The 57,671-nt window shown below is 43.0% G+C and carries 49 protein-coding genes (2 of these 49 running past the window's edge); 32 read left to right on the plus strand and 17 right to left on the minus strand.

What is annotated here, in order from left to right:
* The 3 genes from ACS8FA_RS24050 to dusA form a co-directional block, all read left to right on the plus strand.
* Positions 1–591 carry the final stretch of a phospholipase D family protein gene (locus tag ACS8FA_RS24050; RefSeq protein ID WP_439264831.1) on the plus strand. It extends 1,053 nt beyond the left edge of the window, so the window shows 591 of its 1,644 coding nt (coding positions 1,054–1,644); its start codon lies beyond the left edge, outside the window; the stop codon is at positions 589–591.
* 222 nt (positions 592–813) lie between these two features.
* Positions 814–2,118: an MFS transporter gene (locus ACS8FA_RS24055; RefSeq protein WP_439264829.1), complete on the plus strand. Its 1,305-nt coding sequence runs from the start codon at positions 814–816 to the stop codon at positions 2,116–2,118.
* A gap of 112 nt (positions 2,119–2,230) precedes the next feature.
* The gene (gene dusA / locus ACS8FA_RS24060) at positions 2,231–3,214 is read left to right on the plus strand and encodes a tRNA dihydrouridine(20/20a) synthase DusA (RefSeq protein WP_439264827.1); all 984 of its coding nucleotides are present in this window, start codon (positions 2,231–2,233) and stop codon (positions 3,212–3,214) included.
* An 81-nt stretch (positions 3,215–3,295) separates the two neighbouring features.
* Here dusA and ACS8FA_RS24065 read toward each other — a convergent pair whose 3' ends face one another.
* The 4 genes from ACS8FA_RS24065 to ACS8FA_RS24080 form a co-directional block, all read right to left on the minus strand.
* On the minus strand, positions 3,296–4,084 hold the full coding sequence (locus tag ACS8FA_RS24065) for a CPBP family intramembrane glutamic endopeptidase (protein WP_439264903.1): 789 nt from the start codon (positions 4,082–4,084) through the stop codon (positions 3,296–3,298).
* 100 nt (positions 4,085–4,184) lie between these two features.
* A complete protein-coding gene (locus ACS8FA_RS24070) occupies positions 4,185–5,075 on the minus strand; it encodes an alpha/beta fold hydrolase (protein WP_439264825.1) in 891 nt (296 codons plus the stop codon).
* Positions 5,076–5,355: 280 nt separating this feature from the next.
* Positions 5,356–6,411: a signal peptide peptidase SppA gene (gene sppA / locus ACS8FA_RS24075; RefSeq protein WP_179798259.1), complete on the minus strand. Its 1,056-nt coding sequence runs from the start codon at positions 6,409–6,411 to the stop codon at positions 5,356–5,358.
* 248 nt (positions 6,412–6,659) lie between these two features.
* The gene (locus ACS8FA_RS24080; protein WP_439264824.1) at positions 6,660–9,578 is read right to left on the minus strand and encodes a ComEC/Rec2 family competence protein; all 2,919 of its coding nucleotides are present in this window, start codon (positions 9,576–9,578) and stop codon (positions 6,660–6,662) included.
* A 245-nt stretch (positions 9,579–9,823) separates the two neighbouring features.
* Between ACS8FA_RS24080 and ACS8FA_RS24085 the strand changes: the two genes are divergently transcribed.
* Positions 9,824–10,399, plus strand: coding sequence for a DUF2062 domain-containing protein (locus ACS8FA_RS24085; RefSeq protein WP_227522947.1), 576 nt, complete (start codon positions 9,824–9,826; stop codon positions 10,397–10,399).
* A gap of 63 nt (positions 10,400–10,462) precedes the next feature.
* Here the strand turns inward: ACS8FA_RS24085 and ACS8FA_RS24090 are convergent, their stop codons facing one another.
* The 3 genes from ACS8FA_RS24090 to ACS8FA_RS24100 all read right to left on the minus strand — a co-directional run bounded on the left by ACS8FA_RS24090 (position 10,463) and on the right by ACS8FA_RS24100 (position 12,920).
* Positions 10,463–10,768 carry a hypothetical protein gene (locus tag ACS8FA_RS24090; RefSeq protein WP_057760791.1) on the minus strand — a complete coding sequence of 102 codons (306 nt, stop codon included), beginning with the start codon at positions 10,766–10,768 and terminating at the stop codon, positions 10,463–10,465.
* Positions 10,769–10,946: 178 nt separating this feature from the next.
* Positions 10,947–11,627 carry a lipoprotein-releasing ABC transporter ATP-binding protein LolD gene (lolD, locus tag ACS8FA_RS24095; protein WP_057760792.1) on the minus strand — a complete coding sequence of 227 codons (681 nt, stop codon included), beginning with the start codon at positions 11,625–11,627 and terminating at the stop codon, positions 10,947–10,949.
* Positions 11,628–11,684: 57 nt separating this feature from the next.
* The gene (locus ACS8FA_RS24100) at positions 11,685–12,920 is read right to left on the minus strand and encodes a lipoprotein-releasing ABC transporter permease subunit (RefSeq protein ID WP_102092330.1); all 1,236 of its coding nucleotides are present in this window, start codon (positions 12,918–12,920) and stop codon (positions 11,685–11,687) included.
* A gap of 444 nt (positions 12,921–13,364) precedes the next feature.
* Here ACS8FA_RS24100 and ACS8FA_RS24105 point away from each other — a divergent pair, with 444 nt between their 5' ends.
* Positions 13,365–14,339 carry a hypothetical protein gene (locus ACS8FA_RS24105; RefSeq protein WP_165596796.1) on the plus strand — a complete coding sequence of 325 codons (975 nt, stop codon included), beginning with the start codon at positions 13,365–13,367 and terminating at the stop codon, positions 14,337–14,339.
* 132 nt (positions 14,340–14,471) lie between these two features.
* Here the strand turns inward: ACS8FA_RS24105 and ACS8FA_RS24110 are convergent, their stop codons facing one another.
* Positions 14,472–14,861: an SCP2 sterol-binding domain-containing protein gene (locus ACS8FA_RS24110; RefSeq protein WP_057760797.1), complete on the minus strand. Its 390-nt coding sequence runs from the start codon at positions 14,859–14,861 to the stop codon at positions 14,472–14,474.
* Positions 14,862–15,727: 866 nt separating this feature from the next.
* On the opposite strand from ACS8FA_RS24110, the gene ccoN reads away from it, so the two are divergent.
* The 6 genes from ccoN (at position 15,728) to ACS8FA_RS24140 (ending at position 21,905) form a co-directional block, all read left to right on the plus strand.
* Positions 15,728–17,209, plus strand: coding sequence for a cytochrome-c oxidase, cbb3-type subunit I (gene ccoN, locus ACS8FA_RS24115; RefSeq protein WP_058024766.1), 1,482 nt, complete (start codon positions 15,728–15,730; stop codon positions 17,207–17,209).
* A 9-nt stretch (positions 17,210–17,218) separates the two neighbouring features.
* The gene (gene ccoO, locus ACS8FA_RS24120; protein ID WP_057760802.1) at positions 17,219–17,857 is read left to right on the plus strand and encodes a cytochrome-c oxidase, cbb3-type subunit II; all 639 of its coding nucleotides are present in this window, start codon (positions 17,219–17,221) and stop codon (positions 17,855–17,857) included.
* Positions 17,857–18,036, plus strand: a complete 180-nt coding sequence (locus ACS8FA_RS24125) for a CcoQ/FixQ family Cbb3-type cytochrome c oxidase assembly chaperone (protein WP_057760804.1) — start codon at positions 17,857–17,859, stop codon at positions 18,034–18,036. Before ccoO ends, ACS8FA_RS24125 begins: the two co-directional genes overlap by 1 nt.
* Complete coding sequence (locus ACS8FA_RS24130) at positions 18,036–19,184, plus strand: c-type cytochrome (RefSeq protein ID WP_439264820.1); 1,149 nt, start codon at positions 18,036–18,038, stop codon at positions 19,182–19,184. Before ACS8FA_RS24125 ends, ACS8FA_RS24130 begins: the two co-directional genes overlap by 1 nt.
* A 517-nt stretch (positions 19,185–19,701) precedes the next feature.
* The gene (gene ccoG, locus ACS8FA_RS24135) at positions 19,702–21,111 is read left to right on the plus strand and encodes a cytochrome c oxidase accessory protein CcoG (RefSeq protein ID WP_439264818.1); all 1,410 of its coding nucleotides are present in this window, start codon (positions 19,702–19,704) and stop codon (positions 21,109–21,111) included.
* A 212-nt stretch (positions 21,112–21,323) separates the two neighbouring features.
* Entirely contained in the window at positions 21,324–21,905 is a 582-nt protein-coding gene (locus ACS8FA_RS24140) for a FixH family protein (RefSeq protein ID WP_439264817.1), read from the plus strand.
* 97 nt (positions 21,906–22,002) lie between these two features.
* Here the strand turns inward: ACS8FA_RS24140 and ttcA are convergent, their stop codons facing one another.
* Positions 22,003–23,025 (minus strand): tRNA 2-thiocytidine(32) synthetase TtcA, encoded by a 1,023-nt coding sequence (gene ttcA / locus ACS8FA_RS24145; RefSeq protein WP_439264902.1) that lies wholly within the window; start codon positions 23,023–23,025, stop codon positions 22,003–22,005.
* Between the two features lie 434 nt (positions 23,026–23,459).
* Between ttcA and queC the strand changes: the two genes are divergently transcribed.
* From queC to ACS8FA_RS24205, 12 genes are all read left to right on the plus strand, one after another.
* Positions 23,460–24,236 (plus strand): 7-cyano-7-deazaguanine synthase QueC, encoded by a 777-nt coding sequence (queC, locus tag ACS8FA_RS24150; RefSeq protein ID WP_439264815.1) that lies wholly within the window; start codon positions 23,460–23,462, stop codon positions 24,234–24,236.
* A gap of 326 nt (positions 24,237–24,562) precedes the next feature.
* Positions 24,563–24,892: a hypothetical protein gene (locus tag ACS8FA_RS24155; protein ID WP_057760815.1), complete on the plus strand. Its 330-nt coding sequence runs from the start codon at positions 24,563–24,565 to the stop codon at positions 24,890–24,892.
* A 169-nt stretch (positions 24,893–25,061) separates the two neighbouring features.
* Positions 25,062–25,559 (plus strand): peroxiredoxin, encoded by a 498-nt coding sequence (locus ACS8FA_RS24160; protein ID WP_101206447.1) that lies wholly within the window; start codon positions 25,062–25,064, stop codon positions 25,557–25,559.
* Positions 25,560–25,699: 140 nt separating this feature from the next.
* Positions 25,700–27,190: a dihydrolipoyl dehydrogenase gene (locus ACS8FA_RS24165; protein ID WP_439264813.1), complete on the plus strand. Its 1,491-nt coding sequence runs from the start codon at positions 25,700–25,702 to the stop codon at positions 27,188–27,190.
* A 160-nt stretch (positions 27,191–27,350) separates the two neighbouring features.
* Positions 27,351–28,535, plus strand: a complete 1,185-nt coding sequence (locus ACS8FA_RS24170; RefSeq protein ID WP_227673188.1) for a mechanosensitive ion channel family protein — start codon at positions 27,351–27,353, stop codon at positions 28,533–28,535.
* 150 nt (positions 28,536–28,685) lie between these two features.
* A complete protein-coding gene (gene rlmKL, locus ACS8FA_RS24175) occupies positions 28,686–30,992 on the plus strand; it encodes a bifunctional 23S rRNA (guanine(2069)-N(7))-methyltransferase RlmK/23S rRNA (guanine(2445)-N(2))-methyltransferase RlmL (RefSeq protein ID WP_101206444.1) in 2,307 nt (768 codons plus the stop codon).
* Between the two features lie 279 nt (positions 30,993–31,271).
* Positions 31,272–31,847 (plus strand): TerD family protein, encoded by a 576-nt coding sequence (locus ACS8FA_RS24180; protein ID WP_057760825.1) that lies wholly within the window; start codon positions 31,272–31,274, stop codon positions 31,845–31,847.
* Positions 31,848–32,074: 227 nt separating this feature from the next.
* Complete coding sequence (locus ACS8FA_RS24185; protein ID WP_057760827.1) at positions 32,075–33,142, plus strand: DUF475 domain-containing protein; 1,068 nt, start codon at positions 32,075–32,077, stop codon at positions 33,140–33,142.
* A 249-nt stretch (positions 33,143–33,391) separates the two neighbouring features.
* Positions 33,392–34,312, plus strand: a complete 921-nt coding sequence (locus ACS8FA_RS24190; protein WP_439264809.1) for a glutaminase — start codon at positions 33,392–33,394, stop codon at positions 34,310–34,312.
* A gap of 467 nt (positions 34,313–34,779) precedes the next feature.
* The gene (locus ACS8FA_RS24195; protein WP_057760832.1) at positions 34,780–35,355 is read left to right on the plus strand and encodes a TerD family protein; all 576 of its coding nucleotides are present in this window, start codon (positions 34,780–34,782) and stop codon (positions 35,353–35,355) included.
* 206 nt (positions 35,356–35,561) lie between these two features.
* Positions 35,562–36,314 carry a TIGR00266 family protein gene (locus ACS8FA_RS24200; protein ID WP_057760834.1) on the plus strand — a complete coding sequence of 251 codons (753 nt, stop codon included), beginning with the start codon at positions 35,562–35,564 and terminating at the stop codon, positions 36,312–36,314.
* A gap of 76 nt (positions 36,315–36,390) precedes the next feature.
* On the plus strand, positions 36,391–36,999 hold the full coding sequence (locus tag ACS8FA_RS24205) for a TerD family protein (protein ID WP_057760836.1): 609 nt from the start codon (positions 36,391–36,393) through the stop codon (positions 36,997–36,999).
* 123 nt (positions 37,000–37,122) lie between these two features.
* Here ACS8FA_RS24205 and ACS8FA_RS24210 read toward each other — a convergent pair whose 3' ends face one another.
* Positions 37,123–38,397 (minus strand): TerD family protein, encoded by a 1,275-nt coding sequence (locus ACS8FA_RS24210; RefSeq protein ID WP_439264806.1) that lies wholly within the window; start codon positions 38,395–38,397, stop codon positions 37,123–37,125.
* A gap of 288 nt (positions 38,398–38,685) precedes the next feature.
* Here ACS8FA_RS24210 and ACS8FA_RS24215 point away from each other — a divergent pair, with 288 nt between their 5' ends.
* Positions 38,686–39,837 (plus strand): ATP-grasp domain-containing protein, encoded by a 1,152-nt coding sequence (locus ACS8FA_RS24215; protein WP_439264804.1) that lies wholly within the window; start codon positions 38,686–38,688, stop codon positions 39,835–39,837.
* Between the two features lie 130 nt (positions 39,838–39,967).
* On the opposite strand, the gene ACS8FA_RS24220 is transcribed toward ACS8FA_RS24215, so the two are convergent.
* Together ACS8FA_RS24220 and ACS8FA_RS24225 are read right to left on the minus strand one after the other, a co-directional pair.
* Positions 39,968–40,708 (minus strand): MHYT domain-containing protein, encoded by a 741-nt coding sequence (locus ACS8FA_RS24220; protein WP_439264802.1) that lies wholly within the window; start codon positions 40,706–40,708, stop codon positions 39,968–39,970.
* A 122-nt stretch (positions 40,709–40,830) separates the two neighbouring features.
* Positions 40,831–41,538, minus strand: coding sequence for a hypothetical protein (locus ACS8FA_RS24225; protein ID WP_165596808.1), 708 nt, complete (start codon positions 41,536–41,538; stop codon positions 40,831–40,833).
* 722 nt (positions 41,539–42,260) lie between these two features.
* Here ACS8FA_RS24225 and ACS8FA_RS24230 point away from each other — a divergent pair.
* From ACS8FA_RS24230 to ACS8FA_RS24250, 5 genes are all read left to right on the plus strand, one after another.
* Positions 42,261–43,487, plus strand: coding sequence for a S1 family peptidase (locus ACS8FA_RS24230; RefSeq protein WP_439264801.1), 1,227 nt, complete (start codon positions 42,261–42,263; stop codon positions 43,485–43,487).
* Positions 43,488–43,529: 42 nt separating this feature from the next.
* The gene (locus tag ACS8FA_RS24235; RefSeq protein WP_439264799.1) at positions 43,530–44,846 is read left to right on the plus strand and encodes a phosphoribosyltransferase domain-containing protein; all 1,317 of its coding nucleotides are present in this window, start codon (positions 43,530–43,532) and stop codon (positions 44,844–44,846) included.
* Between the two features lie 42 nt (positions 44,847–44,888).
* Complete coding sequence (locus ACS8FA_RS24240) at positions 44,889–45,719, plus strand: HAD hydrolase family protein (protein WP_439264797.1); 831 nt, start codon at positions 44,889–44,891, stop codon at positions 45,717–45,719.
* Between the two features lie 65 nt (positions 45,720–45,784).
* Positions 45,785–46,966 carry a cysteine protease StiP domain-containing protein gene (locus ACS8FA_RS24245; protein WP_439264795.1) on the plus strand — a complete coding sequence of 394 codons (1,182 nt, stop codon included), beginning with the start codon at positions 45,785–45,787 and terminating at the stop codon, positions 46,964–46,966.
* A gap of 65 nt (positions 46,967–47,031) precedes the next feature.
* Positions 47,032–48,096 (plus strand): HpcH/HpaI aldolase/citrate lyase family protein, encoded by a 1,065-nt coding sequence (locus tag ACS8FA_RS24250; RefSeq protein WP_439264794.1) that lies wholly within the window; start codon positions 47,032–47,034, stop codon positions 48,094–48,096.
* Positions 48,097–48,223: 127 nt separating this feature from the next.
* On the opposite strand, the gene ACS8FA_RS24255 is transcribed toward ACS8FA_RS24250, so the two are convergent.
* The gene (locus tag ACS8FA_RS24255; RefSeq protein ID WP_290177614.1) at positions 48,224–49,036 is read right to left on the minus strand and encodes an alpha/beta fold hydrolase; all 813 of its coding nucleotides are present in this window, start codon (positions 49,034–49,036) and stop codon (positions 48,224–48,226) included.
* A 338-nt stretch (positions 49,037–49,374) separates the two neighbouring features.
* Between ACS8FA_RS24255 and ACS8FA_RS24260 the strand changes: the two genes are divergently transcribed.
* Positions 49,375–50,172: an enoyl-CoA hydratase/isomerase family protein gene (locus ACS8FA_RS24260; protein ID WP_439264792.1), complete on the plus strand. Its 798-nt coding sequence runs from the start codon at positions 49,375–49,377 to the stop codon at positions 50,170–50,172.
* Positions 50,173–50,242: 70 nt separating this feature from the next.
* Here the strand turns inward: ACS8FA_RS24260 and ACS8FA_RS24265 are convergent, their stop codons facing one another.
* The 3 genes from ACS8FA_RS24265 to acnB form a co-directional block, all read right to left on the minus strand.
* Positions 50,243–50,683, minus strand: a complete 441-nt coding sequence (locus ACS8FA_RS24265; RefSeq protein WP_439264790.1) for a PACE efflux transporter — start codon at positions 50,681–50,683, stop codon at positions 50,243–50,245.
* Positions 50,684–50,891: 208 nt separating this feature from the next.
* Positions 50,892–51,335, minus strand: coding sequence for a DUF805 domain-containing protein (locus tag ACS8FA_RS24270; protein ID WP_227684614.1), 444 nt, complete (start codon positions 51,333–51,335; stop codon positions 50,892–50,894).
* Positions 51,336–51,524: 189 nt separating this feature from the next.
* Positions 51,525–54,128, minus strand: coding sequence for a bifunctional aconitate hydratase 2/2-methylisocitrate dehydratase (gene acnB, locus ACS8FA_RS24275; protein WP_298807215.1), 2,604 nt, complete (start codon positions 54,126–54,128; stop codon positions 51,525–51,527).
* 420 nt (positions 54,129–54,548) lie between these two features.
* Between acnB and ACS8FA_RS24280 the strand changes: the two genes are divergently transcribed.
* The gene (locus ACS8FA_RS24280) at positions 54,549–54,959 is read left to right on the plus strand and encodes a carboxymuconolactone decarboxylase family protein (RefSeq protein WP_347163439.1); all 411 of its coding nucleotides are present in this window, start codon (positions 54,549–54,551) and stop codon (positions 54,957–54,959) included.
* A 148-nt stretch (positions 54,960–55,107) separates the two neighbouring features.
* Positions 55,108–56,151 carry a lipoyl synthase gene (gene lipA / locus ACS8FA_RS24285; RefSeq protein WP_057760861.1) on the plus strand — a complete coding sequence of 348 codons (1,044 nt, stop codon included), beginning with the start codon at positions 55,108–55,110 and terminating at the stop codon, positions 56,149–56,151.
* A 143-nt stretch (positions 56,152–56,294) separates the two neighbouring features.
* Here lipA and ACS8FA_RS24290 read toward each other — a convergent pair whose 3' ends face one another.
* Positions 56,295–57,671: the 3' portion of a TRAP transporter permease gene (locus ACS8FA_RS24290; RefSeq protein WP_238050775.1), read on the minus strand. The gene runs 627 nt beyond the window's last position; the window shows 1,377 of its 2,004 coding nt (coding positions 628–2,004); the start codon falls outside the window, past its right edge; it ends in the stop codon at positions 56,295–56,297.

Raw genomic sequence — 57,671 nt, forward strand, 5'->3', positions numbered from 1 at the left:
ACCAAGAAATTGACGATTATTTCCTCTTATTTTGTACCGACCAAAGATGGCGTTGATACATTGGTTAAGTTGGCTGAAGCTGGTGTCGATATTAAGATATTAACCAACTCATTTGATGCGACCGATGTGACTGCAGTGCATTCTGGTTATAGCCAGTGGCGACCTCGCCTGCTTCGTTCAGGCGTAAAAATATACGAGCTAAAATCAACGGCAGCTGAAGAAAAACGTGACAATAAACTCTGGCGTGCACGCAGTCAGTCATCAACCAGCCTACATGCAAAAACGTTTGCGGTAGACGACTATCAAGTGTTTATCGGCTCCTACAACGTTGACCCTCGGTCTGCCAATATCAATACTGAAATGGGTGTAATCATCAATGATGATGAGTTGGCAAGACAGCTGCACGGGGCGCTGAGTGATGATTTACTAAATCAAGCTTATGAAGTTAAGCTGCTAGACAACGGTAGTCTAGAGTGGCACACGATGGAAGATGGCAAAGAAGTCGTTTACGAGTCAGAGCCACGGGTCGATATGAGTGATCATATCTGGCTTACTATTATGTCTTGGTTACCCATTGACTGGCTACTGTAATATGTAAACTCTTTTCTAAATAGTCCCTAAAATTGCAGGATGTGCAGTTTTGCTTTTGTTAAAAGCCAAATCCTGTAATCAAAGTTCTTATTACAATACACAAAATTACTGTTTCGGCGAATCATTGTTTATATACTTTGATTTGCCGGTTTTTATCATGGCCGATTATCTAAACGATGATCGTCTTAATGACCACTTTACTCCGTGGATGCGTGATCTATTATGCCGACTCGTTCTCAATACGCCCTGATGTCTAAAAAAGACAAAAATACAGTCATATTCGTAAGCTTTATCAGCGCTGTAATCTTTTTTGATTTCTTGATTTATTTGTACATTGCAGACATTGTCTCAGCTGCTATTTTCCCCGCTAATAACGATCCTACGGTTGCTAAGCTGCAAGGAATGGGGCTGTTTGTCATTGGTTACTTGGCTCGGCCATTTGGTGGTATTCTGTTCGGGCGTTATGGTGATCTCAAAGGTCGAAAGCCGACCTTTTTCCTGAGCATAATCGTTACGGCAGGTAGCTTGCTCGCAATGGCGTGTCTGCCTACTTATGCGCAGTGGGGTGCGCTTGCACCTGCGTTATTCATATTGCTGAGAATCATACAAGGTATGGCATTTGGTCTTTACGCACCGCTATCTTGGGTATTTGTGGCGGAGCATGTCCCTCGGCAGTATTTGTCAGTGGCTTGTAGCTACGTTACGGCTAGCTTTTTGGTAGGTGTACTGTTCTCTAATGCGTTTTTTCTGTGGCTGACTGACTTTATGACCACCGTACAGCTGACTGATTATGGCTGGCGTTTGCCGTTTTTTGTTGGCGCCTTACTAACCTGTCTGCCATTGTTGGTATGGCGATTGGTTAAAGAGACTCCGTTTTTCTTGGCGTTAGATAAGCCAAAAACTGGTAAGAATCTAGGTAGACCATTTACGGTATTATTCAAGCGCTGCAAACACTCTATCTTTGTCAGTATGGTAATGACTATAGTGATATCTAGTATCACCTCTGTCATTGTCCTACTACTGCCAGAACTAATAGAAATCAACTTTACTTTAGACAGTGATTTGTTTAGCTTTTCTCATAGCTTGGGCATCGTATTTATGGTTCTTGGCTGTGTCTTTTATGGCATGATCTCGACCCATGAGAACTTTGGTAAAATTTTGGTCATTGGTTCTGTTTTACTTATCGCTCAAACACTGGCGTTCTTTTATCATCTGCAGGCGGGTGGCGACTATATCTTAATCATGTATGCATTGCTAGGGTTCTGTGCCGGTATCGTGGGCATGATCCCTGCCATTTTAGTGCAGCTATTTCCGACCAATGTACGTCTCACCGGCATTTCTTTTTGTTATAATATTACCTACGGTATCGTGGGTGTGCTGATACCCTTTGGTCTTGGTTACGCCACGACACTCATCAGTTTCTCGCCAGCGCTATATATTGCCTTTGTGGGCTCTATCGGTATCATTATGGGGCTTTATTTCTATAATTTGCCCGAATTCAAAAAGATTGACCATGTTATTTTATAAATAATAAATCAGTCACTAATTTGAACGATATTTAAAACTAAGGTGCAATGGGATATCTCATCCATTGCACCTTATCCATTATTTAAGACACAGATATTAAGGCTTGATAACCATGGTTGATATGACCAACAAACGCCTCTCCGTTGCGCCAATGATCGACTGGACGACGACAGATTATCGTTACTTTGCGCGACTTTTTAACCCGCATACGTACCTATATACCGAGATGATCAGCACTGGTGCGTTGATACATGGCAACCGAGCACGGCATCTACGTTTTGATACGCTCGAGCATCCGCTTGTATTGCAGCTTGGCGGTGCAGACATTGATGAGATGACACAGTGTGCTGAGTTTGCCCAGCAGTATGGCTATGATGAGGTCAATATCAATGTCGGCTGCCCCTCTGATCGCGTACAACATAATAAGATAGGTGCCTGTCTGATGGCAGAACCCAAAACAGTTGCTGACTTGGTCAAGCATATGCAAGCAGCTGTCGATATTCCTGTGACAGTCAAACACCGTATTGGTATTGATGACTTTGACAGCTACGAGTTTATGGTGGATTTTGTGCAGACAGTAGCTGCTGCTGGCTGTACACGTTTTATTGTTCATGCACGTACCGCATGGCTACAAGGACTTAGCCCTAAGCAAAATCGCGAGATACCACCGCTACGTTACGATGATGTCTACCGCTTGAAGCAAGACTTTCCTGAGCTAGATATCGAAATCAATGGCGGTATCGATACAATTGAGGACATCCGAACGCACCTACAGCATATCGATGGGGTGATGATAGGACGAGCGTTTTATCACAACCCGTATCTATTAGCAGAGGCCAATAGCTTATGGAACGAGGCAACTCCTGAGACAATACCTAAGCGCTCAGAGATTTTAGAGCAGCTATATCCATATCTCGAAGAACAACTCGCAAAAGGCGAAGCGCTGCCAACGATGACACGGCATTATTTAGGACTCTTCCAAGGTCTGATGGGCGCGCGTAAGTGGCGTCAAGCATTGAGCGGCAAACCTCAGCTGACGATTGATGATATCAAGCGAGCTGCCGATGAAGTGCTACTATTAAATCCTGATGCATAATCCTAACGCGTAGCCAAATTTAAATATTTGACTGGCTCGATATAATTTACATGCTAGCCATCGTTGTGGTCAGCTTTTTATCTATGCCGCTTGCACAATATACTGCCACATCGCTGCACCATTATTGACAATGTGCAGTACGATTGGCAGTAGTAGCGAGCCTGACTTAATCCGTGCATAACAAAATATCAATGCCAACACTACGATGGTACTGATTTCATAGATACCATACTGCACATGGATAGTGGCAAATATCAAACTGGTCACGATACTTGCTACTATCGCACCGTGATGCACAGAGTATGACGGTGCGGTGAACTGCTCTTTGATGGCTGACCATAATATGCCACGAAAAACCACTTCTTCGTAAATAGGTGCAACCACGACCATTGCAAAGACCAGCAGCCACACTGAACTAACAGACTGATACAACGGATCTACAAATACCAGCGGCGTCATGTCCAGCATATAAGTCAGCGCCTGACTGACTATCATAAATATCAACAGCAATCCTAGCATGCCCATACCTACCGTAAATGAAAACGGCTTCAATGCTAGGTACTGACGCACCTTACCACCTCGTAGACGAATAATGACAATACTGGTCACTACCAACAGTATGCAGCCTATGACTATCGAGATACTCACGACCGTTCCATCATTACTACCAAAAAAGAATATGTCCGCCATCGATCCATGTTGTGTAGCCGGTAATACCAGTTTACCAGCGATATACACGCCTACCAATTGACTGATAAAAAATGCCAATACCATGCCTACTGTTAGTACAAACGCCCCTAAGCGCGAAAACAATGGTGCACAATGAAGCAAGCCCTCCCCGTCAGACGGTTCAGCTAGGTTGTTTGGCATAGAGTTGTTGGACACAGAGTGTTTGGACATGGAAATATCACTTAGCAAATATATAGTCAGCTCACATCTAAGAGCCTGACGAATTGACGATACCTTACTTTTATTTTGGCAGTTGCTGCTCGATCAAGGCGAGCACCTGCATTGAGACAGACTCTGGATGCTCTAGCGGGAACATATGCCCCCCTTTATGAGTCTCATAAGGAATACCTAAGCGCGACTGTATCTGTTGGGGAAAGCGACGTTTTAAAAAGATACTATCTTGACCTATAATTAAGGTAACAGGCACTTTCGGACCACGATTCGGTGCTAACCAATACCAAGATGGATTGGTACGGAACACAGCGACTTCGCTGGCTTTAGGGATAGCCAATGTCACTTTGCCATCCGCGCGCTCATGCAAGCCGTGATCGATATATCCTTGAAAGCTACGCTCATCAAAATTCTTAAAAAACCCTTTATGCCGCATTTTCTCATATGCTTCATCCCGGCTATCCCACACATCACGGCGATGCTTAGACACGCCAGCTGGTGACAGTTTGTCCATCAGACGATTATTCATAAGCGGTAATCTGTCTGCTGTCTTTGCCAAATGCCACAACAAGCTGACTTTGCCATAAATCCAAGGCGGATCCATAAGCACCGCTTGTGCAAACAGTTCAGGCTGACGATACGTGGCCTGCAACGTACACATAGCCCCAAGCGAATGCCCCACTCCTACTACCTGTGCAACGTCATGCTTTTTACAGGCATTGTTTACGCTATCAATGATTTGCTGCGTCAAACTACGCCAATGATCATCCACTGGATAATCAGGCGTATCACCCAACATCGCAATATATTCAATCGTAAAAAATTCTGATAAACCTTCAAAAAATGGCTCATATACCGCGCTTGGCATTCCATTAGCATGAGCAAAATGCAGCACAGGTTTATTGGTTATTTTAGAGACAGGCAGTTTAGCAAAGGACTGCAAATTTATTTCATCACTCATGACAGACTCTCGTAGGATCGTTTATGTTATATATTATTTTAATGATTGAACCTTGTACCATTATTAAAACCAACAGCATTAAAAATAACTTCTTCAAAACCAACCATGTTTATATGGCAAGTTTGACGACTGTGTTTGATGGTTATAGTTGTATAGCCAATTTAATCAGGCTATCACTTGGGCCAAGGTTTCTTATCTGGTATTACATACAATTAAGGCTGAGCATAATTATATGCTCAGCCCCAACAATCATACACAGTATATCTAAAATATTAAACGCTTAACGCATTTTTGCATTACCTTCTTCTTGGGGCAAAAACCCATCAAGACTCATGCTAGAGCCAATGCCTGCACCCAATTGTACCGCAAAGCGATCCATAAACATTTGGAACGGATCGGTAGGGCTATAGCTGATGATCGTATCAAGATCCAATTGTTTACTGAGGCTTGTGATACTGCCCGTTTTGTCTGCCAAACCTAACTCGATAGATTGCTCACCGGTCCAAAATAGTCCTGAAAACAGTTTGTTTTGTTCAGGATTTTTCAAGCGATCACCGCGGCCTTCTTTGACGGCATTGATGAAATGCTTGTGCGTATTAGCAAGCACACCTTCGACATGTTTTTCTTCGTAGTCAGTCAATGGACGAGATAAGCTTAAGATATCTTTATACTCACCAGCCGTAATCGTACGATCTTCTACACCAACTTTGTCCATCAAGCCTTTGACGTTGTAGCTTGGCATAATGACACCGATAGAGCCGACCAAACTTGACGGATTGACATAAATCTCATCTGCGGCAGACGCAATATAATAAGCACCTGACGCACCGATATCACCAATCACCGCATAAAGCTTTTTGTCTGGGTACTCTTGGCGTAAGTCCATCATGGTCTGCCAAATCTCATCAGACTGTACCGGTGAACCGCCAGGTGAGTTAATGTCTAACGCCACTGCTTTTGAGTTACTGTTTGCAAAAGCGTCTCTCAATGCCTCATTGACGTCGTAAGCGTTGGCCACGTCATCATTACTGATCACACCTTGCAGCTCAACCACTGCCAAATGCGGCGAGCTAGTATCAACGGCATCCATACCTGTTGGCGAACCACTACATCCGCGACCTACGGTCAAAAATATCAATAATATATAACCAAAGGTCAACAGTTTAAAGAAAATACTCCAGCGACGAGCACGGCGCTGCTCAACCACACTCGCTAATAAGGTGTTTTCCAGTACTTTCCACTCTTGTCCGCTCGGCGCGTTTGGTTGCTGCATTGGCGTTGGCTGATTTGCCGAATTATCAGGACGTTTGTTAGGGTCTGGTGGCCAGTTGGGCATATAACTTCCTAAGTCAGAAACAATCTAAAACAATAAAAAGATGATATTGGTAGATACGGCTAAAAATAAATATCTCCTCGCCGTGTCAATCATCGGTATTAATAGGCTGCTAAGTATGGTGGTATTTCGATAATGGTTCAATAGTATAACTGTGAAATATCACTATATTGTAACGCTGATAATATAAGCCTTATTTTTGAGGATTAGTAGTCTCGGCATTGGGAATACTATCAATATTGCTTAGCGATTTAGTTATTTAGCGATAATGCCGCGTCTAACGGCTTATTATCATAGGTTGTAACTTCATCGACTCTCTGACGACTTATGACATCAGCCGTGATCTGCGAGGCACTATGACCAAGCCACCTTGTATTTTTGAATAGCATGTCATCATTATTCGATTCAACTGAACATAGTAATGACCACAGTTGCCAAACGCGTTGATGAGTATCAGTATCTAGAATCAAACGCGACTGGGAAGACGCTGACTGTTTGCTAGTTAACTGATTGGCGACTATTTGTGCTTGAGGGCTAACAGGTGAATTGGCAGGTAACGAATTGAGTGGATCTGCCGCATTGTATCTCAGAACTCGTATAGGCAGATTAGTATCAAGAGCAATCGTACAATCCCAAACGCTGGTATCACCTATCTTGGTCCAACCAGTGATGGCTTGTACTGACAACTCATCATTGGCCGACTGCCATATTTTGCCTTGCTCACAACGTTGGGCACTGATAGTAGGCGTATCTTCAGATTGTCTAACTGTTTTATAAGCTTGCTGAAATGTAGACCAACGATCAGAACGCCCTGCTTGCCAATATTGGCTAATGGTTAAGCGGTCATTTAATTGAGCAACGGTCGTCGGTAGTAATTCAGGATTTTTGGTATTAGCAATATTCTTATCGTCAGGAATTAACGTATCAGTCAGGCCAATACTACTGCTTTGTACGACAATACTCTCTAACTTATCGACAGATAAACTACCCAATTGCTGCTTTAAAGTTTCAGATAATTTGTCTGCTGTTAGGCTGCTTGGCATCGTTCGTGTAGATGCTGGTCTATGATCAGCTAAGAACAACCAATTGGTACTGTTTTCATTGACGGTAGGATATTGCAGCAATGCCACCGTTATATACGAATCACCCGTTGGTAGAATATATAAGGTCGGTACAGTTACCAGCGACTGCTGATTGGCATACACCGTCATCATCAGCAACGTTAATGGTGGTAACATCAACCAACGACTGAGTAAACCTCGTGGCAACAGCCAAGGCAATGCACTTAGCAAAGCCATCGATAGTATTGCTATATTAACTGGTGTATAGAGCCACGCATCCGTTAGCGCTGGCAATGACGTCAGCCAACTCATCAAATCGTGTAGATGACCAACTATCGTACTAATAATTACCCAAAGAATATCAGCAATACTCGGCACCAGAAGGTAACATAGTCCTGCTAATAGATTGAGCGGTACAATCACCCAACCAAATAGCCCAATAGCAAATAAATTGATAAAAAGGCCCCATAACGACGCCTTACCAAATAAAAGCAACGTAACGGGTAATAAAGTAAGAAACAGCCAAAACTGTAATTTAAACACATGCTTGACCATTCGCCAAACACGGTTAGATAGCGCGTTACTGATATGAGTACGTGGCTTATCATTGTATAAATTCGTTACAGCAGTAGTCTGATGCTGATACGACTTATCGTCATACTTGAGTAATAACGCCACTGCAATAAAAGATAGCCAGTATCCCGCCTGCCATAATACGTAAGGGTCACGCCAGGCCATCAACACAGCCAGTGCCAATAGCACGCGCGTCGTACTAATAGGAAGCAATGTTAGTCTGATAAATCCAATCGCCAATAACATCCAAGCCGTACGGGCAGCAGGCACGTCAAAACCAGTAAATAGCGCATAAATAAAAGCGGCACCAATCATTACCCACCAGCGCACTTGCCAACGCGGAATACGACGATAAATCGTTGAATAATTACGATCAAACAGCAGTACAACTATACCTGCTAGCACAATAGCTAAAAACAGTACGTGCGTGCCTGAAATAGCGAGCAGATGTGAGATACCCGCCAGTTGATATAAGTCCTTAGTATCACGATTAATCAAGCTACGATCACCCGTGAGCAGACTTAATGTCACGGCTTTTGCTTGTTGCTCTGCTGTCGTTTGTGCTGACCAGTCTTGATAGAAATGCTGTCGTAATCGCCAACGCCCCTGATCGATACGAGTACGAAAGCGCTGAAGATATGAATCAGAGTCTAGCGACTGCTTCGAATATTTTTTATCGCTGATTTCATTGCTAATTTCGCTACTATTTACCAATGTAGGGCTAACGGCCAAAATATTTGCAACGCCATCAATATGCCGACCTCGCAACCAGCGATAACTGTCAAAACCAGTAGGGTTATTGACTGCTTGCTCAGAAGTAGCCAACGGCGCCAGTGCTAGGCTCATGAATATCTCATCACCGGGCTGCAAATCGTTTAAGAATGCAAACTGGCTATCATTTGCAGACTTTCTTGGATAGGCGTTAAGTAGGACTCGGTGTTCGCTAACTTTGAGATTAACTTCATTAGGATTAACATCGTGATTGATGCTTAGGCTATTTTTATTTGCATCTAAGTAGTCGGATGTTTTAATTGCTAACTCTTGGGGCGTTAGCTCAGCGACTAACGGAGCGATATTCGTTATCACCGCTACTTGTCTATAACCGCTATCTGTAGCAGCATCATAAACACTATCGCTCAACCCTTCGATATGCACGAGTGCTTGTACTCGTATCGGAGCAGTTATTTCAGTGTTTTCTGCTTGTTGATGAGTAACTAAAGCTTGCAATGCGCTGCCTATCATTAATGCAGCCGCTAGCAAAGCTAAGACCAAGTGTCTAATAATTCGGAAAGGAAGTTTAGTATGACGAGATGCGTTGTTAGAGGTACTGTTATCAGCGCTGTGGCTGTCTATCAAGGGTATGTTGAATTGAGCAGATGCCAACAGAAACGTAGCAAATACAATCAGCGCCAACGACAGATTAGACGTACCAACTGTCTCTAGCAAGGATAAGTCAGTTGGCAATATCACATTATCTGCGACTGCCAATACGCCCATCATAACTATAATTATGAGGCTACCAATCAACCAGTACACCAGCACTCCTTGCTTGATGACTTAAATATTATTCGGCCAAATATGGTTACTTACTATAGCAAATGGTACGCGATGCAATAGCATTTATATTTATATTACCCTATACTGAGGCAACGTATTAGGTGGTAACTATCTGACATCACCATTCTGTGTGTTCTAACCTTTATCCTACTCACCATATATTACTTTATACCAGCTTCTCAATACCATTGAGTAGACTGTAGTTAATGATTAAAGGCGATCCTGTGCCCCAAAAACGTCTAAAAGACCTACTTCCTACACCAGAGAAAATCTTAGAAAGTCGCACTTTAAAGCTGTTTGCACCGCACTTAGCTGATCCAAGGTTATGGCATTTCAATCGACACAGCCTAAATAAGGCCGTCTATATCGGTGTATTGAGTGCATTTTTTCCGCTGCCAGGACAGATGTTACTGGCACTTATTGGCTCGCTTATTTTTCGTGCCAATGTCCCTATGGCGCTTGGTTTAACATGGATTACCAACCCAGTCACTAGCTTACCCATCTTTTATGCTGGATACTATATCGGTGCAAAGATCATTGATGCACCTGTAATTAGCTTGCGATTCATCGGTAGAATGATTGCTGATTTTAGCTTATGGGCATTATCAAATGGTGCCAATCCGTTCATTACTTATCGCGGTACCGTATCGCTTGCTGCATTTTGTATCGGGCTAACGATTTTAGCCGTAGTCACCAGTCTTATTTGCGGTTTGGCATTTAAGGCCATTTGGCGTTATAAGACCGTAGCAAGCTGGCAGAAACGTCAGCAAAAACCTTCTGACGAATCTGACAAGTTATAAGACAATCTATCTTTGTTATCTGGCTATCACGCTTACGCCCTAGCTAAACTAAGCTAACGAAGCTTATTCTTCTTTACTGTTCTCTATAGCATTCAAAACTTTGTCAGTGAAATTGCTATCCATGGGTACGATCTCAATGACTTCATCATTCTTACAGAGCGTATAACGCTTACCTGTCGCGCTGTCTTGAACTTTTAGGTCGTAATCAACCCCAGCCAAAGTGATGGCATCAAACACAGGGGTCAGTAGCTCAGTTTGTGCCTGCCTATCGAGCGTTTCAAACAAAGTTGGATCGATGTAAGGCTTTAACGGCTCATCACCCTCTTCCGCACTGCCAAAAGCTGCAATTGGATTATCATCTTCACGCATTTTACGCATCCTTATAAAATAGATAAGGCGGCTGGCTCACAACCGCTTAATCGCTAGTTTCTATGATATGTTTTCTTAGTAATATAACAATAACTCTTTAATATGACAGCCACTATATCCATGACAGATGCCAATAAATGGCGTTTCGGTCAGTTTTTCGACCTAATACAAAAAATTATTAATACTGTTCCCAATGTCCATTGCGAAGCAACAACTGACGGTCAGCAAGAGCCGCCAAATTGCGATCATGCGTCACCATAAGTAGCGCCGTTTGCATGGTGCTTTGTAGCTCTGATAACAGGCCAAAGACGCTTTGTGCATTGTCGTAGTCCAAGTTACCTGTTGGCTCGTCCGCCAAAATAAGCGATGGCTTAGTCACTAGCGCGCGTGCAATCGCTACACGTTGTCGTTCGCCACCTGATAGCTCACCTGGTCTATGCATCAAACGATGCTCCAGACCGACATTTTCTAGAATCTCAACCGCTTGCTTACGAGCATCAGTCGTTGATACTTCTGGACGCATCAGCAATGGCATAGCTACGTTTTCGATTGCTGTAAACTCTGCCAACAGGTGGTGAAACTGATAAATAAAACCCAAATGCTTGTTACGCATTGCCCCGCGCTCAGTTTCATTCATGCTATTTAATAGCTGACCATGCAACCAAACCTCACCACTGGTTGGCGTATCTAGACCACCAAGCAAATGTAGCAACGTACTTTTACCTGAACCACTGGTTCCAACGATAGCGATGCGCTCACCCGCATGAACAGTCAGATCAAGACCAGTCAATACTTGTGTACTGACCGCGCCTTCATCATATATCTTATTGATATTGGTCGCCTCTAAAATGGCAGACATAGCGCTTCCTTTATTTTATTTATTTCGGTATTTATTTCAACATTTGGACGTTTGCGATTACTCATAGCGTAGCGTTTGAGCAGGCTGAATCTTAGCCGCTCGGCGCGCTGGATAAATCGTTGCCAAAAAGCTCAGTACAAACGATGCACCTGTGATTAATACCACATCTAACAAACGCAACTGCGATGGCAAGTAATTGACAAAATACGCATCAAATAGGTTTAGACCAAAGGCTTGGTTAATAAAGCCTAAAATATCGCTGACCGTAAGCGCAAATATCACACCCAATATCGTACCAGCGATAGTACCGATGACACCGATGACCACACCTTGAACCATAAAGACTTGCGTAATCAAGCGAGGAGACGCACCAAAAGTTTTTAAGATTGCGATATCTGCTTTTTTATCGGTTACTAGCATGACCAGACTTGAAACAATGTTAAAAGCAGCAACTAAGATAATCAAAAATAGTAATAACCCGACCATGGCTTTTTCCATTTGAATAGCCCCAAACAGATTGCCATGAGTTTGTGTCCAGTCATTTGGATATAGCTTTTCAGGTGCGATAGCAGCCGCTTTTTCCGCAGCTATCGGCGCAGTAAAGATGTCGTTAAGCTTCATGCGTACGCCCTGCGCGCCTTCTGGCAAACGCAGTAATTTTGCCGCATCTCCCATCGGGATAAACGCCATGAGACTGTCTACTTCTGGGCTGATCGTAAAGATACCTGTCAGAGTAAAACGCTTAAATCGCGGTATCACACCTGCTGGTGATGGTGACGCTTCTGGTAATACCAGCGTCACTTTATCCCCTATTTGCAGACCCAAAGACTGCACCATCTCCTCGCCCAACACGATACTGAAATCACCACTTTTCAGGGTGTCAATACTACCTTCAATCATGTGCTCATTGATAATGGAGACGTTTTTTTCGTATTCAGGCTCGACGCCTGTCACCATGATCCCTGCGACCTGACCATTTGATGTCAGCATCCCTTGCAGTTGAATAAATGGTGCCACAGCTGCCACTTCTGGGTCTTCTTTAATCTGATCGGCTAGCTGTTCCCAGTCGCCAATAATTTCTGATGAGACCACAGTAGCCTGCGGCACCATTCCCAAAATGCGGGTTTTCAGTTCACGGTCAAAGCCGTTCATCACTGATAGCACCGTAATCAATACGGCAACCCCAAGCGTCAGACCAATCATCGAGATGAGTGATATAAAGGAGATAAAGCCATTACTACGTTCTGCTCGGGTATATCGTAAGCCGATAAATAACGCTAAAGGACGAAACATATTCAAACTCTTTATCTTATCTACGTGCGACTTTATATAGGTTGCATAACGAGCAGTAGTAAATGCATCATACAGTTGCTACTACTCACATATAAATCAAACACAAAAACAGGGTGTCAGACGAGCCAATAACAGCTGTCAAAAGGGAGCTAGTTTGACACAAACTAGCTGATATGTGCCAGTCATTAGCAACAACTGAGAGTATTTTTTACCAAAAAACTGGGTTTTGTTATTATTTTTTATAGGGGGCTTGCTATTAGCTGCACCAATACCTATATATTATATGCTAAAGACAATTGTCATTAACCCCTCATTGAGGTTTACTCGCTATTTACTGATAATATCGCTGACCATCATAAACCAATCATTTAAAATGTTGGATGGTACACAAGCAAATATAGTATTAGATACAAACCTCACGCTGACTTAATTTTGAGTATTTTCATGACCATAAATTATCAATACAAAAACATTCAATCTCCCACCAAGATCACATTGACCGATGAGCAGTCTGCAGGTCACGCCGATCACTGGCGTATTCTGACCGACGATATGAGTCATGATGTGCCTGAATGGCTACAAAAAATGATCGAAGTCGCAGCGATGCCTAAAGGCCTGAACAATAACGTCAGTGCAAAAGACAGCTGCCTGCTTCTATCAGAAGATCAGCCTTGCCATATTAATCAAGTGCTCGCGATGAAAGATGGTAAGCCAGAATGCTTTATCAATGCCTACCCTTGTGTCGATAGTCCTTACGGATTGAACTGCAAAATTGAGCGTGTCATCGCCAATGACAACTCGCACGATGCAGTATTACGTTTACGTACTGCTGATGGCAGTATTATTTATGCGTTTGATCAACTCTATACGACCAACCGTCATCTATATCAGCGCGACACCTCTTACTATGTGAACTTTAGTGCTTGGGCGCACGAAATTAAGCTAAGTGAGCAAAATGAAGTCATCATGGTCGAAGATCAAGAGTCTATCCGTTATCACCGTGCCTTTAACGACATCGTGGCAGCAAATGACGGAAAAATTCCTGATGACTTGCAAGAGCAAATCAGCGAATGGAAACCTGAGACCAAAGAACAAATGGCACCTGTCGAGATTAACTTGGGCCATATGTGCGCTTACTTGTTTGGCGATACGCTAGGACAAGAAGACGAGGCTTGGTGTCAGGGGCAAGTACTTGGTAAACAAGAAACCGTCTTCAATGGTAAATCTATCATATTGTTTGACGTGGTGACGCTACGTGAGCAAGATGCGGATCCTTTTGTAGTGCGTATTGGTGCGCTCAACACTGCTGAAACCAATAGCATCAAAGTACATGACTACGTCCAAGCAAACGTATGGCTACAAGCAGCAATATACAAAGAGAACCAATCAAATGCGACGCAGCAATCAAAAGCTAGCTAGACTGTTTGAAAGACTTTTTATGCCTATTTGATTGCGCAATAAAAAAGCCCCTAATATGAATTAGGGGCTTTTTTGTGTCTTATGGATTCTTACAACCCAAAAACGTAACGCAAAAGTCATATAAATATACGATTAAGCCATCGTCGTCATTGATTTGATACGAGTATACAACTCTTTTTGCTCTGCGCTTGGACGTGCAGTCTGTACGGCCATCAACTGAGACATATCGCCTTCGACACGGATTTTGCCACTCATAAACGCACCCATGATTTGATTGGTATCAAAATCAGTGATGATAGACTGTAGGATATCGCGATCTAATAGCAGCGTCGTCGTTGCATTATCGTTTAAGCCGCGATGCAGCAAACCATTTGCAAAATTGGCTTCGATAGTTTTATCAGCTTCAGCCACTTTTAAGTTGACGACCATATTGGCAAGTACTGGTGGTAAATTTAACTCACCTGCTTCGTTGCCCATTTTTTCTACTTGCTCAAACCATTCATCTGTCAAAAAAACTGCCATATTATATTATCCTTAATTGATATTCTGTCAGACCAATATCCCTTGAGGCACTCTTGGCCTAACTATTAGAATTGTTAAAATGATTGCTATCAATAGACCTATGCAATACATAGCCATTAATGACGTTCAACCTCATTATAAAGGGCGACTTGATAAGAAGTAAAACCTATTTATCGGCTCAGCAATGTTATTGTTACAAAACTTCTTTGCAGGTCTACGCTTATGTTTAGCGAGCGCCTGCTCTATTCAATCAAAATGAGCATCTAGAATAGTGACAAAATTGTGTATAAAATAGAGGAGTAGCACAGCAATAATAAGTTGCTCGCTAACATTTATACCAAAGAGTTTGTATTTTGGCGCATAGTTCTGATGATATTTAATTAGGATTGCGTTACAATACCCTTAAACAGAGTCGGGAGTTTTAACCAAACATTACATAATCGTGTTTTTTGTCAGCCGCCGCTAGCATACATCTATGGTCAATGCGTTTTAATAGCCCTATAGATATGGGTATCTATCTTCATTAGTACAGATTTTTTCGTAATAATTAAGATACATATTTAGCCTTATGAGATGTTTGATGCTCAAAACGGCGCGTCTTCTTATTTACCTTGATGATCTATTAACAATCCTACTATCGATTGACTTTAAGTAAAGTGTATGAAATGCCTATTTCTATTTATTAGTATTAACTAATAGACAGTAAGGGCCTAAATCGATAGTTAATGACGTCATTGCGCTAAATAAGCCAAAAAACAACATGTGTTGGCGCTAGTATAAATACAAATTTGAGAGTATTTATAGTGCAGACAGCATAGATTGTTGGTTAATTCTGTTGATAATTCGGGCTGTAAAGGAATCATCCAATGAGTTTACAAAACACAGCAGTCGCCCCAGTTGACCGTGAGTATGAAATTACTGTCGTAAGATTTTTTACGATCATGGCTGTCGTTTGGGGCATCGTCGGCATGAGTCTTGGTGTGTTCATTGCTTCACAGTTAGCATGGCCAGCACTCAACTTTGACATTCCATGGCTGACCTTTAGTCGTTTAAGACCGCTACATACCAATGCGGTCATTTTTGCGTTCGGTGGCTCTGCCCTGTTCGCAACGTCATATTACATCGTTCAGCGTACCTGTAAAACGCGCTTATTTGCGCCATACTTGGCTTGGTTTACCTTTTGGGGTTGGCAAGCGGTTATCGTATCCGCCGTTATTACCCTTCCTCTAGGTTTGACCTCGACTAAAGAATACGCTGAGCTTGAGTGGCCTATTGATATCTTAATTGCCTTGGTATGGATCTCTTATGCCATTGTATTTTTTGGTACGCTCATCAAACGTAAAACCTCACATATCTATGTGGCTAACTGGTTCTTTGCCGCTTTCATCATTACGATTGCATTACTACACATCGTAAACAGCATGGCGATTCCAGTTAGCGCGTTCAAATCTTATTCGCTATTTGGCGGTGCAACTGATGCGATGGTGCAGTGGTGGTACGGGCATAATGCGGTAGGTTTTTACTTAACGGCAGCCTTCCTTGGAATGATGTATTATTTCGTTCCTGTACAGATTGGTCGTCCTATCTATTCTTATCGTTTGTCTATCGTTCACTTTTGGGCATTGATTGCTTCATATATGTGGGCCGGTGGTCACCATTTGCATTATTCAGCGCTTCCTGATTGGACGCAGTCTCTTGCTATGGTCTTCTCAATCATCCTGTTTGCACCATCTTGGGGTGGTATGATTAACGGTGTACTAACGCTATCAGGTAGTTGGGATAAGCTGCGTACCGATCCAATCATTCGCTTTATGATTGTTGCATTGTCGTTCTACGCGATGTCGACGTTCGAAGGCCCAATGATGTCTATCAAAACAGTGAATGCGCTATCACATAATACTGATTGGACAGTTGGTCACGTACACTCAGGCGCACTTGGCTGGGTTGGTATGATTACCATTGGTTCGCTATACGTACTGCTACCACGTATTTATAACAAACCGAAGATGTACTCTATCAGCTTAATCACCACGCATTTCTGGCTTGCGACTGCAGGAACGATTTTCTATATCGTGTCTATGTGGATCTCAGGTATTGGCCAAGGCATGATGTGGCTGGCTACTAACCCAGACGGTACTTTGGTATATAGCTTCGTTGATACTGTTGAATTCTCGCATTTCCCATATATTGGCCGTGCATTTGGTGGCTTCTTATATGTATCGGGTATGTTTGTAATGGCTTATAACTGCTATAAAACACTCAAAATGCCAGAAGGTAAGCCTGTAGATGTCGCTGATCCAACGGATCATGAACCTAGTGTCGAAAAACCTTCGACAGCTAACGTATAAGGAGCGATCATGGCTGGTACACCGCATGAAATTATTGAAAAAAATACAGGCTTGTTAGTCATTGGTATCGTGATTGCTATTAGTTTTGCAACGCTAGTTGAAATCGTGCCATTGATCTATGACAACAAGGGTCCTGAAGAAGGTGGGGTGAACGCTCCCCTTCCTGCTATGGAGCCTTGGACAGCGCTTGAATTTGAAGGTCGTGATATTTATATTCGTGAAGGTTGTCACGTTTGTCACACGCAGATGGTTCGCCCACTACGTGCTGAGGTTGAACGTTATGGACCATATTCACGTGCCGCCGAGTCGACGTGGGATCATCCATTCTTATGGGGATCGAAACGTACTGGACCAGATTTAGCACGTGTTGGTGGCCGTTATTCTGAAGATTGGCAAAAGCAACATTTGATCAATCCACGTTCGCTAGTGCCTGAATCAGTTATGCCAGGTTTCCCTTGGTTGGCGACTAACGAAGTAGATGGCGAAAACATTCAAGCTAAAATGCGTCTATTCCGCGATCGCTTCGGTGTTCCTTATACTGAAGAAGACATTGAAGGCGCTCCAGATGCAGTGCTTGGCGCTACTGAGCTTGACGCTTTGGTCGCCTATCTACAGCAGTTAGGTACCGCAATGGAAGGACAGCGCTAATGGGTATTGGTGAATTACAAACAATTGCGACCGTTTCTGCCTTTATTGCCTTCGTAGGCGTTGCATGGTGGGCGTATTCGCCAAAAAACAAAAAACGCTTCGAAGAAGATGCACAACTTGCGCTTGATGACGAGGATATAAAATCTCTGTCTGAAGAGCAGCGCAATAAGGATAAATGATGACATTTTTTTGGAGTTCTTGGATCACTGTATTTAGTTTTGCTTGTTGGCTATTTATTCTTGGCGTCCTTTTGATGGTTCTAAAGTACAAGCCAGAAGTAGAAGAAGACGGTACAACAGGTCATGAATACGATGGCATCCGAGAATACGACAAACCCCTGCCCAAGTGGTGGTTGGTGATATTTTTTGGCTCGATCGTTTGGGGTGTGGCGTACTGGGTATTCTTTCCAGCTATGTTCCCGAAACACTGGGAAGGTATCGCCACCGTAGAAGTTGACGGTGAGACTGTACCGTGGACCTCTAAAAACGAGTTGTTCAGTGAGCTTGAAAGCAACAACAAAGTATTTACCGATAACTTTGAAAAAAGCATTTTGGTAAAAGCAGATGCTGCAGGTGCGACTGCGACACTTGGTACGCTAAACGAGTTACAAGCGACCATGCGTCGTAGTGAAAATCCGCCAGCAGATCTACAGACTAAAATTGACGAAAAAGTTGCAGAACTTGCTCCTTATGTCGAAAAACTGTCTGAAAATCCAAATGCTTTAAAAGTTGGTAGCCGCTTGTTCTTACAGAACTGTTCTGTATGTCATGGCTCTAACGCTAAAGGTGCGACAGGCTACCCTAACCTAACAGACAATGATTGGTTATATGGCGGCGAAGCTAGCAACATTCTGACCACGCTACACAATGGTCGTATCGGCGGTATGCCTGCTTGGCGTGATCAGATCGGCGAAGACGGTGTACGTGCAGCTTCTGAATATGTATTGTCACTATCTCCAAATAACGGTAGTAAGAGTAACGGTGAACTTGATCAAACTTTGGTTAATCAAGGCGAAGCTATCTTTAAGCAGCAGTGTGCACTTTGTCACTCTGAAAGCGGTAAAGGTATGATTTCAGCAGGTGCACCGAACTTGACTGACAATATCTGGTTATATGGCGGTGAGCGTGAGACTGTACGTAATACATTACGTTATGGCCGTGCTGGCGTTATGCCTCAGTGGGAAACTAAGCTAGGTAACGAGCGTATCATGCTACTTGCTGCTTATATCTACTCACTATCAGATAAAACAGGCAAATCACCTGAAGCAGCACCGGTTAATGCTGCAGCTACTCAGCCTGTAGCAGCTGAAGAAGCAACTGCTAACTAAGACGTTGTTACTGTACTGAATATGGACGAGATTTAATGAAGGGAGAACTGTTATTGCAGTTCTCCCTTTTGCGTATAGTGGTATTGATTTTCATTTAGAAATGACAATGATGAGCGGCTATAAACACTAGAAATCGTTCTCATATATTCGTTGCTTTTTATGATTATCACCCCATTATTAGTAAGGAGAATGCTAAAATAGCTATTTTTTAAAATAGTCTATTGGTCATGGCTTTATATCGCTCTGACTCAATCACATAACACGATAGTCAATTTCGCATAAATCAGATACAGGCTTGTTTAGCCTACTACTTGTAGTACCTTTGCTTGTATCAAGATTATGTTGAACCGACTATATTTACAATCGATCATTTGGTAAGCAGATTAAAAAGTTTTATGTCGAATTTTTTATCCGCTATTTACTGACATTGATAACATCATACACTCATATACCTCGACGCTAGAGGTGTTTGTTCATCATGCCAGCAGACTGATTCTTTTTTTAAAGAGGCACGTTTATGTCAGCACAACAATCCAATAAAATTCCTGTACAGCAAGTCGATCTTGATGCAACCAAGCATCGTGTGCATCCGAGGTTTGTCACAGGTTTTTATCAAAATATTCGTGTCATCACGATGTATGCTCTTTTGGCGGCTTTTTTACTTTTGCCATGGCTGCGCTATAATGATAGACAAGCGATATGGTTTGATGTGCCATCGCAGCATTACTATATTTTTGGCATGACGTTTTTGACGCAAGATTTTTATTTTATTGCTGCATTTGCCATTATTGCAGCGTTTACGCTGTTTATGGTGACGGTATATGCAGGACGCGTTTGGTGTGGTTACGCCTGTCCTCAAACGATATGGACCCATCTATACCAATATGTTGAAAAATGGGTGATTGGCGATCGTAATAAACGCATCAAGTTTGATAAAGCGCCATTAAGTGCGAGCAAAGTATTCAAACGCACGGTTGTGTATTCAATTTGGTTCTTGCTTTCTGTGATTACAGCAGCGACCTTTGTTAGTTATGTGGCGGGAACAGACTCTCTATATCATAGCTGGCAGTCAATAGGAATGATTCCGTTCCCTGATTGGCCAACATGGGTATGGGTCTCAATGTTTATTTTCACCTTTGCTACTTATGCCAATGCAGGCTACATGCGTGAGCAGATGTGTGTACAGATTTGTCCCTATGGCCGCTTTCAGAGTGTGATGTTTGATAAAGACACATTGATCGTATCTTATGATTATGAACGCGGTGAGCCACGCGGTGCCCGTAAAAAAGGCACAAATCCAGAGCACTTAGGCGATTGCATTGAATGTACCATGTGTGTGCAGGTCTGCCCTACTGGTATCGATATTCGTGATGGTTTGCAAGTTGGCTGTATCCAGTGTGCAGCTTGTATTGATGCCTGTAACGAAGTGATGGACAAGGTCGGCTATCCGCGTGGACTGATTCGTTATACGACCGAACGTCAGTTAGCAGAAAAAGAGCCAAGCCGCGTACTACGCCCACGATTATTTGCTTATTTGACGTTATTAGCTGTGCTATGTGGCGGTGTTATATATGCGCTGACCGATCGCGTGCCCTTAGAGATTGATATCCGCCGTGACCGTAATCAGTTGTCGTCTATCAATAATCAAGGCATGATCGAAAACAGCTATATCGTCAAGCTAACCAATAAGACGCAGGATGCTCATACCTACACGATAACACTAGCACCGCAAAAAGGGTTGAGTTTAGAGCTGCGCTTTAATGATGTACCATTAGAAGCTGGCGAAAGCTTTGATATGCCAGTCAGTATTTATGGTGATCCTGATGTGATAGAGTTTGGCCAAACGCCTGTCACGCTAAATGTGAGCAGCGAAAATGGCAAGTATAAGGTAAGCAAACAAAATATCTTTACGACCCAAGGTCAGTAAATTACTGACTTATCCATTATTTAGTTTTATGTATCTCATTCGGTAGTCTAGCTAGTTCAAGTAGTTAAATAACTATTCTAGCTAAAGACTATCGAATAAATTTTTTACCATTAAACTGGTAGCGCTTAGCCGCCAAATTATCCGTTGATAACATTTATAGATGTCTAATGAACGGCTATCTATTGAATGCGTATCTGATGCATAGGTATTTTATGTCTACTCCAGCACCGAACTTTAAACATCAAGATAAGCAGCCATGGTATAAAAATTACATGGTCGTTATCTTTGTGATTGGCATGCCTGCTGCGGTCGTGATCGCTTGTATTTGGTTTGTTTATTACTCTTACCAGATCCGTGATAGCGTGGTACGTGACGACTGGTATATGGATGGCAAAACGCTCTATCATGATGTATCCCGTGATAAGCTCATGTATGACTTAGACTTGCATGGACAAATGCAGTTTGCAGAAAATGGAGATATTGTGTTTTATCTTAACTACCCTGAGCAAAGCGTCCAGTCAGGCAAGCTGCTAAACGGCACACCACTTACTTATCCTGATACGTTGGAACTTTCTATTTCTCATGCAACGGATATCAAAAAAGACCGCGATGTTGTCCTTAAGCATGTTGAGGGCAATAAATACAGTGCACAAGTCGATATTGATCCTGTAAAAGCCAAGTATTACCTACAGGTTAGCAACGACGGTAAAGATGATTGGCGTATGCAAGATGTCGCAAAACTGCCTCGTTCAAAGGTCAGCTTTGACCCACTACCAGTTTTTGCTAAGAGTTAATACTGTTAGTAGCACTTAGACGTGAAAAAACCAGCCACTCGTCAGAGATTGGCTGGTTTTTTTTGAGCTATTTAATATAGCCCTAATTCATAAACTACTAAATCACAGGGTTAATCGTTGGAATTTTCTGTGATTTACGCTCGTTTTGTGCGGCTTTATCCGTCTCTGTTGAATAAGGCTTATCACTAGCGAACTTAGGATTGAACGTTTGCGTCCTTGGCGATACAGGTAAACCAATCTCAGCCAAACTATCTGTCTGACCAGCTTGAATATTGTCGCCTTCAAATAAACGCTCATCATTATCGCGATCAAGACTGAGTGTTTCAAAATCAAACAATTCACGATCAGCTAACTGTGATGGCGCGACGTTTTGCATGGCCTTAAAGATAGAAGCCAAACGCTGCGGATGAGCATCATCCCATTCACGGAGCATATCGTTGATGATGGCGCGTTGTAGATTGGTCTGGCTACCACACAGGTTACAAGGAATGATTGGAAATTCTTTTAATTTGGCGTACTCAATGATGTCTTTTTCTTCGACATAAGCCAATGGGCGAATCAGCATATTTTGCTTGTCATCACTCAGCAGTTTGGGCGGCATGGATTTGAGCGCACCACCATGGAATAAATTCAAAAAGAAGGTCGCTAGCATATCGTCACGATGATGGCCAAGGGCAATCTTAGTCGCGCCAATTTGTTTAGCAAAGCCATATAGTGAGCCGCGGCGCAGACGAGAGCACGCAGAGCAGTAAGTCTTGCCTTCTGGCACCACACTTTTGACGATGCTATATGTGTCTTTTTCTAAAATATAGTGGGCAATGCCCTGCTCGTTTAGATACGCAGGTAAAATGTCTTCCGGATAGCCTGGCTGCTTCTGATCAAGATTGACAGCGACGATATCAAAATGAATCGGTGCAATGCGTTTTAGCAGCAATAAAATATCGAGTAAGGTATAGCTGTCTTTACCACCCGAAACACAGACCATCACCACATCGCCATCTTCGATCATATTAAAATCGCGGATTGCCCAAGAGACTTGGCGACGCAGCTTCTTTTGTAGTTTACGAAAGTACGCTGATTCGGTAGGTGCTTGCGCATCGGCAAACTGCTCACCAATCATGTCCTCATCATTGCCATCTTCAGAGACGTCATCGTACTCTCTACTGTCAGTACTGATGTCTAAAGCCTGAGTATCAAAGCTCGTTGCATCAGATACATCATCAGCTTGAGAAGGAATATTTGGCGTAAATAAGGTTGCTGCGGTCATAAGTTACTCAATATCTTTATAAGGGTGGTTTTACTATAAAGCGATTTGCGATAAGGCTTTTAAAGCATTATCACCAATGTTATGTGACTGATACTTTAAAAGCTGCGATTATAACAAATATTGCTAACAGATTGAAAAGATGACAGTAATACCGACTTTATTTTATTGCAGTGCTATTTAAATTTGCTTTGGCAGCTTAGTGACGGGTGATTGGTCGCTTCATGGTTCTGTAGTAGACGTATTTTTGCTAAAATAGCCGTTTTCGTAAACCAATAATAGATATCACTATGACTAACGTTACTTTGCAAAATACCCCTAATCAAGTATCAGATGCTGATTTAGCTGCTCTTACTAAAAGCCAAAATGCGGTTGTCCTTTTATCAGGCGGTCTCGATTCGGTGACTTGCTTACATTGGGCAAAAGCGCGCTATGCATCAGTGACAGCAGTCAGCTTTAACTATGGTCAACGTCATAATAGTGAACTTGTGGCCGCAAAGACGATCGCTGAGACAGCAGGTGTCAATCATAGAATCATCGATATTGATATCGCACAACTGGGTGGCTCATCATTAACAGACCACAGTATGATCGTGCCAGACGGTGATTCGGACAAACTCCCTAACAAAAAGCGCGACGAAATCGATAACGACGCCATCCCAAATACCTACGTGCCTGCGCGCAACACTATCTTCTTATCATACGCGTTAGCAGTCGCCGAAGTCGCTGATGCCAACCATATCGTCATCGGTGTCAGCTCAGTTGACTATTCTGGCTACCCTGACTGTCGCCCAGAGTATATAGCTGCCTTTGAACATATGGCCAATCTCGCGACAAAAGCGGGCGTTACTGGTCATCGCTTATCGATTCAAACACCATTGCAGCAATTATCAAAAGCCCAAACTATTGAGCTTGGTCTGTCATTAGGTGTCGATTACGGACAGACGATTTCTTGTTATCGTGCAGATGCCAATGGTCTTGCTTGCGGCGTTTGTGATAGCTGCGCATTACGTCGTCAAGGCTTCGCCCAAGCTGGCGTCACCGACCCTACTCATTATCAGTCTTAATTAATTTTAGTCAGTCCTATATAAGTTGGATACGGTATAAGGCGCGCTTATTCCACTATCCTTCCTTATGCTCAAATCATATCGAACTGACTATGCATTAATACTAAATATTGCGTGAAATGGTGATACCCATCAACATTCGCGCAACATTCGCTTGCATTAACACAGCACGTCGTTCTTGTATTCTAATCGACATACTTGCTATCGTATGAACGATTATATTTATCGAAAGATGTAACTGACGATATCGGTCACTCATATATTGATGAGTTGACTTTGCATTGAGCAAAAGACAAAAAATTGACGCTACCTGTAAGAGGAAATTTATGAAGTTGTTGCCAGTACTACCCCTAGCCTTAGCGGCCCTGTTTGCCATGCCACAAGCCAACGCTGCTGACATTAAGCAAGACAATATCAATTCATGTGTCAATGGCGCAGTCAAATACAAAGTCGCTGACAAAAGCAACGCAACCAAACTATGTAACTGTACTATTGGTGTGCGCAGCAACATGACTATCGGTCAAATGTGGGAAATCGAAAGCTACGCGCAAGATAAGAAAGACCCTTCTAATCTGCCATATGTGAAAGCGATGCAAAAAGATTTGCAACAGTGCACCGTTGGTTTAGATTTGAAGAAGCCACAAAAACCTGCGTAACCTCTAAACGTTTAATATACAAAAGACTGGCCATTGCCAGTCTTTTTTGTTGCCAATGAATGGGCAAAGTGTAAAACTGATTATTTATTTCTACTAATCTGCCTATAATAAGAACACTATAAATAGAACCATCATTAAGCCAATACACATAACTAATAAGGATTTTATCATGGCCAAGCCAACGACAGAAACCATTCACCTACCTGATTTTCCAGTAACCATAGTACGCAAACTTGCTGGTAGCTTTATCCATGATGAAATCAATCTAAAAGAAATGGTCGCCAATACCGATAAAGGCCTTATTCTCTATTTTTATCCCAAAGACAACACGCCAGGCTGCACCACACAGGCAACAGAGTTTACCTCGCACCTTCATGACTTCGATGAATTGGGCTACGACATTATTGGCGTCTCTCGTGACAGTGTTGAATCTCATGAAAAATTTATCGACAAATATGACTTACAGATTCCACTCATCAGTGACGCTGATGAAAAGCTATGCCAGTATTTTGATGTTATCAAAGAAAAAAATATGTATGGCAAAGTTACGCTAGGCCTTGTACGTTCGGCATTTGTATTCAACAAAAACAGTGAACTGACTCATGCACAGCGTAACCTACGTGCCAAAGACTATACCAGTCGCTTATTGACCATACTGGCGCCATAATTACTGGTTCTGTAAGTCAGTATTATTGACGTTATAGTTAAATCAGTATTGATCATAAGAACAATAAAAACCGAATAAAAAATATAAGCCAAGCATTCAGTCTATCACTGAATATAACTTTGCCCCTATTAGAAAATAATATGAATAAACAATCTGACACGACCACCGACGATACGCCGAAAGAAGTCACGCGCAAAGTATCTGTCGCTATTATTGGCGCGGGTACCGCAGGTCAAAACGCTTTTCGCCAAGCGAGTAAAATCAAAGATGACGTGGTCATTATTAATGAAGGGTTTTGGACCACGACCTGTATTGCGGTCGGCTGTATGCCTAGTAAGCTGTTAATTGCAGCTGCTGATCGCGCACATGATGCCAATCATTCTGCTGAATTTGGTATCCATGCGACCGCGCAAATCGATGGCAAACGAGTCATGGAGCGTGTACGTGACGAACGCAGTCATTTTGCTAGCTACATTAAAAAACAAGTAGACAGTTGGCCTGATCATAAGAAAATCGACGGTCGTGCTCGTATCAATGAGCAAGGGCTAATCGAGGTCAATGATGAGCTGATTGCTGCTGAGCAAATCATTGTCGCCACAGGTAGCTCGCCGTTTATTCCTGATGGGTGGGCGGATAAGCTTGGTGATACCATGCTCACTTCTGATAGTGTCTTTGAGCTTGAAGACTTACCAAGGACTATGGCTGTCGTCGGTGCTGGTGCCATCGGTCTAGAGCTTGCGCAAGCATTTACACGTTTAGGTGTGGAAGTTACGCTGCTAAACCGTGCCAAACAAGTTGCTGGTCTAAAAGATGATGATATCAATAATAAGGCCATGGATTGCTTAAGTCATGAATTGACCATGCATCTAGGCAGCGAAATTATCGATGTAGGCACAACAGCAGATGAAGGTAATAAAAGTGCGTTTATCGAGTATGAAGATAGTGCTGGTGAGTCTCAGCAATGGCAAGGCGAGTACGTCTTAGTTGCTACTGGTCGTCGCAACAATATTAAGCAGCTAGGTGTCGAAAACTTAGGTGTCGAGCTAGACGATAAGAACCGTCCAAAAGATTTAAGTAAAAAAACAGGTCAGATTGGCGACTTAAACGTCTATATCGTTGGTGATGCCAATGCTAATATTCCGTTACTGCATGTGGCCAGCGATGAAGGCTATAGTGCGGGCAGTATGGTCTGCGAGAACACAGAAGCGGCCTATATTCGCCCACCTGCGACTCCGTTTTCTATCGTATTTTGCTCACCGCAAATCGTCAATGTTGGTATGTCGCTACCAGAGATTCAAAAAGATTCAGAACTCGAATTTGTTATCGGTAGTGTGAGCTTTGATAATCAAGGACGTAGCCGTGTGATGGGTGTCAACTGCGGGCTGCTACATATCTATGGCTGTAAAAAGACAGATAGAATTTTAGGCGCCAGTATGGTCGGTCCTGATGCTGAATATATCGGTCATATACTTGCTACAGCGATTACCAATGATTTGAGTATTAAAGATATGCTCGACACCCCTTTTTATCATCCGACGATACTAGAGGGACTACGTACGGCGTTACGTGATGTGCAGTATAAAATGGAGATACCTTTCCAATCTCTAGATACCCAAAAGGATAATTCTTAATCGACCATTTAGCTAAGTCCTCAAGTCAGCAATGCCTTTAAATTAATAGTAACTAGTCTTAACCATTACTTTATTTGATTGCTTCGACGACTTGAGGTAATTTATAAATACATATTCGTTTATAATTTTTTGTACAAACATACCCTGCATGGACGAAAAAATGCCAATCGCTAGTGTTACCGACTTTTTTGAAGAGATCATTCGCGACTTACATACTAGCCTATATCTTGCTCTCGGCGGCTCTATCGATGAAGAGTCACTTAATTGGTCCTCTCAAGCAGTAGAACTGGCGAGCACTGGCATCAAAATCCTAATACTGCTTGCGGTATTGGGATTTTTTTATTGGTTGGCCAATTATATCCTTAGGCAAAGCCGAGCCAAAATTCGATTAAATGAGCGCCGCACTAAGATTGTCCGTTCAGTTTTGCGCTATGTCTGGATTGTCGCCAGTCTGATAGCGATTATGAGTCAGATAAACTTTGAGCCAGAGACCATTAAAGCCACCGCAAAGGCAAGCACTTGGGCAGGCATCTATTACGTACTTTGGGCATCATCAGGACAAATCATTCACAGAGTCCTGCAGCACTATGGTCTCAATGCTTCCATAGAGCAGCTACTCAAAAATATTTTATCTGTACTACTATTGGTACTCGGGCTTGCCAGCGTTATGGCGCAATTTGGCTTTGACATTGTATCGTTAGTGGCGGGTTTAGGTATTGTTGGTTTGGCGGTTGGTTTCGCCGCTCAGTCTACCCTTGCCAATTTTATCGCTGGTATCACGATTTTGCTTGAGCAGTCTTTTCAAGTCGGTGACTGGATTCATATCAATGATAATGAAGGACGCGTGGTACTTATCGCGTTGCGCACCACTCATATCCTCACTCGAGACAATATCACTGTCATTATCCCGAACTCTAACGTTGCCTCTTCTGAGGTGATCAACCTGACGTCCAAAAACTTTATCCGTTTTGATATTCGCGTACGTATCGCGTTCGAAGATGATATTGAGACAGCTCGCAAGGAAATCTTGCAAGTACTCAGCGATACCGATGCGGTGCTTAATCGTCCTGAGACGTCAGCGACCGTGGCAGAAATTGGCGAGTATGGCGTATTTTTTATCGTACGTTTTTGGGTAAAACCAGCAGCCGTTGCCCGCATACCCAAAATTAAAGAAGTGCTGCAAGAAGAGATTAAAATTGCGTTTGATGCTGCCAACATTTCTACGCCCTATCCGCATATGCGATTGCTGATGCCAAAGGATGTTGACTACCCTATCGCAACCAAGCCCTTTGCAACCACCACTCAAATCGTCCCAGAGGAATTACCACTGACGAAGGGTGAGTAGAGAATTTATTGTCACGTATTTGACTATCACATCTTAAAATCTTAAACACGGCTACTTTGAACCATCCTACTGTGAATTATGGTAAAATTGCCGGTTACACCGATTATCTTATTATTTGCTTTTTTGTCAATTTAGCCCACAGGTACCCGTATGACCGAACAAACCGCGCCCGCATCTCTAACAGCAGCTTCACCAGAGTTGTCGCTTGATCTTATTATTACCTGTGCCGATGGGCTTGAGGCACCACTGCAGACTGAGCTAACCAGTTTTGGCATTGACAGCGAAATCAAAAGTACCGGCCGTCTAGCTGTAACTGGTGGCTTACGTGAGCTATATACTATCTGTCTATGGTCACGCGTGGCCTCGCGGGTATTGATGCTGATTAAACGTAAAAACATCAATGCAGAATACGACGTTGCGGAGCAGCTATACGGCTTGGCAAAATCGGTCAATTGGACTGAGCAGTTTAGCCTAGAGCAAACCTTTGCTATCCGTCTGTCTGTTGATAAGCGTGTCGCTGTCAGTCAGCAGTTTGCCATGCTACGTATTAAAGATGCGATTGCTGATACGTTTAACGAAGTTTACGACAGCCGTCCTAACGTCGACAGCAAAAACCCAGACTTCTCTGTTTTTGCAACCATTAATGACAAGCAAGCTGAGTTGTATTTAGATTTATCCGGTACCAGTTTGCATCGCCGTGGTTACCGTGTGGCCATGACAGAAGCACCACTAAAAGAAAACTTGGCAGCCGCCCTACTCTATAGCGCTGGTTGGCACAAGAAAAACGAAGCTGGCGATGCACCTTTCTATAATGCGTTAATCGACCCAATGTGCGGCTCTGGCACGTTCCTTATCGAAGCGCTATTGATGCATTGTGACTATGCTGTGGGTATCGACAAAGCTGCCAATCAATTTGGTTTTTACCAGTGGCAGCATCATGATGAGACGCTATGGCAAGAGATGATTGATGATGCTCAAACGCGTTTCCGCGAAGCATTAGAGATTGCCAATGAGCAGCCTGATACGTTGCCACTTATGCTGGGCTTTGATGCTGATAGTGGTGCGATCCTCGCCACAGAAAAAAACTTAATTGCCGCAGGTCTACAAGACCTTTTACCGTTACTCGATATCGAGCATCGTGCGCTTGACCAACTTAGTAACGTGCTTAAACCATTGGTTAATGATGGTCGATTGAGCAATCCTTTGGTCATTACCAACCCACCATATGGTGAGCGTTTGGGTGATGAAGAAATGATTAAGCCGTTGTATCAAGCAATTGGGCTGATATTGCAAGACAGCTTTGCCGGTAGTGGTATTGACCCGATGCTTGGCATATTGGCCTCTCATGTCGAACAAGTAGATATTCTACCGATTAAAGAACCAAAAACATTACGCTGTCATAACGGTGCTATCACCGTCTATTTCCGCTACGGAACGCTTATCGCTGGGCAAACGGGCAATCTTGTTAGTCGTTTTGAGAAACGCGAGATCGAAGTAGAAGATGGTCAAGACTTCATTAACCGTCTGCAAAAAAACCTTGCTAAGCTTAAGAAACTGGCCAAAAAAGACAATGTAAGCAATATTCGTGTCTACGATGCTGATTTACCTGATTTCAAAGTCGCGATCGACTTATACGGTGATTATGCGCATGTGCAAGAATATGCGCCACCAAAGACCATCCCACCTGAGACTGCAAAAAAACGCTTTAACTTGGCATTGATGGGTATCCGTGAAGTCTTCGATATTAACCGTGAACAGATCTTTATCAAAACGCGTGCCCGTCAGTCTGGCAACGATCAGTACAGCAAACAGAACACCACAGAAAAACGTGGCAAGTTTCATGTTGCGCGCGAAGATGGTGCTTACCTTTACGTCAATTTTACAGATTACTTAGATACTGGTCTGTTTATCGATCACCGTAATATGCGTGCTCGTATCAAGGACAACAGCCGCGGTAAAGCAGTACTTAACCTGTTTGCTTATACTTGTACCGCAAGTGTGCATGCAGCGCTTGCTGGTGCGAAAAAAGTCACTAGCGTTGACTTGTCACAGAACTATCTAGATTGGGGCAAACAAAACTTTGTCTTGAACGGTTTGGACGTTAGCCGCAATAAATACCAGTTCGTTGCTGCCGATATCTTTGAGTGGATTAAAGACAATACCGAACAGTTCGATGTTATCTTTATTGATCCACCGACCTTCTCAAACTCTAAGAAATTCCAAGGTACTTTTGATGTGCAACGTGACCATGCTGCATTGATTAATCGTGCCATGAACCGCCTCACCTCTGATGGCGTCTTGTACTTTTCTAACAACTTTACGCGTTTTGAGTTAGATGAGCAGTTGACTCAGCGTTATGACATCATTGATATCACGCAAAAAACCATTGGCTTTGATTTCAATATCAAAAAGCCGATTCATCAAAGCTTTGAGATTCGTCATCGTCAAAGTCTATAATTCGAAGTTTTAAATTTACAGCTTAGAATGTAACGTCCGTAAATAGAATTTTGATAAATAAAACTAAAGATTTATAAGGGCAATGTAAGTACCTGAAACTTCTGTTTTTTGCCGAATGTATATGAAATATAACAATGGCCCAATCAGCTTTGATTGGGCCATTTTTTGTTGCTATGATAGAGCGTTACTAGGCGATGGATTTGCGCAGTTATTGCGTAAGCATCGCCTTTTTTCGATGACCTTATAAAACCACTAACGTCTAATAAAAAGGATAACACCATGGCTTTATCACTTAATAAAGGCGGTAATTTATCGCTAACGAAAACTGACCCAAATTTAACCAAGCTACTTATCGGTCTTGGCTGGGATGAGCGCGCCACCTCTGGTGCTGAGTTCGATCTCGATGCTAGCGTGTTTTTGCTAAATGGCGCAGGTAAAGTGCGCGGCGATCATGACTTTATCTTTTACAATCAGCTGAAGTCTGACAATGGTGCTGTCGAGCACACTGGCGACAACCGTACTGGCGAAGGCGACGGTGATGATGAGGTTATCAAAGTAAATCTCACTCAAGTACCTGCTGATGTAGATAAAGTAGTCGTGACAGTGACTATTCATGACGCTGCAGCGCGTAGCCAGAACTTTGGACAGGTCGCAAACGCCTTTATCCGTGTCGTCAATGAAGAAACAGGCACTGAAGTCGTACGTTTTGATCTAGCAGAAGACTACTCTGTAGAGACAGCAATGGTGTTTGGCGAAGTATATCGTCACAACGGCGAATGGAAATTCCGTGCTGTTGGTCAAGGCTATTCGGGCGGTTTGCAAGCGATGTGTCAGCAATACGGTGTTGATATTTAAAACCATTATTTACTGGTATTTAGTCTGTTATTAGTCACCGTCATCACGTCCAAAATAGCAAACCGCCATCGTTGCAAATAGTCACAATTTTTAATGGCCAAATGACTAGTAATGCTTTACGTTTCGTTTAAAATTATGCATAAAAAGTGGTTAGTAATAACCGCTTTTTTGCGGTTCATGCCTATACTAGGTAGACCTTAGCTTTACGCAACCATACAGGATGTGTCATGAGACATTTTTATTTAGACTTTATCTTCACCGCAATTGCTTTGGCAATAGCAGCATGGTGGGGATATTCACATGGCGGTATGGGTGGCATGATAGCCACTCTTTCTATTACCGCTATTTTGGCCGTCATGGAGATTTCATTATCTTTTGATAATGCGGTGGTCAATGCTTCAGTCCTTAAGGGCTGGGACGAATTTTGGAAAAAGATATTTTTAACCGTTGGTATCCTAATCGCCGTATTCGGTATGCGATTGGTTTTCCCTATTGTCATCGTCGCAGTTACTGCTGACCTTGGTATGATGGAGGTCATCAACTTGGCTTTATATAGCCCTGAAGAGTACTCAGCAAGACTGATGGCACACCATGCGGAAATCTCAGCATTTGGTGGTATTTTCTTACTATTGGTGTTCTTGAACTTTATTTTTGATGACAAAGAAGTACATTGGTTTGACTGGCTTGAAAGCCGTTTAGCCAAGCTAGGTAAAGTCGATGCCATGAGCGTATTTGTAGCGCTTATCGTCTTGATGATTGCGGTATCGTGGGCTAATGCAGAGCAGTCAAGCGCTGTCCTAATCGCAGGTGTTTGGGGTATCTTGGTTTATCTGGGCGTACAGGTTGTATCAGGTATGCTCGAGGGCGATCTGGAAGAAGACCTAGAAAACGAAGAGAATGGTTCGGGCGCTGCGGCGACCAGTGCCATTATGAAGGGCGGTATCATTGGTTTCTTATACTTAGAAGTCCTAGATGCCTCATTCAGTTTCGATGGTGTGATTGGGGCATTTGCAATTACTAATGACGTGATTGTTATCATGTTAGGTCTTGCGATTGGTGCGATGTTTGTACGTTCTATGACTATCTTCTTGGTAGACAAAGGCACGCTTGACGAGTTCATCTATCTTGAGCATGGCGCACATTATGCAATCGGCGCATTGGCACTGATTATGCTATTGTCAGTGAAGTTCCATGTACCAGAGATTATCACTGGTCTGATTGGTATTGCCTTTATTGGTTGGGCGCTGCTAGCGTCACTTCAGCATCGTAAAGCTGAGAAAGCAAGCCTAAACTAAGGCATGTTCTCAGTGTAGTCTGTATCTAGTTATACATCTAAGCAGGTCATATCATCAGGTATGGCCTGTTTTTTTGTCATACTGTTTTTGCCACCCTATCAGGTCATATCGAAGTCCAAAAAATATCGACATAACCAATAATTGAGACAATCAATGGTTAAAATTACGTTTGCCCTGTTACTATTACCCTATCTTCAGTTAAAATCCTCGTCCTTAAATAACTTGTCGAAAAAAGACCCTATAAACGATATGCAAAAAATTCTTGATGATATTGCCGCAGAGATGGCAAGAGAAACTGACCGCGGCAAAGTAGCAGATTATATCCCGCAATTGGCTCATGTCGACCCGAACCAGTTCGGTATAGCCGTAGCGACTCCTGATGGGCATATGTATGCAGCAGGTGATGCAAGCACTCTGTTTTCCATCCAAAGTATCTCTAAGGTATTTACCTTAACCATTGGTCTTGGCAAGCTAGGCGATACACTTTGGACACATGTCGGGCGTGAACCATCTGGCGATCCCTTTAATTCAATTGTGATGCTCGAGCACGAGTCTGGCCGACCGCGCAATCCTTTTATCAATGCTGGGGCAATCGCCGTGGTGGATGCTATTATGATGGGGCATAAACCCAAAGAAATACTGGGTGAAATCCTGCAGTTTGTTCACCTCATTGCAGATGATGAGTCAATTCGCTTTGATCATAAAGTAGCGGCTTCTGAGATGGCGCACAAGGACCGAAATGCCTCTCTGGCGCACTTTATGAAATCCTTTGGTCGTTTAAGACACGATGTGGATAATGTATTAGGTACGTATTTTCATCAGTGCTCGATTGCAATGAACTGCCAACAGTTGGCCAGTGCAGGTCTTTATTTAGTGTCTAACGGAGTTGATAAGCACTCAGGAGTACGTGTAATCAATGAAAAACGAGCACGCCGTATTAACTCATTGATGATGATGTGTGGTCATTATGATGGTTCTGGCGAATTTGCTTACCGTGTGGGCTTACCAGGCAAAAGTGGTGTTGGTGGCGGTATTTTGACGATAGCACCTGGTAAAGGTTCTATCGCGGTTTGGTCACCAGGGCTTGATCATGTAGGTAACTCTAAGCTTGGACTAAAAGCACTAGAGCGCTTCGTACAAAAAACTGGCTGGTCGGTTTTTGCAGAATAAGATATACATGTATATTTGTCTAAATAGGTTTTTTATATAGTGCCAAGCTCTCATACTAGCTGCGAAGCATACCTAAGCCATGAGTTGGTTTATTCTAAGCCCATATAGTCAGTCGGTGCTTTTTAAAGCGATTGTTTTATCTAAGCTACCTTTGTGCTAAATCCCTTTTGTATGAAACATTACTTTTCATAACAATATCTTAACGACCATTGCTAAGTTGATTAGAAATTATCAAAGATACAGAAGTATTATGTCCCTTAGTAAGCATATAGTAAGCATATAGTAAGCGCACAAAATACGCCTTGCTTAGTAGGCGAACGCTTAGTATAGTAAAACGTAATGATATACGGTATATAGCATACAGCTAAGTTATTTCGCTGCTCTAGCTGGTATATCAGTCACTGCACAACTTTTAATTTCTTTTTTATTATTCAATCCACTTAACTATTAATCCAAAGGATATTTGTATGGCTATTAGCTTAACAAAAGGCGGCAACGTAAACTTATCAAAAGAAGCGCCAGGTTTAACTAACATTACAGTCGGTCTAGGCTGGGACCCACGTGCCACTGACGGCCAAGAGTTTGATTTAGATGCAATCGGTTTCTTGATTAACGAAGCAGGCAAAGTCCGTAACGACCAAGATTTTATCTTTTTCAATAACTTAAAATCAGACAACGGTGCTGTTGAGCATACTGGTGATAACCGTACTGGCGAAGGCGATGGCGATGATGAGAAAATCAAAATCAATCTTGCAAGCATTCCAGCTGACGTCAACAAAGTAGCTATCTGTGCCATCATCTACGAAGGCCAAGCACGTAACCAAAACTTCGGTCAAGTTGGTGATGCTTATATCCGCGTTGTAAATGACAATGGCGAGTCTGAAATCGCTCGTTACGACCTATCAGAAGACGGCAGCACTGAGACAGCGATGATTTTCGGTGAATTATATCGTCACAGCGGTGATTGGAAATTCCGTGCGGTTGGTCAAGGTTTCAGCGGTGGTCTTGGACCATTAGCAGCCTCTTATGGCGTAAATGTTTAACGTTAGAACCAACGTAAACGTTTAGCAAGCCAATTATCATAATCAGACGTCTGGTTATGATCTAATAAGCCATCAAGTGTGCCCCTTTAACGCATTTGATGGCTTTAAATTTAATTGGCTTATCATTAAAATCTATAAAGCATCTAAAAGCACACGCACACATTAAGAGCATTTAACAAAGATATTAGAATAAGGATTTGCAAGCCATGGCCGCAACATTCAGTTTAATCGGTACTATTGAACCTTTTTTGCATTGTAATCTTAAAAAAGGCGATTCAATTTATTGTGAAGCCAATGCAATGGTGATGATGGAGTCCAATCTTGAGCTGAAAGGTAAGCTACAAGGTGGCCTGATGCAGTCACTGATGCGCCGCTTTGCAAACGATGAATCGTTATTCCAACAGCAGATTGAAGCGGTTAATGGTGAGGGCGACTGTTTGCTTGCGCCCACGCTCGATGGTGATATGCAAATCATAGAAGTTGGCAAGCAGCAGTATACATTGAGTGATGGTGCGTTTGTCGCGGCCCAAACTGGCGTTGATATCAGAGCCAATATTCAGCGCAATTTAGGCGGTGCAGTGTTTGGTGATACAGGCGGCTTTATGGTGATGCAGACCCAAGGTCAAGGCCAAGTCGTGGTATCTGGTTTTGGTTCGTTGTTTGAGATTGATGTCACACCAGACAAAGACGTTATCATTGATAATGGTCATGTAGTCTGCTGGGATTCGAATCTTGAATACAAACTGTCAGTTTCGACCAGTAAGAAAAAAGGCATCATGAGCAATATTATCAACTCTGTTACTAGTGGCGAAGGGATGGTTCTGAACTTCTCAGGAAGTGGCAAAGTCATTATTTGCTCGCGCAATCGTGACAGTTATCAAGGTTGGATACAAAGCGTCCTAGGTAGTAGCTCAGGTGGACGTGGCGGCGGTGGTGGCTTTTTAGACAATATCTTATAGTGCATTTCGCAATTTATAACACTCTTTAGCGTTATTTCTAAACGGTTTTACTCACAATTATTATAAGGATACTCACATGGCAGTTAGTCTTCAAAAAGGTCAAAAAATCTCCCTAAGCAAAGAAGCTGGTGGCGAGCTGACTCAAGTTAAACTAGGTCTAGGTTGGGATGTCGCGCAAGGGCCACAAGATAAAAAAGGTGGTTTCTTAGGAAAATTATTCGGTGGCGGTTCGGGCGGCGACTCTATCGACTTAGATGCTTCATGCATCATGTTCGACGCTAACAAGCAAGCGGTCGATGCAATTTGGTTCAGTCAGCTAAAATCGAAAGACGGCAGTATCGTGCATACTGGTGACAACCGTACTGGCGACGGTGATGGCGATGATGAAGTCATCAATGTTGATCTCTCAAGAGTACCTGCCAATGTGGTTTCATTGGTATTTACGGTCAATAGCTTTACTGGTCAAACGTTTGAGACCGTAGAAAATGCGTTTTGCCGTATCGTTAATGCCAATAACAATAGCGAAGTAGCACGTTATAACTTGTCTGCCCAAGGTGGACATACAGCGATGGTAATGGCAAAGGTTTATCGTCACAACAATGAATGGAAAATGCATGCGATTGGCGAGACAGCTTCTGGCCGCACCTTCCACGATTTAATGCCTGCTATCACACCGCATGCATAATTGACTTTAGGCTTTAACTGGATTATTAACAATCTAGTTGAGTAGTTTGTTTCAAAAAATAGCGGCCCATCTATTGATAGATGGGCCGCTATTTTATGCTTATTATTGAGATCTTAAAAAATACTATTTACGTCCACGTTTCCAGCTAAAGCCCCAGTTAAACGCTTTGTCCATCTCTTGGTGACCTTTGAAATACTGGTTGATGCGCTCAACATTAATACTGCCCTGCTGATTGACCAAACGGGCAATGGCACACATCGGTAAGTTACCAGCACCTTCGGTCAAACGTGTCTCAATCGGCGATTGCTCTGGGACATGAATAGTCACAACCCCATCGGTTTTTTCCCAGTTAGGTGCGCCTTCGTAAATAAACGCAAAGATAAATACTTCTTCAATCTGTGACCATTGCTGACCGTTAATATCTAGCCATTCACCGCCGCTTACCTGCCCCGTTCTATCATCCGCACGTAAGCAAACATAAGGCGCTGATTGCAAGCTACCAAAGCGATTGCCCAACGCTTGAATCAGGGTTTTTTCACCATTTTTTAGATGAATCATAGCGCCGACATCTAAATCGATACCGCTTGATTGATGCTGCTTAAACAGATCTCCCAGTATCCCTTTCTTGGGCGCTGCTCTATCACTTTGGGGGCGTTGATTCCAATCTAAATTGACCGAAATTTTGCCAAAGTCATCACGTTTTTTAAGATTAATGCTAGATTGGTTTTTAGTTAACGTTATCTTACTTAAGTTAATCGAAGGACTTACAGGGATTGGTGGCGGGTTGTTGGCTTGAGACGTGCTGCTTGCTTTTTGCGTATTGATTGGTCGCTGAGTGTTGATAGGTTGAGGTTGGCTTGGTGCAGGATTATGATTTTGGGCAGGCGCTTCATCAGCAATTTCCACACCAAAATGCTCAGATAAAGGTTTTAACCCTCCCTCAAAACCTTGGGCGATAAAACGAAATTTCCAGTTTCCTTGTCTGCGATAGCATTCAGCCAATATAATAGCTTTTTCATTACGTCCAGAGCTACTCAACTGACAGTTCATCAGCACTTGACTGCCCTGCAAGACTTGAATGTCCACATCGCCAACTTGCGACAGTGTTTGCGCACTAGAGAACGCTAGGGCAATTTTCTCAATAGTTGCAGGCTGTGCAGACAAATTAATATCAAAAAACCCATCACTGTCATGACCACGGAAGCTAACACTACCATCATCGCTACGTGTCTGACCATAAAATATCATGTCACCATCACCGCGTACTTTTCCGTCATTAGTCAGACGATAAGCGGCACAATCGATGGCATTTTGGCTTAAAATACGAATGCTAATATTGTCAGTTGGTAGTGGCGCATTGGCACCTGCAATTAGTTTTTGAGGTTGGTTTTGACTCATCATACGTCCTTTAGATTATTTATTATGCTGTTGTCATTGTCATGCCGACTATCATCATATAGTAGCATGGATATCATGAATTTTTTGAACCAGACAATCGCGATATAAGCACTAAAGTCGTCCTTACAAATCCCTATGACTATTTTATCAGAGTCGTTTATAACGCATATCATTTGTATATAATACGTGCTATTAAACCGTATACCTTTGCTAATATTACTACTAGATTTGCAGTAGCAATATTGACTTGCCCATTCCCCGATACCTAATAATAACGCTGAGAGAATTATGAATAATCTTGCTGATAATAGTAACCCTTCAATACCAGTAGCAGCGTGGTTAGCTGAAGGCCAATCTAGCCAGCGTGATATGTTGGAGAGCTTACAAAGTCTAAAGAGCAAATCAAGCAGTCCTTCAAACAACCCTTTTCAAGTTATTGCCTCACACCGTCATGATAGACCTGAAATTTTTGAATTCGCCGATATGATTTATCGTGAGCCAACTGACTCGATTGTAGATACTGACACCCAAATGACTAGCGAACCTGCCATACCACGCTGGCAGTTCGTATTGGAACAAGCTCAAAAGCATAACGTAAAAGTACTACTGACTGGGCGCAATGGTATTGACTATGAAGTGTATCGTGAGAAATTCGACGCTGCGGGTATTCGACTATTAACGGGAGCAACCAGCGTAGCGGCACTAGAATCAATCGATGATAAATTTGCTTTTATGCAGCATTGTCACACTCATAATATCCCAGTGGCAGACGCATGGCGTTTTGATAGTACGGCGGAGCTTGAGGCTTTATTAGCCGAACATGGCGACCAGCCTCTATGCGTAAAACCTGTCGTCGGTATTTTTGCCCAAGGGTTTTGGCGACTAGACACGGGTAAAGCAGATAGTACTGCGTACGATAGCTTTGAGCACTTATACTTCACTGAAGAGAAAAAAATCAATACAGCTCAATTTGTGAATGCCTATGCTAACAGCCAAATTGTACATGAGCGCCCTATTCCAATGCTGCTCATGCCTTATCTATCTGGGCAAGAATACTCTATCGATGTAGTCTGTGAATATGGTGAAGTCCTAGCTGCTGTCACTCGTCATAAAACCGGAAAAATACAACATGTTGGTTATGAGCAGTCTGTCATGGATGTCGTAATCCCACTGATTAGGGCTTTTGGCTGTGATGGTATCGTCAGTGTACAGACCAAAGCTGATGATAGCGGTCAGCACCGAGTTCTTGAGATTAATAGCCGTCCATCAGGTGGTATTGGTTATACTTCTCATAGTGGAACTGACCTAACGCAAGTCGGATTTTCTTATTGGTTGGGGCTATCAGAGAGACCTAACTTAGAAACCAATATCCAGCATATTGAACCATGCCAAGTACGCTCTATTATGATGAGTGTCAAAATTGAAAACGTTGCTGAGTAAATAATTGAGTAAAAATATACTTTGCTAGTAAACGCTTTTACTAGGCACAAAAAAAGGTTTTTAGATTAATATCTAAAAACCTTTTTTATTATCTTCATTCTTGAAAAGTATTAAAAATCAACGTTTAAAATTACTCGCCAAAGGCTAGTGTCGCTTGCTTAGGTGCATTTTTAGAAGCAATAACCCATAGTAAGCTCAATACGATTGCTGAACCGATGAAGATCATAATTGATGAAGATATGGCACCTGCATGCGTATAATCCATAGACATTGAGTGATCAGTCATCGTCATTTCCATCGCGGCTATACCAGTGTAATGCATACCACAAACTGCAAGACCCATGATGAAGGCACTACCAAAACGCTGTAATGTACCACGTAGATTGAATGCCAACCATAGCGCAGCGATAGCGGCTGCAATAGCAATCACAATCGATAAGATAAGCAGCGGTATCTTATATGACATGGTAGCGTCCATCTGCATAGAGGCCATACCGGTATAATGCATGGCTGCAACACCCAGTCCAGTAAGTACGCCGCCACCGATTAACTTAGCAACGCTTGGTTCACCGCGACCTACGATGACAATACCGACTGCAACGAAACAAATCGCGAGTAGCATTGAGACAATTGTTAACCCTAAGTCATAAGTCACAGGCATCTTCATATCTACTGCCATCATACCGATATAATGCATAGACCAAATCGCACCACCGATAGCAATCGATGATAACGCTACCCAAAAATACAAATCCGTTCCTGGCTTAGCAGAAGGTACTCGAATGGCAAGGTTTAAGCCAACATAAGAACCAAATACTGCAATGGCGTATGAGACCAACACCAAAAGTAAGTTATATTCAACTTCCATCATTTTTTTGCCTTTTATCTATCATAAGAATTGAGTCAAATAACGTTACTTTTATTGCAACACGGTGCGTCATTCGCTCGTTGATTTTTTTGCATAGACATAAAATTATCTATGCACAATTTTTCCTACCCAATGGTAAATTCACAAATATTGGTACTACCGGCGCCGCAGTTAGTCTCTTCAACCTGAACCACATCTATAGCAGGGTTGCTTGCCAAAAAGCCTTCTATATAACCTACAATAAAATGGCATCCTGAGTGAGTATGATCTGACGACTTACAGAACGGACATTTGATTAAATAGATCACATTATTCTTTGCTTTAACTTTAGACAGGCCTTTTAGTGCTGGTACAAGCTCACGAGTGATCGTAGTAGGCATCTTTAGTGGACTACCAAGTGAATAATCACGTTGGTAAATACCCCCGCCAACCTTACGACCCAACTCCTGCAATGCCGTCACACGTCGCTCAATAGGTAAACTATCTTCATACTGACTGACAATATCTGCTATTTTAGGGTAATAAGCACCGATGGCTGATAAGACGCTTTTCTCATCCAATGTCTTCTTTGCAGGGGCAGCTGACGAGCCGCCCTCTTCATCGATTTCTAGATTAAAAAGCGTACAGCCTTCAATTGAAGACAAGTCATCGATTAGATCTGCTTGCGTTTTAGAGCCTAGGCTTCTTGCGATCACATGAATGATATTACCACCATTCTCTGAAGCCTCTTGTCTTTGGGAGACCAGCTGATAACCTGCTTTGATAAGCGGCGAAATAACATTGACCAGACGAATACGTTCAGAAGACGTTTCTAATGCACAAGAGAATTTCACAGAGCACTCCTTTTCTTAAAATACTGCTACGCTTTCTTATATCAAGCCATCTAGATAAGCTAATGTGAATAACGTTTCAAAAGTCCGACCAACTGGCTTTCTCACAATATAAAAGATATGCAGACATCAACCATATGATAGTTTTTATATATCTTTTATATTATAAGAAATGAACTATATTCAGTAGATGAAACTTCGATTTTTATAGTTATTAGGCATATAAGCGCTCTAACTACTAGAAATTCATTAATCGAGAAACAGTAATAAGCTTGAAAATAAGATTAGAATTAATAGGTTTAAATCAAATACTATATTTAGAATTTACAGATAACACTTAGTCACAGTAGAGTTACTAAATAGCAATAGATTTTGATTGTATTATCACCGGAATCTTGTTTTGTAGCAATACACTATATGGCTTTGTCCGATAAGTGGCTACATTAGCCGACAAATGGCTAGACTATAAAACCCCATCATTATTTTCTAAAAGTAATTAATTATTAAAAGGAATTCCAAAACTATTTAAACCTATATATCTTGATATATCTATTATGCAATTAATCTTAACTATATATTAAAACACCTATTAATGTTTTCTCTTTGTAGAATAATAGGTTCAAAATAAAATAAAAAACCTTTGTGTAGTCAAATTTTAGTCTCAAGGATAAAATCATTAAACAATAAAAATAATTATAATCACGCAAATAAACTAAGGAAATGTGATGTTGAAGCAAGTCGAATTAGTGCTAGGAGCCAATACGGTTATCGAAAATGCAAAGTGTTCGATCGCATTTTCTACTACTAAATCATTGGGATTTGGACAGCAGCTTGGGCTATTGTGGTTGCCATTAGATGCCTATCGTAAAGCCGTTTGTAGTCCTGCTTATTTACATGAGTCTAAAGACTGGGCTCAGCTCGATAACAAGGATAATCCAAGTACATGGCAGTTAGATTTACCCCAGCTATTTGATACGCTTGGCGTTAGTTTCTTACAACTGATTGCTTATGTTTATCATGAGCCAAGCCTAAACTTACCAGCGGTAGAGTTAAACGACGTAAGCCTCACGCTCAACAACGGAGATATTCGCTATAACTTCACAACGAACGAGCGGCATGTCAAAGCAGCGATTATATTAGAAATATATCAGCGTAATGGACAGTTCAAGTGTCGGGCACTTGGTGAGGCATCAACACAAGGCTTAGCAAGCCTTGAGCATCATGTACAGGTTAGTCTGAATGTTCGTCCGCCTAGCACACATACGCTTATTCAAGAAGCGCAACAGCAGCAGCGTATTCAACTAAATAACGAAGCTCGCCCTCCCCGTCATGTACAAGCAGGCGAGACTTGGACAGGAACAGCATTTGCTATTGATCCCTATCATCTGTTGACCTGCTATCATGTAATTGAGTCAGCAGCGATGGTTGGCATACGTCAGCAAGGTCAGCCTGATCGCGAGGCACAAGTCGTACTCAGCGATATCGGAAGCGACTCAGCTATTATTAGAGTTAGCGATCCTTTGCCTAGCTACCTCCCACTGGCGCAGCAATGTGTTGATATATTGGGTGAGACCATTACCACACTGGGGTTTCCGTTATCAGGACTGAGTAGCCAACTGCAAGTCACTCAAGGCTGTATATCAGGATTGACAGGTTTAAATAACGATATCCGTCATATGCAATTCACCGCACCCATTCAGCCCGGTTCTAGTGGTAGTCCTTTATTATTGCCGACTGGAGAGGTCGTCGGTATGGTCACGTCTAGTCTGGTTCATGAACATGCACAAAATATGAACTATGCGGTGAAATTTCAGTTATTATCTGCCCTACTGGCGAGCGCTGGCATCAGTTTGGAGAACACGACTGATTTGACCAGTTCTACGCCTCTTACAACACCTCAGCTAAGCAAGCAAAGTCGCAGTGCCCTATGGCTGGTTGGCTGTCAGGGTTAAGAAATCTATACGATATATAAATAAAAGCGCCAAGGAATATGAATGTTAAATGAGCAACACAGTACGACCATCACCCTACCCCGTGGTACGCTAGATCTAACTTATCAAACCAACTCAGCCACTAATAAATCAGTCACTAATAAAAATGGCGCAGAACAACACGCCCATTATCAGTTAGAAGATTTGCTAGGATTTGCCCAGCGTATTAATCCAAAGCGTGCGTTTTTGTTTGTCTCAAAAGTACTAGGTCGTCATATTCCCGTTGCGCCAAGCACTATGCGAGAGGCATTTACTGATTTAGCTGACTTAGTGCCTAGTGACTTGGCCGAGCCAGTGCTAGTCATTGGTATGGCAGAGACCGCTGTTGGTCTATCTGCTGGCGTCCATCAAGCATTGCAAACGCGCTATCCTCCAGCTCTGCTATTAAACTCTACGCGTCATGCACAGCACGATGAAAGTAGTGATCCGAATGGTACCAAATCCTTGCTGACGACATTTTGTGAAGACCACAGTCATGCGAGCCAGCATTTGATTTATCAGAGCAAAGATAGCGTTACTCAAGCGCAGCTACTGGCCAGTAAAACACTGATTATGGTCGATGATGAAGCCTCAACGGGCAATACCTGTGTGAATGTCGTCACTGCCTTACGTGAAGCAGGACTGAGCCAGTTAGAGCAAGTGCATCTAACAACATTGGTAGACTGGTCATTAGATCAAGAAACATCTAATCCACAGTCAGATGCTAAGCCTACACGTATGGCCGATCGTCTCGCTGGTATTGAGTTTCATCGTCATCATTTACTGTCTGGCGCATGGCAATGGACTGATGCACCCAATCCTGAACCTATTACAATGCCATCTGTTGATACTACTGCCGCTGGTAGTCAGGCGCTCGGTGATACGGGCAACTGGGGGCGTTTTCCAACGCTAGACAGTACAGATGGGTTTGCTAACTATCTTTCAAGTTTTCAGAGTGCATTTACGCGCTTCGATGGCCAAGAAAACTTTGATGTTACTCAGCTACCAAGAAAAATCTTAGTCTTGGGTAGCAATGAGTTTGTTTGGTTGCCATTTTTATTGGCTGAATGGCTTGAAATAGAGTCTAAAAAACTGAGCGGAGATACAGCGTCCATGGTTAATTTTAGTGCATTAACCCGTTCACCGATTGCGCTTGGTGGAGCGATTACCACGATGCTGAGCTTTAGCGATAATTACGGGCTTGGTATGACCAACTTTGCTTATAACGTTGAGCCTAGTGATTGGGATTTGATTGTGTTGTGTATAGAAACATCAGCTGATAGTGTGGATGCTATGTGGCGAGGTTTAGATAACGTGCTGGTGGTGGGCCCTAGTCTTTAAACTGCTCTCTAACTTTCAAACCTATTATTTACGGACGATGCCATGCCTACCTCCTTTTTTAAAGCCAACCCAGATATTATTAAGCCTTATGCCTTGATGGATTTGGACGACACGTTATTTCAAACCCAGCGTAAAATTGACGCTTGGGATTTGCCCACTACTGAGCCTGAGACTTTGGTTTGTTCGACGGTCAATAAACAAGACGAACCACTGAGTTTTATGAGTCAGCGCCAAGCAACCTTTTTTAATTGGTTGCTTGCTAGTACTGAATTAATTGTAGTGACGGCAAGGGATCGTAGTGAAATAAAACGCGTTAAGCTGCCCTTTGATAGCTGGCAAGTATTGACCCATGGAGCGATTATTTTAACGTCTGACGGAGCGCTGCTGAGCAGTTGGCAGCAGCATATGTATAGTAAGCTTGCGCCATTGCAAGTTAAGCTTACTAAGTTAAGCCAGTTATTTGCCAGTCATAGTCAAAGCGAGCAAAGTCATTTAGTATTCACACCGCATATCGATAGCTTTAACAATGGTTCTATTGATGAAGAATTAACCATTTATCTGGCTATCAAACATGCGCAGAAGGATCATCAAGCGCTCGTAGATTTAGCTGAGAAACTGCCCACTTTGATACGTGATTTTGATCAAGATTTCTATGTGCATGTGAATGCCAATAACCTAGCGATATTGCCCCATGCGGTTCATAAGCGTCATGCGGTACAGTTTTTATTAGAGCATCATTTAGACCATCAGCGTCCCAGTTTTGGCTTTGGTGATAGCTTAGCTGATCTGCCTTTTTTGCAGTTATTGGACTGGTACGGTATGCCCAATCATGGCCAATTGCATGAGCAATACCAGTCTAAATCGTCAGGCTAAACCATCAGCTTAAACAACAGCCACGCAAATCCACTGTTATCATCAAGAGTGCTATTATTCATACTATGACTTTACCTAATATACAGACCAAAAGAGCCGATTTAAAAAACTATAGCTCAGGCAGCTATCTTGCAAGCGATGTCACTGTCCTACTCGATATGGTGGATAAGGACGCGGTTGCCGATGTGCCAGTCAGTCAAAAAGAAGCGCTTATTCAAAGCGGACAACGCCATTACTCTGACATGCTGACCTTAGAGCAAGCACCTACTGCAATGCATGAGCAGCTATACATACAGGCGTTAGAGCAAGGGTCAACAAGGACCGCGACTGATATCGCTCATTTGTCTCATACGCTACATCATGTTTTTCAGCAGAATGTGAGTGATGAGCATCCACTGGTTTTGGTCAGTTTGGTGCGAGCTGGTCTGCCAATTGGTGTGTTATTGCAGCGTGCGCTGTCGGATACAGACAGTAGCTATCGCTTGCCAAGTGTACATTATGGCATCAGTATCATTCGCGATCGTGGTCTTGATCCAGTGGCTTTGCAAATGCTACTGGATGCTTATCCAAACAGTCCAATCGTATTCGTCGATGGTTGGACAGGTAAAGGCGCTATTTATCAAGAGTTGGCTCGTAGTCTAGAGACGTTTAGCGATTCTACTAATGTTAATTTTGCCAACATTTTTCATCAAGGCGCTGACGTCATTCCGCTACTAACTCTTGCCGATCCGGCTGGCGTTGCTTGGCTGGCGGCTAGTGAAGAAGATTGGTTAATCCCATCGGGTTTGTTAAACAGCACCGTATCAGGATTAATTTCGCGTAGCTTATACACGGAGCCGTTATCAGGCCTGCATCGCAGTGTCTTTTATGATGATTTAATTGAGGTAGATCATAGCTTGGCATTTATCGAGCGTATCGATGCCGTGAGACGATCATTGGTTGCAACTCCAACGCGTTTACCGACTTACCAGCAGCCACGCTACCAGACGGCTGCATTGATAGAGACGCTGGCAGCAGATTATCATATCGTCAATCGCAACCGTATTAAGCCGACTATTGCCGAGGCAACACGTGCCATATTACGCCGTGATCCCGAACGTATATTGCTCGCCACTGCTGAGCACCCTGATACCGTACTGCTACGCCATTTATGTGCACAACGAAATATCACTATCAGTGTATTAGGTGATAAAATACTGCCTTATCAAGCCATCACGCTTATCAAGCAGCGCTCCCAAGACACTTAATACATTTAACGGTATTAAATACTTTCTTTTCCGTTCTCTTATACCCTCTACTTATGATGCCAATTATGTCAGATATGCTAAAAACCGAGTCAGAACTTTACAATGATACCCAATCTTATGCGCATCTGATCACTGAGCGTCATGCGATGGTCAAACCGCACACGCACCATCCATATCAGCTCGGTGCTAGCTTATACATGCCTGCGACTCGCCAAGATATTTGGCAAGTCATCAAGCGGGACAAACTACCGACGATTAATAGTATTATTATCTGTCTAGAGGATGCGGTCAGTCAGCAGGATGTAGAGTTGGCGCTTGAGCGTTTGCGCACCCTGCTGGATACTTGGGCTGAGCATGTGAATAGCATTAATGCGCCATCTAAATCAGCAAAGATTCATGCTCAGCATCCGACGCGTCCACTGGTTTTTATACGTCCACGTAGCCCGATGATGCTACAGCAACTGGCTGACTATACCCATATCGATCTTATCGATGGTTTCGTTATGCCAAAAGTTGATATGTATAGCTTATCTAACTGGCGCATGGCTTGTCAGAACCTAAAAGTAGATCAACTACTTATGCCGACGCTCGAAACCGCAGCGCTGTTTAATCCGCATCACAATCAGGAGCTTGCCATCGCTTTTAAAGAAGCGTTTAGCCAACCAGTTTTTGCATTGCGTATCGGCGGTAATGACTTATTCGCAGCACTGCGCTTACGTCGCCCAAAAAACAGTATTGTCTATGACTCGCCTATCGGTACGTTGGCTTATCAAATGCTGGGCTGTTTTGTGCCGCATGGTTTTTATCTTACCGCGCCAGTATTTGAGTACTTGGATCAGCCGACACTGTTTATGCAAGAGCTGAACCGAGACGTCAGCTTAGGGATGGTAGGCAAAACTGTCATTCATCCAAGCCAAATCGCCCTAGTACAGCAAGCTTACTGTGTGCCATTGAGTACATTAGATGAAGCACAAGCGATCCTTCACTCTGAGGCCAAAGCGGTATTCAAGTACAATAATACGATGCTAGAGCCTGCGACGCACCGTGCTTGGGCGACTGAAATTGTCAATCGTGCAGAAGCCTTTGGAACCATTGATGACGGACATAGCCAGTACAGCTCACGAATGTAGCTTTCATTGCCGATAATGGCTGTCTGCTATTTAACAACTTACACCATACAAAAAGCCGCTATCAAATAACAGGTAGCGGCTTTTTTCTATAGATATGAGGCTTTAAAGCTCTCGAACAGTAGCTACATTAAGCACAACTTTCCAAAAACTGACGGAGTACTTGGTTCACTTGATCAGGCTCTTCTACTGTCGATGTATGACCCGCACCTTTGATAATAGCAAGCTTGGACCCAGCGATAGCAAAATGCATGCGTTCAGACTTGGCATAAGGCGTGGCAGCATCTTCATCACCAACCACAATAAGTGTTGGCGTTGTAATCTCACCCAACTGCTCATAAGTACCTGTACGCTCAATCACGCCCATTGTTGCTTTGACCACACCGCCCTTGCGATTGCTTTGTAGCATTGTTAGCCACTGCTTACGATCAGATTTGCGCAGTTTGTCCGCCAAAAACGTACTGCCAAACATGATTGGCATCACTTTATTACTCACACGCTTCATACCTAGCCAGCGAATCGCTTTGACCAGCTTGCGATACTGAGGTATGTTTTTTGGATCTTCAGGGTCAGCAGAGGTTTCTAACAGCGTTAACGACAATAGTAACTCAGGACGTTTGAGCGCGATACGTTGAGCCACGAACCCGCCCATAGATAGCCCAACAAAGTGACATTTATCAATACCAAGCGCTGCAAGCAAACCCAGCGTATCGTCAGTCAGCGTCTCCATATCATAGCCAGATTTAGTAACCTGCGACTGACCTTGCCCGCGAAAATCAAAAGCAATACAACGATAGTCTGTTTGAAAATGCTCTACTTGCTTATCATACATCTGTGAGCTCCACAGTAGACCGTGAGCAAATACGATAACGGGCTTTTGTGTGTCATTCGGTGCGCTGTCTTCGTAATAAATATCAGCGTTATTTACAGTGATAGTTGGCATAACCACATCCTTGTTTGATCAATGAAAGTTCGAGCGTACCCTTGTGTCTTTTACGACTCTTTTACGCTCAACCTGGCATATTAGCATAATCCATTAGCCCCTTAGGTCATAGCCTTTTTACGAGCCAGTCGTTTTGTCTCATTAGCTAGCATCAGCTTTTACGATAGAATAGGAAAGTTTACCAGTATGTAGATGTGTCTTAAGCGCCCACAAAACACGCTTTTATAATCATAGCAAGCTGCTATAGTAATCAGCATTGAACCATTTTTACCTTTATCTCAAAGTATTGTCATTGATACAAAATATTAAAACCGCCATTTAAAATAAGGAAATCTCAAATGTCACAGTCTCTCGTCGATTATCAAGTTGCAGAGCACATTGCTACCATTACCTTTAACGATCCAAAAAGCTTAAATGCCTTTGGCACACCCTTAAAAAACCAAGTCTTGATAGCGCTAGATAAAGCGGCTGCAGATGATCAAGTAAGAGTGATTATTTTACAAGGGGCTGGTGGTAATTTCTCAAGCGGCGGCGATATTAAAGAGATGTTGTCTGAAGGATTAGACAAGGATATTGTTTCAAACAAATTAAGAGGCATGGTAGAAGGCGCAGGCGAAGTCAGCTTAAAGTTACGTCATATCCATAAGCCGATTATTGCCAAATTAGAAGGTGCTGTGGCAGGTGCTGGCATGAACTTGGCGCTTACTTGTGACTTCCGAATTGCCGCAGACAATGCGAAGTTTGTACAAGCGTTCGTCAATATTGGCCTAGTGCCAGATGCAGGTGGTATTTACTTATTAAACCAATTGGTTGGTGCAGCAAAAGCCACTGAGCTTGTAATGCTAGGTGATAAGCTAAAAGCAGAAGATATGGCGCGCTTAAATCTGGTAAACAACGTGGTTAGTGCTGACGAGCTAGACGCCACCGTACAAGCATTGGCGCTACGATTGAGCCAGTTGCCAGGCAAAGCGTTGGCTGCTATGAAAGAGAGCTTCAACGTACACGCCTTCGCTGGTTTGAGCGCGGCGTTAGATACGGAAGTAGAGCAACAGACCGTAATGGCAAAAACCGATGACTTTATCGAAGGGGTTAGCGCCTTTATCGAAAAGCGTAAGCCTGTATATCAAGGTAAATAACAAGATAAACAATAATGCCATCAAAAAAGGGCTGCCAATATGGTAGCCCTTTTTTATCCAATGCCTTTGATCAAGAAGCGGTCGCGGGTTTAGAATGATGAGGTAAAGTAAATATCTTGTCAAAAATCAGAGTAAACGTAAAAGTGTAAACTAAGAAAAATAGCAGTAGCGCTACTTCCATCATAAAGGCTTTTACTAGACCAACATCGTACCAAATCATATATAGTGGCAAGCAGATCAACACCAGCCCACCTTCAAAACCAAAAGCATGAACACTGCGTATCCATAACGTGCGACGTACAATACGCCTGCGGCGTTCCCATGCTTCAAAAGCGGTATTATATATAAAGTTCCAAACGACGGCTGCTACCGACATCATTACGGCGATTGGTAAGGATTCTGATGCGTCACTGTGACTGAGTTTCATCAATATGATGGTAGATAAGATAATCGCGATAATTTCGAAGGCGGTCACATAAATTAAGCGACGTTTAAGCGGTGATAAGATCATCAACCAAGACTCCAAAGCACCTGTATTTAAATAGCAAGATGCGTATCAAAGTATCGGTCCGTCCCGAGTTAGAAAAAATAAATGAAGTGCAGAGCCACGGTTTCCGCCTGCCCCTATATTATACAGAAACCAAACTCAAAAATCAGTGAGGACATTTGTAAACAGGCGTAAGCCGTTTTATTAACGATTGGCGCCTGTTTTAGCCGGACTATTTTGCCGGTAGACCCCATTTATTGGTTTCAGGCTTGGTATCACTCGCTAGAAATACCAGCAATATAATAGATCCTATTAGTGGTACTATCCCTATCAAAAACCACCATCCTGAGCGGCTAGTATCATGCAAGCGGCGGATAGTCACGGCAAGACCAGGCAGAAATAAACCAAGTACTGCTACTATGTAAAATAAACCTGTCTCTGAGCTGAATATTATTGCGTCTATCAGCATTGCAACGATCATCACTCCCATTTGTACTAGAAAAAAATACCAATACTCTTTACGGCGAGCACGGCCAGAAAAATTCGTGTAATTTCTCATGCCTTTTTTAAACCAGTCAATGATGCCGTAATTTTCTTCATCATTATGATTGTTAGCCATCGTAGATCCGGGCAATGGTGGCGGTGTCGCTTTATTGAGCTTGATATTATTTTCCATAGGGCTTTTTATCTCAGTCGTGAAAAGTAGAAATCGTCAGTGAAAATTATCAACCATTGGCTTTGATTATAGATACTCAATAAAAGTTTGTAAATGAATACTACTTGTCTTGAAGCCATCAGCAAAAAAACCCGCATCATAACGATACGGGGTTTATTTTTAGAACTTAAAAACGTTTTAGACCATATATTAAGTCAACTGAGCAACGTTAATCTTATCTGCTTCTTCAGTATAGTCTTCCATACGGTCGAAGTTCATGTATTGATAGACTTCATCACCCATGCTGTTTAGCATGCCAGCATACTGCTGATACTCATCGTTAGTCGGCAGTTTACCAAGTACCGCTGCGACTGCTGCAAGCTCGGCAGATGCTAGGTATACGTTAGCGCCTTGACCTAGACGGTTCGGGAAGTTACGAGTAGACGTTGATACCGCAGTAGATTTCGGTGCGATACGTGCTTGGTTACCCATACATAGTGAACAACCTGGCATTTCAGTACGAGCGCCGGCTTGTGCATAGATGTTGTAGTAACCTTCTTCCATCAATTGGCGTGCATCCATCTTAGTAGGTGGTGCAATCCATAGACGAGTCTTGAGGCTACCTGCTGGTACATCTTGTAGCAATTTACCAGCGGCACGGAAATGACCAATGTTAGTCATACATGAACCAATGAATACTTCATCAATGGTATCACCAGCCACGTCTGCTAGCGTTTTTGCATCATCTGGATCGTTCGGGCAGCAAAGGATCGGCTCTTTAATTTCGCTCATATCGATAGTGATGTCGATCGCGTATTCAGCATCGTCGTCAGCACGCATGAGGCTTGGGTTAGCCAACCACTCTTGCATTTGCTCAACACGGCGGCTAATCGTACGTGCATCGCCATAGCCTTCTGAAATCATCCACTTAAGCAGCGTGATGTTTGAGTTTAGGTACTCAGTCACTGACGCTTCAGACAAAGTGATGGTACAGCCAGCCGCACTACGCTCAGCTGAGGCATCAGACAATTCAAACGCTTGCTCAGCGGTCAAATCTTCTAGACCTTCGATTTCAAGAATACGGCCGTTGAACTCGTTGATTTTACCTTTCTTATCAACCGTCAAGTAACCTTCTTTGATCGCTTGATAAGGGATAGCATGTACTAGGTCACGTAGGGTGATACCAGCTTGACGCTCACCAACAAAACGAACACGAACAGATTCAGGCATATCAAGTGGCATCACACCAGTTGCAGCTGCGAAAGCAACTAGACCAGAACCCGCTGGGAACGAGATACCCATTGGGAAGCGCGTATGCGAGTCACCACCCGTACCGACGGTATCAGGCAGTAGCATACGGTTCAACCATGAGTGAATGATACCATCACCTGGACGTAAGCTTACGCCGCCACGGTTCATGATAAAGTCAGGTAGTGTGTGCTGCGTCTCAACGTCAACTGGCTTTGGATAAGCGGCAGTATGACAGAATGACTGCATCACGAGATCCGCTTGGAAACCCAAACATGCTAAGTCTTTTAGCTCATCACGCGTCATCGGACCAGTCGTATCCTGAGAGCCGACAGTCGTCATCTTAGGCTCACAGTACATACCTGGACGTACGCCTGACAGACCACACGCTTTACCAACCATTTTCTGTGCAAGCGTAAAGCCTTTACCAGTATCAGCTGGCTCTTCTGGCTTAGCAAAGATGTCTGAATGACCAAGACCCATGTATTCACGAGCACGGTTAGTCAAACCACGACCAACGATTAATGGAATACGGCCGCCAGCACGAACTTCATCAAGCAATGTTGGTGAGTTTAGTGAGAACGTTGATAATACTTCGTCAGAGTCATGCTTAGTGATTTTGCCTTCGTACGGATAGATGTCAAATACATCGCCCATGTTTAGGTTATCGACTGCCACTTTTTCGATTGGCAATGCGCCAGAATCTTCCATGGTGTTGAAGAAGATAGGAGCGATATTGTTACCAAGTACTAAACCGCCGCCACGTTTGTTTGGCACATTAGGGATATCTTCACCCATCAACCACAATACTGAGTTGGTTGCAGACTTACGGCTAGAACCAGTACCAACCACGTCACCAACATAAGCGAGTGGATGGCCTTTTTCTTTTAGCGCTTCGATCTGCTTCATAGGGCCGACAACGCCCTCTTCGTCAGCATTGATGCCGTCGCGAGAGTTTTTGTGCATGGCTAGTGAATGCAATGGGATATCAGGACGGCTCCATGCGTCTTGCGCAGGTGATAAGTCATCCGTGTTGGTCTCGCCAGTTACTTTAAACGTCGTGTAAGTGGTTTTCTTTGGTACTTCAGCACGGTTCAAGAACCATTCTGCGTCAGCCCAAGACTGAATCACTTCTTTAGCAATAGTGTTGCCAGCTTCAGCTTTTTCAGTCACGTCATTGAACGCGTCAAATACTAGCAAAGTTTTCTTTAATGCTTCAGCAGCGTCTTGTGCAACTTCGCTATCATCTAGTGCAGCAACTAATGGCTGAACGTTGTAGCCACCTTGCATAGTGCCTAGAATTTCAACAGCTTTTTGCTTGCTGATAAGTGGTGATGATGTTTCACCCTTTAAGATAGCAGCCAAAAATGCCGCTTTAACGTATGCTGCTTGGTCAACACCAGCAGGGATACGGTTTTCTAATAGGTTCATCAAGAACGCATCTTCGCCTGCAGGCGGGTTCTTTAATAATTCAACCAACTCTACTACTTGTTTTTCATTTAGTGGTAGGGGTACAGTTCCTAGCTCAGCACGTTCTTCGACATGTTTACGATAAGCTTCTAACACAATAGTCGTCCTCGTCAGTTGGGGTGTAGCACATTACGTGGGTAGTCAGCATGACTGCCTGCGTCTATATACTATATGAAATAATTATCCGTGCAATCATAGCTTAAAACGCTTTAAATGTTAATGGCTCAGCCCTGAAAAGGCGCATAGTAAGGCCATATTGAACATTTATTATAAAAATAGTGCCATCAATAATATGATTGTTACGCTCATTATAACTGGCATTTGCCTGATTACGCTTATCAATCAGCGCTTGCTTTATGACTGAGCAGACACCATATGACTGATATACGATTTTGTAAGAAACAACTTCGATAAAATTCAGCTTAAAAAAATGTAGCAACTTAGATTTATTAATAGTCGATTGATTAGTAGTCGATTTGGTAAAAACACTTTGGTGTAAACATTAAGGACGACGATATGACTGATAGCAATACGGGCAACAATCCTAACTATGACAATGGTCTCAAGGTACGCACTGAGGTGATGGGTGAGCAGCATGTCAAACGCTCGCTTGATGCTGCCACAGGATTTACCCAACCGCTGCAAGACTGGATTATTGAGCACGCTTGGGGCAGTACTTGGCAAGATGACTCAGTATTACCGCGTAAGTATCGCTCATTAATCACTATTGCCTTTTTAATTGCCCAAAAAAGCCCAAATGAGTTGAAAGGGCATATACGCGGTGCCATTAACAACGGGGCTAGTGTCGCTGAGATTAGAGAAGTGCTCATGCATAGCTTGCCGTACTGCGGTGCACCTGCTACTCAAGAAGCGTTTCGCGCCGCCATAGATATACTGAATGAGTTGGAAATCGATATAGATATTTAAAACTATGGTCGTCCGAGCAATCATAGTAATCTTAACAATATTGTTTAAAAATTGACGACCAAATTTCTGCTATAATATCTGCACTCATAAAACATTCTGATAATTCCATAAACCCTTATAATATAAAGGGTTAAGAGATAACTCCATTATGACAACTGCCGTACAAACACATGTACCTGCTGCTAAAGCCAAACCAAAAAAAGCCATCCAAGGCGAAAAGCTGCGTGGCTATGACAAAGTTGCCCGTATCCCAATTAAAGTGATCCCGACTGTCGAGGCAAAGAAAAAGCCTGATTGGATTCGGGTAAAAATGTCCTCGCCTGCTGAAGTTGCTCGTATCAAAGCAACCTTGCGTGAGCAAAAGCTTTATACCGTTTGTGAAGAAGCGGCCTGCCCTAACCTGCCACAGTGCTTCGCGGATGGTACAGCCACCTTTATGATCATGGGTGATATCTGTACGCGTCGCTGCCCGTTCTGTGATGTAGGTCATGGTCGTCCTAATGAGCTAGACAAGGATGAGCCGCGTCATACCGCTGAGACGATTCAAGGTCTACAGCTTAAGTATGCCGTAATTACCTCTGTCGATCGTGATGACCTAAAAGACGGCGGTGCGGGACATTTTGTAGAAGTGCTAAACGAGTCAAGAGCGCTTAGCCCAAACTGTTTGATTGAAATCCTAGTACCAGATTTCCGTGGCCGTATGGATATCGCATTGGATTTATTGACAGAAACTGCACCAGATGTGTTTAACCACAACATCGAAACGGTGCCACGTCTATACAAAGCTTTCCGTCCAGGTTCTGACTATCAGCATTCGCTAGATTTGCTTAAGATTTATAAAGAGCGTCGTCCTGATATCGCCACCAAGTGCGGCTTTATGGTTGGTCTTGGCGAGACAGAAGAAGAGATCTATGCCCTACTCGATGATCTAAAAGCTCATGATGTAGATATGATCACTATCGGTCAGTATCTACAGCCTAGTAAAAACCACGCGCCTGTTGATCGTTATGTCCATCCAGATGAGTTCCAACGCTATATGGACTACGGCAAAAAAATTGGCTTCTTTAGCATTTGGGCAGGTCCAATGGTACGCTCAAGCTACTTTGCAGATCGTCAGTACTATGGCGAAGATTGCCCAGCACCGATCCGTAGCAAAAAAGCATTAGAAGCTGAAGGCAAACTTGGCTGCTAATTTAGCAATAAAGTGATGTGAAAATAATTGTGAATAGCAGTCGCTAAAACATTTCTTAAGAATATTAAAAAGGGAGAATAACAGATTTGTTATTCTCCCTTTTTTTAGCTTTGTTAGACTTACGAAGGATTAAACCCAATGCTTTACACGGTTAAAGTTGGCGTTGGCTTTCCAGCTGTTTTGATATTGAATGCAGCAATACCAAGGACAATAATACCACCTGCGATACCAGTGGTAATCTCAGGATAAATCAATAGTAAAGCACCAATAGCTAAGATGACACGAGTCACCGTATTCATACCGCCTCTGAAGTACCCTTCAAGTGCCGAGCTCAGCGCAATGACACCAGTTACTGAAGTCACTACTACGGTAATAATATCTACAATAGGTGGCAGTGGGAAATCTTTTGCTGTAACTGCCAAACCGGTTGGATCTATCATCAACATCGTTGGATTATAGATAAACATGAACGGCACGATGAATCCCGCGAGGGCAAGTTTGAGGGACAAGAACCCTGTCTTCATCGGATCACCACCGGATATACCTGCACCCGCAAAGGCTGCAAGACACACAGGCGGTGTAATATTGGCAAAGATACCAAAATAGAAAACAAACATGTGCGCTGATAAGATTGGAATATCAAAACCGGCCAATGCTGGCGCAGCCATGGTCGCCGTAATGATATAGGCAGGAATAGATGGTAATCCCATGCCTAAAACCATTGATGCCAACATCGTTAAGATAAGGGTAAAGAATAGCGATCCTGCGCCTAATGTGACGATAGAGGATGTCATCACCGTACCAAAACTGGTCAGGCTCACAACCCCAATGATAATACCAACGACCGCACAAGCAGCCATAACCGCTAGCGACTGGCGCGCACCATCTTCTAATGCACCCAAAATATCAGAAAAGCTCATGCGCGTTTCGGCACGTAGCATACTGATCACAACGGTAAAACCAATGGTATAAGCTGCTGCATATCCTACAGGTACGTTTCTGATTAATAAGAAAATTAAGAAGACAATTGGTAATAGCATATGACCGCGGGCTTTCAATACTTCTTTGACCGCTGGTAGATTTTCTTTAGCAATACCTTTTAGATCACGACGTCCAGCACGGAAATGCACCTGCGCAATGACGCCTAAATAGTACAATATCGCTGGCAATAATGCTGCTAAGGCAATCGTGCTATACGGCAAGCCTGTTGTCTCAGCCATAATAAAGGCACTAGCACCCATAATCGGTGGCAAAATCTGTCCACCAACCGAAGCACTGGCTTCAACTGCACCTGCGAAATCTTTGTGATAGCCGACCTTTTTCATCAGCGGAATGGTAAAGGCACCCGTACTAACCACATTTGATAAAGCTGAGCCGTTGATACTGCCCATAAAGCCACTAGAGATGACTGCTACTTTTGCAGGTCCGCCCTTTTTATGACCAGCGATAGCCAATGCCAAATCATTAAACAACTGCCCCATTCCCGAACGTGCTAAGAATGCACCGAACAGAATGAACAA

Origin of the sequence: Psychrobacter sp. 1Y1, from assembly GCF_051847395.2 — a bacterium.
Lineage (GTDB): Bacteria > Pseudomonadota > Gammaproteobacteria > Pseudomonadales > Moraxellaceae > Psychrobacter.

Excerpts from the sequence above, each read along its gene's own strand:
- ACS8FA_RS24265 (WP_439264790.1), bottom strand. The coding sequence starts at position 50,683 with ATGATCTTATCACCGCTTAAACGTCGCTTAATTTATGTGACCGCCTTC.
- queC (WP_439264815.1), top strand. The coding sequence starts at position 23,460 with ATGACTAACGTTACTTTGCAAAATACCCCTAATCAAGTATCAGATGCT.
- ACS8FA_RS24130 (WP_439264820.1), top strand. The coding sequence starts at position 18,036 with ATGACATTTTTTTGGAGTTCTTGGATCACTGTATTTAGTTTTGCTTGT.
- ccoO (WP_057760802.1), top strand. The coding sequence starts at position 17,219 with ATGGCTGGTACACCGCATGAAATTATTGAAAAAAATACAGGCTTGTTA.
- ACS8FA_RS24165 (WP_439264813.1), top strand. The coding sequence starts at position 25,700 with ATGAATAAACAATCTGACACGACCACCGACGATACGCCGAAAGAAGTC.
- sppA (WP_179798259.1), bottom strand. The coding sequence starts at position 6,411 with ATGCCCAACTGGCCACCAGACCCTAACAAACGTCCTGATAATTCGGCA.
- ACS8FA_RS24170 (WP_227673188.1), top strand. The coding sequence starts at position 27,351 with ATGCCAATCGCTAGTGTTACCGACTTTTTTGAAGAGATCATTCGCGAC.
- ACS8FA_RS24220 (WP_439264802.1), bottom strand. The coding sequence starts at position 40,708 with ATGATGGAAGTTGAATATAACTTACTTTTGGTGTTGGTCTCATACGCC.
- ACS8FA_RS24210 (WP_439264806.1), bottom strand. The coding sequence starts at position 38,397 with ATGAGTCAAAACCAACCTCAAAAACTAATTGCAGGTGCCAATGCGCCA.
- ACS8FA_RS24195 (WP_057760832.1), top strand. The coding sequence starts at position 34,780 with ATGGCTATTAGCTTAACAAAAGGCGGCAACGTAAACTTATCAAAAGAA.
- ACS8FA_RS24160 (WP_101206447.1), top strand. The coding sequence starts at position 25,062 with ATGGCCAAGCCAACGACAGAAACCATTCACCTACCTGATTTTCCAGTA.
- ACS8FA_RS24125 (WP_057760804.1), top strand. The coding sequence starts at position 17,857 with ATGGGTATTGGTGAATTACAAACAATTGCGACCGTTTCTGCCTTTATT.
- ccoN (WP_058024766.1), top strand. The coding sequence starts at position 15,728 with ATGAGTTTACAAAACACAGCAGTCGCCCCAGTTGACCGTGAGTATGAA.
- ACS8FA_RS24110 (WP_057760797.1), bottom strand. The coding sequence starts at position 14,861 with ATGGCAGTTTTTTTGACAGATGAATGGTTTGAGCAAGTAGAAAAAATG.
- ACS8FA_RS24255 (WP_290177614.1), bottom strand. The coding sequence starts at position 49,036 with ATGCCAACTATCACTGTAAATAACGCTGATATTTATTACGAAGACAGC.
- ACS8FA_RS24200 (WP_057760834.1), top strand. The coding sequence starts at position 35,562 with ATGGCCGCAACATTCAGTTTAATCGGTACTATTGAACCTTTTTTGCAT.
- lolD (WP_057760792.1), bottom strand. The coding sequence starts at position 11,627 with ATGTCTGCCATTTTAGAGGCGACCAATATCAATAAGATATATGATGAA.
- ttcA (WP_439264902.1), bottom strand. The coding sequence starts at position 23,025 with ATGATTGGTGAGCAGTTTGCCGATGCGCAAGCACCTACCGAATCAGCG.
- ACS8FA_RS24100 (WP_102092330.1), bottom strand. The coding sequence starts at position 12,920 with ATGTTTCGTCCTTTAGCGTTATTTATCGGCTTACGATATACCCGAGCA.
- lipA (WP_057760861.1), top strand. The coding sequence starts at position 55,108 with ATGACAACTGCCGTACAAACACATGTACCTGCTGCTAAAGCCAAACCA.
- ACS8FA_RS24105 (WP_165596796.1), top strand. The coding sequence starts at position 13,365 with ATGACCATAAATTATCAATACAAAAACATTCAATCTCCCACCAAGATC.
- ACS8FA_RS24055 (WP_439264829.1), top strand. The coding sequence starts at position 814 with ATGCCGACTCGTTCTCAATACGCCCTGATGTCTAAAAAAGACAAAAAT.
- ACS8FA_RS24250 (WP_439264794.1), top strand. The coding sequence starts at position 47,032 with ATGTCAGATATGCTAAAAACCGAGTCAGAACTTTACAATGATACCCAA.
- ACS8FA_RS24245 (WP_439264795.1), top strand. The coding sequence starts at position 45,785 with ATGACTTTACCTAATATACAGACCAAAAGAGCCGATTTAAAAAACTAT.
- ACS8FA_RS24230 (WP_439264801.1), top strand. The coding sequence starts at position 42,261 with ATGTTGAAGCAAGTCGAATTAGTGCTAGGAGCCAATACGGTTATCGAA.
- ccoG (WP_439264818.1), top strand. The coding sequence starts at position 19,702 with ATGTCAGCACAACAATCCAATAAAATTCCTGTACAGCAAGTCGATCTT.
- ACS8FA_RS24205 (WP_057760836.1), top strand. The coding sequence starts at position 36,391 with ATGGCAGTTAGTCTTCAAAAAGGTCAAAAAATCTCCCTAAGCAAAGAA.
- ACS8FA_RS24240 (WP_439264797.1), top strand. The coding sequence starts at position 44,889 with ATGCCTACCTCCTTTTTTAAAGCCAACCCAGATATTATTAAGCCTTAT.
- dusA (WP_439264827.1), top strand. The coding sequence starts at position 2,231 with ATGGTTGATATGACCAACAAACGCCTCTCCGTTGCGCCAATGATCGAC.
- ACS8FA_RS24185 (WP_057760827.1), top strand. The coding sequence starts at position 32,075 with ATGAGACATTTTTATTTAGACTTTATCTTCACCGCAATTGCTTTGGCA.
- ACS8FA_RS24280 (WP_347163439.1), top strand. The coding sequence starts at position 54,549 with ATGACTGATAGCAATACGGGCAACAATCCTAACTATGACAATGGTCTC.
- ACS8FA_RS24090 (WP_057760791.1), bottom strand. The coding sequence starts at position 10,768 with ATGCGTGAAGATGATAATCCAATTGCAGCTTTTGGCAGTGCGGAAGAG.
- ACS8FA_RS24180 (WP_057760825.1), top strand. The coding sequence starts at position 31,272 with ATGGCTTTATCACTTAATAAAGGCGGTAATTTATCGCTAACGAAAACT.
- ACS8FA_RS24215 (WP_439264804.1), top strand. The coding sequence starts at position 38,686 with ATGAATAATCTTGCTGATAATAGTAACCCTTCAATACCAGTAGCAGCG.
- rlmKL (WP_101206444.1), top strand. The coding sequence starts at position 28,686 with ATGACCGAACAAACCGCGCCCGCATCTCTAACAGCAGCTTCACCAGAG.
- ACS8FA_RS24070 (WP_439264825.1), bottom strand. The coding sequence starts at position 5,075 with ATGAGTGATGAAATAAATTTGCAGTCCTTTGCTAAACTGCCTGTCTCT.
- ACS8FA_RS24190 (WP_439264809.1), top strand. The coding sequence starts at position 33,392 with ATGCAAAAAATTCTTGATGATATTGCCGCAGAGATGGCAAGAGAAACT.
- ACS8FA_RS24155 (WP_057760815.1), top strand. The coding sequence starts at position 24,563 with ATGAAGTTGTTGCCAGTACTACCCCTAGCCTTAGCGGCCCTGTTTGCC.
- ACS8FA_RS24235 (WP_439264799.1), top strand. The coding sequence starts at position 43,530 with ATGTTAAATGAGCAACACAGTACGACCATCACCCTACCCCGTGGTACG.
- ACS8FA_RS24065 (WP_439264903.1), bottom strand. The coding sequence starts at position 4,084 with ATGCCAAACAACCTAGCTGAACCGTCTGACGGGGAGGGCTTGCTTCAT.
- ACS8FA_RS24140 (WP_439264817.1), top strand. The coding sequence starts at position 21,324 with ATGTCTACTCCAGCACCGAACTTTAAACATCAAGATAAGCAGCCATGG.
- ACS8FA_RS24270 (WP_227684614.1), bottom strand. The coding sequence starts at position 51,335 with ATGGAAAATAATATCAAGCTCAATAAAGCGACACCGCCACCATTGCCC.
- ACS8FA_RS24260 (WP_439264792.1), top strand. The coding sequence starts at position 49,375 with ATGTCACAGTCTCTCGTCGATTATCAAGTTGCAGAGCACATTGCTACC.